The sequence below is a fragment of the Adhaeribacter aerolatus genome (assembly GCF_007991635.1).
GTDB lineage: Bacteria > Bacteroidota > Bacteroidia > Cytophagales > Hymenobacteraceae > Adhaeribacter > Adhaeribacter aerolatus.
In genome coordinates, this window is sequence record NZ_BJYS01000003.1 from 1 (window position 1) to 57,671 (window position 57,671).

General features: G+C 45.2%; 44 protein-coding genes (1 of these 44 running past the window's edge). 23 read left to right on the forward strand and 21 right to left on the reverse strand.

What is annotated here, in order from left to right:
• The first annotated feature begins 218 nt into the window (after nucleotides 1-218).
• A complete protein-coding gene (locus tag AAE02nite_RS02925; protein ID WP_170252508.1) occupies nucleotides 219-1,955 on the forward strand; it encodes a DUF4091 domain-containing protein in 1,737 nt (578 codons plus the stop codon).
• Between the two features lie 276 nt (nucleotides 1,956-2,231).
• Here AAE02nite_RS02925 and AAE02nite_RS02930 read toward each other — a convergent pair whose 3' ends face one another.
• Together AAE02nite_RS02930 and AAE02nite_RS02935 are read right to left on the reverse strand one after the other, a co-directional pair.
• Complete coding sequence (locus AAE02nite_RS02930) at nucleotides 2,232-2,795, reverse strand: REP-associated tyrosine transposase (RefSeq protein WP_146894958.1); 564 nt, start codon at nucleotides 2,793-2,795, stop codon at nucleotides 2,232-2,234.
• Nucleotides 2,796-2,951: 156 nt separating this feature from the next.
• Complete coding sequence (locus AAE02nite_RS02935) at nucleotides 2,952-3,581, reverse strand: hypothetical protein (protein ID WP_146894959.1); 630 nt, start codon at nucleotides 3,579-3,581, stop codon at nucleotides 2,952-2,954.
• A gap of 817 nt (nucleotides 3,582-4,398) precedes the next feature.
• On the opposite strand from AAE02nite_RS02935, the gene AAE02nite_RS02940 reads away from it, so the two are divergent.
• The 3 genes from AAE02nite_RS02940 (at nucleotide 4,399) to AAE02nite_RS02950 (ending at nucleotide 8,095) form a co-directional block, all read left to right on the forward strand.
• A complete protein-coding gene (locus tag AAE02nite_RS02940) occupies nucleotides 4,399-4,716 on the forward strand; it encodes a hypothetical protein (RefSeq protein WP_146894960.1) in 318 nt (105 codons plus the stop codon).
• 53 nt (nucleotides 4,717-4,769) lie between these two features.
• Nucleotides 4,770-6,038, forward strand: a complete 1,269-nt coding sequence (locus AAE02nite_RS02945; RefSeq protein ID WP_146894961.1) for an HlyD family efflux transporter periplasmic adaptor subunit — start codon at nucleotides 4,770-4,772, stop codon at nucleotides 6,036-6,038.
• Between the two features lie 362 nt (nucleotides 6,039-6,400).
• A complete protein-coding gene (locus AAE02nite_RS02950) occupies nucleotides 6,401-8,095 on the forward strand; it encodes a hypothetical protein (RefSeq protein ID WP_146894962.1) in 1,695 nt (564 codons plus the stop codon).
• Nucleotides 8,096-8,326: 231 nt separating this feature from the next.
• Here AAE02nite_RS02950 and AAE02nite_RS02955 read toward each other — a convergent pair whose 3' ends face one another.
• Entirely contained in the window at nucleotides 8,327-11,734 is a 3,408-nt protein-coding gene (locus AAE02nite_RS02955; RefSeq protein WP_146894963.1) for a DEAD/DEAH box helicase, read from the reverse strand.
• Between the two features lie 64 nt (nucleotides 11,735-11,798).
• A complete protein-coding gene (locus AAE02nite_RS26830; protein ID WP_262713444.1) occupies nucleotides 11,799-11,927 on the reverse strand; it encodes a hypothetical protein in 129 nt (42 codons plus the stop codon).
• A gap of 210 nt (nucleotides 11,928-12,137) precedes the next feature.
• On the opposite strand from AAE02nite_RS26830, the gene AAE02nite_RS02960 reads away from it, so the two are divergent.
• Nucleotides 12,138-12,719 (forward strand): hypothetical protein, encoded by a 582-nt coding sequence (locus tag AAE02nite_RS02960; protein ID WP_146894964.1) that lies wholly within the window; start codon nucleotides 12,138-12,140, stop codon nucleotides 12,717-12,719.
• Between the two features lie 1,003 nt (nucleotides 12,720-13,722).
• The gene (locus tag AAE02nite_RS02965) at nucleotides 13,723-15,612 is read left to right on the forward strand and encodes a beta-N-acetylhexosaminidase (protein WP_146894965.1); all 1,890 of its coding nucleotides are present in this window, start codon (nucleotides 13,723-13,725) and stop codon (nucleotides 15,610-15,612) included.
• Nucleotides 15,613-15,939: 327 nt separating this feature from the next.
• On the opposite strand, the gene AAE02nite_RS02970 is transcribed toward AAE02nite_RS02965, so the two are convergent.
• Both AAE02nite_RS02970 and AAE02nite_RS02975 read right to left on the reverse strand, forming a co-directional pair.
• Nucleotides 15,940-16,506 (reverse strand): hypothetical protein, encoded by a 567-nt coding sequence (locus AAE02nite_RS02970; protein WP_146894966.1) that lies wholly within the window; start codon nucleotides 16,504-16,506, stop codon nucleotides 15,940-15,942.
• 305 nt (nucleotides 16,507-16,811) lie between these two features.
• Nucleotides 16,812-17,135, reverse strand: coding sequence for a hypothetical protein (locus AAE02nite_RS02975; RefSeq protein ID WP_146894967.1), 324 nt, complete (start codon nucleotides 17,133-17,135; stop codon nucleotides 16,812-16,814).
• 535 nt (nucleotides 17,136-17,670) lie between these two features.
• Here AAE02nite_RS02975 and AAE02nite_RS02980 point away from each other — a divergent pair.
• Nucleotides 17,671-17,952: a hypothetical protein gene (locus tag AAE02nite_RS02980; protein ID WP_146894968.1), complete on the forward strand. Its 282-nt coding sequence runs from the start codon at nucleotides 17,671-17,673 to the stop codon at nucleotides 17,950-17,952.
• Between the two features lie 510 nt (nucleotides 17,953-18,462).
• On the opposite strand, the gene AAE02nite_RS02985 is transcribed toward AAE02nite_RS02980, so the two are convergent.
• The 3 genes from AAE02nite_RS02985 to AAE02nite_RS02995 form a co-directional block, all read right to left on the reverse strand.
• A complete protein-coding gene (locus AAE02nite_RS02985; RefSeq protein ID WP_146894969.1) occupies nucleotides 18,463-19,689 on the reverse strand; it encodes an MFS transporter in 1,227 nt (408 codons plus the stop codon).
• Nucleotides 19,690-19,761: 72 nt separating this feature from the next.
• Nucleotides 19,762-20,670, reverse strand: coding sequence for an ROK family protein (locus AAE02nite_RS02990; RefSeq protein ID WP_146894970.1), 909 nt, complete (start codon nucleotides 20,668-20,670; stop codon nucleotides 19,762-19,764).
• A gap of 224 nt (nucleotides 20,671-20,894) precedes the next feature.
• Nucleotides 20,895-22,088 carry a PQQ-dependent sugar dehydrogenase gene (locus AAE02nite_RS02995; protein ID WP_246150753.1) on the reverse strand — a complete coding sequence of 398 codons (1,194 nt, stop codon included), beginning with the start codon at nucleotides 22,086-22,088 and terminating at the stop codon, nucleotides 20,895-20,897.
• A gap of 243 nt (nucleotides 22,089-22,331) precedes the next feature.
• On the opposite strand from AAE02nite_RS02995, the gene cysC reads away from it, so the two are divergent.
• Both cysC and AAE02nite_RS03005 read left to right on the forward strand, forming a co-directional pair.
• Nucleotides 22,332-22,925: an adenylyl-sulfate kinase gene (gene cysC, locus AAE02nite_RS03000; protein ID WP_218033437.1), complete on the forward strand. Its 594-nt coding sequence runs from the start codon at nucleotides 22,332-22,334 to the stop codon at nucleotides 22,923-22,925.
• A 235-nt stretch (nucleotides 22,926-23,160) separates the two neighbouring features.
• A complete protein-coding gene (locus tag AAE02nite_RS03005) occupies nucleotides 23,161-24,267 on the forward strand; it encodes a hypothetical protein (RefSeq protein WP_246150754.1) in 1,107 nt (368 codons plus the stop codon).
• Between the two features lie 757 nt (nucleotides 24,268-25,024).
• Here AAE02nite_RS03005 and AAE02nite_RS03010 read toward each other — a convergent pair.
• The gene (locus AAE02nite_RS03010; protein WP_146894972.1) at nucleotides 25,025-25,420 is read right to left on the reverse strand and encodes a hypothetical protein; all 396 of its coding nucleotides are present in this window, start codon (nucleotides 25,418-25,420) and stop codon (nucleotides 25,025-25,027) included.
• Between the two features lie 211 nt (nucleotides 25,421-25,631).
• Nucleotides 25,632-26,504, reverse strand: a complete 873-nt coding sequence (locus AAE02nite_RS03015; protein WP_146894973.1) for an AraC family transcriptional regulator — start codon at nucleotides 26,502-26,504, stop codon at nucleotides 25,632-25,634.
• A gap of 140 nt (nucleotides 26,505-26,644) precedes the next feature.
• On the opposite strand from AAE02nite_RS03015, the gene AAE02nite_RS03020 reads away from it, so the two are divergent.
• The 7 genes from AAE02nite_RS03020 (at nucleotide 26,645) to AAE02nite_RS03050 (ending at nucleotide 40,322) form a co-directional block, all read left to right on the forward strand.
• Nucleotides 26,645-30,211 carry a PVC-type heme-binding CxxCH protein gene (locus tag AAE02nite_RS03020; RefSeq protein WP_146894974.1) on the forward strand — a complete coding sequence of 1,189 codons (3,567 nt, stop codon included), beginning with the start codon at nucleotides 26,645-26,647 and terminating at the stop codon, nucleotides 30,209-30,211.
• 233 nt (nucleotides 30,212-30,444) lie between these two features.
• Complete coding sequence (locus AAE02nite_RS03025; RefSeq protein WP_146894975.1) at nucleotides 30,445-31,353, forward strand: sugar phosphate isomerase/epimerase family protein; 909 nt, start codon at nucleotides 30,445-30,447, stop codon at nucleotides 31,351-31,353.
• Nucleotides 31,354-31,376: 23 nt separating this feature from the next.
• Nucleotides 31,377-32,513, forward strand: coding sequence for a Gfo/Idh/MocA family protein (locus tag AAE02nite_RS03030; RefSeq protein WP_146894976.1), 1,137 nt, complete (start codon nucleotides 31,377-31,379; stop codon nucleotides 32,511-32,513).
• A gap of 565 nt (nucleotides 32,514-33,078) precedes the next feature.
• Nucleotides 33,079-36,264, forward strand: a complete 3,186-nt coding sequence (locus tag AAE02nite_RS03035) for a SusC/RagA family TonB-linked outer membrane protein (RefSeq protein WP_146894977.1) — start codon at nucleotides 33,079-33,081, stop codon at nucleotides 36,262-36,264.
• Nucleotides 36,265-36,279: 15 nt separating this feature from the next.
• Nucleotides 36,280-38,145 carry a RagB/SusD family nutrient uptake outer membrane protein gene (locus AAE02nite_RS03040; protein WP_146894978.1) on the forward strand — a complete coding sequence of 622 codons (1,866 nt, stop codon included), beginning with the start codon at nucleotides 36,280-36,282 and terminating at the stop codon, nucleotides 38,143-38,145.
• 9 nt (nucleotides 38,146-38,154) lie between these two features.
• Nucleotides 38,155-38,856 (forward strand): DUF3823 domain-containing protein, encoded by a 702-nt coding sequence (locus AAE02nite_RS03045; protein ID WP_146894979.1) that lies wholly within the window; start codon nucleotides 38,155-38,157, stop codon nucleotides 38,854-38,856.
• A 257-nt stretch (nucleotides 38,857-39,113) separates the two neighbouring features.
• Nucleotides 39,114-40,322, forward strand: a complete 1,209-nt coding sequence (locus AAE02nite_RS03050; protein WP_146894980.1) for an aldose epimerase family protein — start codon at nucleotides 39,114-39,116, stop codon at nucleotides 40,320-40,322.
• Nucleotides 40,323-40,400: 78 nt separating this feature from the next.
• Here the strand turns inward: AAE02nite_RS03050 and AAE02nite_RS03055 are convergent, their stop codons facing one another.
• Nucleotides 40,401-41,504, reverse strand: a complete 1,104-nt coding sequence (locus AAE02nite_RS03055) for an arabinan endo-1,5-alpha-L-arabinosidase (RefSeq protein ID WP_146894981.1) — start codon at nucleotides 41,502-41,504, stop codon at nucleotides 40,401-40,403.
• 205 nt (nucleotides 41,505-41,709) lie between these two features.
• Nucleotides 41,710-43,188 carry an arabinan endo-1,5-alpha-L-arabinosidase gene (locus AAE02nite_RS03060; protein WP_146894982.1) on the reverse strand — a complete coding sequence of 493 codons (1,479 nt, stop codon included), beginning with the start codon at nucleotides 43,186-43,188 and terminating at the stop codon, nucleotides 41,710-41,712.
• 649 nt (nucleotides 43,189-43,837) lie between these two features.
• On the opposite strand from AAE02nite_RS03060, the gene AAE02nite_RS03065 reads away from it, so the two are divergent.
• From AAE02nite_RS03065 to AAE02nite_RS03075, 3 genes are all read left to right on the forward strand, one after another.
• Nucleotides 43,838-44,539 (forward strand): NUDIX hydrolase, encoded by a 702-nt coding sequence (locus tag AAE02nite_RS03065; RefSeq protein ID WP_146894983.1) that lies wholly within the window; start codon nucleotides 43,838-43,840, stop codon nucleotides 44,537-44,539.
• A gap of 80 nt (nucleotides 44,540-44,619) precedes the next feature.
• The gene (locus tag AAE02nite_RS03070) at nucleotides 44,620-44,841 is read left to right on the forward strand and encodes a hypothetical protein (RefSeq protein ID WP_146894984.1); all 222 of its coding nucleotides are present in this window, start codon (nucleotides 44,620-44,622) and stop codon (nucleotides 44,839-44,841) included.
• 269 nt (nucleotides 44,842-45,110) lie between these two features.
• Nucleotides 45,111-45,659, forward strand: coding sequence for a hypothetical protein (locus tag AAE02nite_RS03075; protein ID WP_146894985.1), 549 nt, complete (start codon nucleotides 45,111-45,113; stop codon nucleotides 45,657-45,659).
• Between the two features lie 64 nt (nucleotides 45,660-45,723).
• On the opposite strand, the gene AAE02nite_RS03080 is transcribed toward AAE02nite_RS03075, so the two are convergent.
• Both AAE02nite_RS03080 and AAE02nite_RS03085 read right to left on the reverse strand, forming a co-directional pair.
• Complete coding sequence (locus AAE02nite_RS03080; RefSeq protein ID WP_146894986.1) at nucleotides 45,724-46,818, reverse strand: amidohydrolase family protein; 1,095 nt, start codon at nucleotides 46,816-46,818, stop codon at nucleotides 45,724-45,726.
• Between the two features lie 177 nt (nucleotides 46,819-46,995).
• A complete protein-coding gene (locus AAE02nite_RS03085; RefSeq protein ID WP_170252509.1) occupies nucleotides 46,996-48,303 on the reverse strand; it encodes a neutral/alkaline non-lysosomal ceramidase N-terminal domain-containing protein in 1,308 nt (435 codons plus the stop codon).
• 90 nt (nucleotides 48,304-48,393) lie between these two features.
• On the opposite strand from AAE02nite_RS03085, the gene AAE02nite_RS03090 reads away from it, so the two are divergent.
• On the forward strand, nucleotides 48,394-48,789 hold the full coding sequence (locus tag AAE02nite_RS03090; protein WP_146894988.1) for a DUF6960 family protein: 396 nt from the start codon (nucleotides 48,394-48,396) through the stop codon (nucleotides 48,787-48,789).
• 659 nt (nucleotides 48,790-49,448) lie between these two features.
• Here AAE02nite_RS03090 and AAE02nite_RS03095 read toward each other — a convergent pair.
• From AAE02nite_RS03095 to AAE02nite_RS03120, 6 genes are all read right to left on the reverse strand, one after another.
• On the reverse strand, nucleotides 49,449-50,120 hold the full coding sequence (locus tag AAE02nite_RS03095; protein WP_146894989.1) for an SGNH/GDSL hydrolase family protein: 672 nt from the start codon (nucleotides 50,118-50,120) through the stop codon (nucleotides 49,449-49,451).
• A gap of 544 nt (nucleotides 50,121-50,664) precedes the next feature.
• Complete coding sequence (locus tag AAE02nite_RS03100; RefSeq protein WP_146894990.1) at nucleotides 50,665-51,075, reverse strand: hypothetical protein; 411 nt, start codon at nucleotides 51,073-51,075, stop codon at nucleotides 50,665-50,667.
• A gap of 232 nt (nucleotides 51,076-51,307) precedes the next feature.
• Nucleotides 51,308-51,922, reverse strand: a complete 615-nt coding sequence (locus AAE02nite_RS03105) for a hypothetical protein (protein ID WP_146894991.1) — start codon at nucleotides 51,920-51,922, stop codon at nucleotides 51,308-51,310.
• 289 nt (nucleotides 51,923-52,211) lie between these two features.
• Entirely contained in the window at nucleotides 52,212-53,378 is a 1,167-nt protein-coding gene (gene galK / locus AAE02nite_RS03110) for a galactokinase (RefSeq protein WP_146894992.1), read from the reverse strand.
• A gap of 123 nt (nucleotides 53,379-53,501) precedes the next feature.
• Entirely contained in the window at nucleotides 53,502-54,524 is a 1,023-nt protein-coding gene (locus AAE02nite_RS03115) for a LacI family DNA-binding transcriptional regulator (RefSeq protein WP_246150755.1), read from the reverse strand.
• Nucleotides 54,525-54,758: 234 nt separating this feature from the next.
• Nucleotides 54,759-55,142, reverse strand: coding sequence for a T9SS type A sorting domain-containing protein (locus AAE02nite_RS03120; protein WP_146894994.1), 384 nt, complete (start codon nucleotides 55,140-55,142; stop codon nucleotides 54,759-54,761).
• Nucleotides 55,143-55,331: 189 nt separating this feature from the next.
• Here AAE02nite_RS03120 and AAE02nite_RS03125 point away from each other — a divergent pair, with 189 nt between their 5' ends.
• From AAE02nite_RS03125 to AAE02nite_RS03135, 3 genes are all read left to right on the forward strand, one after another.
• Nucleotides 55,332-56,405, forward strand: a complete 1,074-nt coding sequence (locus tag AAE02nite_RS03125; RefSeq protein ID WP_307725521.1) for an NAD(P)/FAD-dependent oxidoreductase — start codon at nucleotides 55,332-55,334, stop codon at nucleotides 56,403-56,405.
• A 95-nt stretch (nucleotides 56,406-56,500) separates the two neighbouring features.
• Entirely contained in the window at nucleotides 56,501-57,610 is a 1,110-nt protein-coding gene (locus tag AAE02nite_RS03130; protein ID WP_146894996.1) for a type III polyketide synthase, read from the forward strand.
• Nucleotides 57,603-57,671: the start of a methyltransferase domain-containing protein gene (locus AAE02nite_RS03135; protein ID WP_246150756.1), read on the forward strand. 645 nt of this gene lie beyond the right edge of the window; only the first 69 of its 714 coding nucleotides appear in the window; it begins with the start codon at nucleotides 57,603-57,605; the stop codon falls past the right edge of the window. The genes AAE02nite_RS03130 and AAE02nite_RS03135 overlap by 8 nt, the downstream gene beginning before the upstream one ends.

Here is a 57,671-nt window from a genome sequence, read left to right on the forward strand (position 1 = left end):
ACTTCTCTTGCAGCCTCCCATCTTTCAAGCAATATAATTTGAGTAAAAAGCTATATTTTAATTTATTCTTTTTCTTCCTACTGGCGAGAAGGAGTCGATCTTACAGCAAAACACTTATTCTGCCAGCAAGAAAGGCAATGTCGTAGCGGTCGTTCAAGATAAATACAAAAAGTGAAATGACATCATCAAGTAAATTCCACCTGATTAGTAGATCTGTTATGAATAATTTGTTCCTTTTATTTTGTACGTTATACACCACTATTTCATTTGCTCAAACCGCCTACCAGGAGTTGCCGGACCCCAAACCAAAGAATGAAGAATTGTGGAAGCAGGTGAAAACCGGTACCTATGTCAGTTTTGCTTCTCCTGATAACCGTTATGCTAAAAGCAATGTTCCAGCCGTATCGCCCGTTTTAACTAATTGGCAAACCAAAGCCTGGAAAGGAGAAAAAGTACATACGCAGATTCTGATATGGACAACCAAACCACTTAAAAATACCAGCTTGTTCGTTAGTGATTTGAAGGGTTCTAAGCAAAATAAAATACCTGCCGGAAAAATAAAAGCAAGCTTTTTGCGCTACGTTATGGTAGATGGATTAAATGAAAAGGGTGTTGGCTGTGGCATCCCGTCTAATCTTGAGCCAAGTTTGGAGGCAGATGTGATAGATAACGCGAAAGCTTCTCCTATTGCAGCTAATACCACGCAGCCGGTGTGGTTGAGTATTTCAATTCCCGCTGATGCTCCTGCTGGTGTGTATAAAGGCGCTGTTAGGGTAATAGAGGGGAAAAACGAAATTCTGGGTAATTTAGATTATTCCGTAGAAGTTATTAATCGTACTTTACCAGCGCCAAAGCAATGGCAATACCACCTTGATCTTTGGCAGAACCCAGATGCTATTGCCCGGATGCACCAGGTTGAAAAATGGTCAGACGACCACCTGAAAGTGATGAAGCCTTACATGGAATCGCTGGCCAATGCCGGACAAAAAGTTATTACCACCACGCTTATTCATGACCCTTGGAATAGCCAGACTTATGATGTTTATAGCTCCATGATTAAGTGGACCAGGAAGAAGAATGGTTCCTGGAGCTATGATTATACCATATTTGATAAGTGGGTTTCCTATATGATGGCTCTGGGGATAGACCGGGTAATCGAATGCTATAGCATGATCCCTTGGAATCTTAAGTTTTACTACTATGATGAAGCATTAGGCAAAGAAACTGTCTTGGTTGCAGAGCCGGGTACGCCGGAATATAATGCCCATTGGCAGCCCATGCTGGCTGATTTTGCTAAGCATCTTAAGAAAAAAGGGTGGTTTAATAAAACTACGATTGCCATGGATGAACGTCCGATGGTGGCTATGCAAAAAGCGATTGCTGTCATAAAAGGTGCTGACAAAGATTTTAAAATATCACTTGCCGGAAATTATCATCCTGAAATTGAGAAAGACCTTTTTGATTATTGTGTTGCCTCCAATCAAAAAATAGATGAAAAAACGATGCAGGCCAGGAAAAAGGCCGGTTCAATAACAACTTTTTATACCTGTTGTGCGGAGGGATTTCCGAATACCTTTACTTTTTCACCGCTTGCGGAATCTGCGTGGCTGGCCTGGCATGCCGCCAACAAAGGCTATGACGGCTATTTGCGGTGGGCGTTCAACAGCTGGCCCCAAAACCCCTTGCAGGACAGCCGTTTTGGGAAGTGGTCTTCCGGAGATACTTATTTTATATATCCGCAGAACAGATCTTCCATTCGCTTCGAAAGGTTGATAGAAGGGATTGAGGATTTTGAAAAGATCAGAATCCTGAAAGAAGAATTCAAGCGGAAAGATCAACCTAAAAAGCTTCAACAGCTCGATACTATCTTAGCAGGATTTGAAATAGATGCCTTAAAAACCCAACCCGCCGGGCCGATGCTTACCCAGGCGCAGCAGGTTCTTAATAATCTATAATTTAAGGAAAGGAGATAGCATGCTCCGGAAAGCCTTATCCAGGACAAATGGCTGCTTCAGACAATTTAAGATGGTTGAGCGCTTAAGGTTGTTGCATTTTCAGAGGCATTTGTCAGGTAATATAAAGCCAAAAGCTGATTGGGGTAACTAATCCAAAAACGTAATGGGTACCAACCCCGGCAAGCCGCTGTAACCGCGCTTTCGTTGTGCGTAGAGTTAGCGTAGCGCTCTACACACTTTCCGGAAAGCCAATGGCTGATTGGCGTAATAAAAGATTCAGTCAATAAAAGTTATCGGTACCAACCCCGGCAAGCCGCTGTAATCCCGCGCGCTGCTGTACAGGTAATGTTGCGCTTCATCTACCCAACCTTCCTGCACCGGATTCTGGTGAATATATTGTAGCTTTTGCTCGGTAAAATGATTTGTCAGTAATTCCTCGGCGTGGTTGTTTTGCTGCCAGAACTGGTACTGCGTATTGCGGCTGTTTTTACCCGCGGCAAACCGAAACTTATCCAGTAACCATTCCTGCCGGCTTTCCGGACCAGCTTCTATTTCCCGGACAATTTGGGCAGCCGTAAACTTTTTCAAATCCCGGATAATGTCCGATAAATTAATCTTTCCGGGTTGTTGCGCCGAAATAATTAAATGAGCATGGCTGCTCATGAGGCACCAGGCATGTACCTGTAAACCTTTGTTTTTAATGCAGAAGTTCAAGCTTTCCACAAACATCTCTTTATACCGGGCGCGCACAAACACATCCAGCCAGAACACTACCGTAATCGTGACAAAATAAATACCTTCGGGATTGTTGAAACTGTAGGGTCTTGGCGTCAGCTGCATGGGAATTGGCAGGCAGATGGTTTGTTTGTATTACGGATTACGCCAATCAGAGATTGGCTTTCCAGAAAATGCGTAGAGCGCTACGCTAACTCTACGCATAACGAAAGCGCTGCGCATGACAAAGGTTTTTACTTGATTAAGTTATTTAGATAAGATTTAATTTGTATTATCCATTTCAGACAAAATGTATTGTTGGGTTTTTTCAGAAAACTCTAATATATGTTTTAAGCAATTTAAACTCAAAAATGCGACACCTTTTCCGGATAAATCTCTATTTTCATTATAATATATTGAATACCAACCAATAGAACCCTCCAAACTTGTAAACACTGGCTCACTCAAAAATGGAAATAAGTGTTTATTAATAAAACCATAGAATTGAACTTGGGAATAGACATTTTGTAATATTTTTCCTCGCCCTGATTCTTCTCCCAAATCACCTAACTTTCTTAATTCGCTACCAATTCTTCTGAATTCGCTTTCCCTTAATTCGGTTAATAACTTCCTTCTTTCAAAGCTTAAATTTCTTTCATTTCTTTTTTCCTCTAAATTTGATATTTCATAAGCAATATAGATTGTAATCAATAATGTCAATAAAGAAAAATAACTATTCAAAATACCACCAAAGAAATCACCGAAAGTTCCCCAATCAGAAGGGTTATCAGAAAGACTAGTATCGAAAAAATTTAATAAATAAATAAAAATTGGTATTAATGGTAAAACAACCAAGAATGTTGTCACCAATTTCAATTTATTTCTAGATATTCTAAAATCACGTTCCTGCATCTTGGAGCAATAAAATATTAGTAAATTATTAGTTTAAAATCAAACCTTAAGTTAATAAAGATTCTAGCAATGTAAAGGGTTAGCACAAAGCTCTACGCACATTACAGAAAACCAATTTTTAATGGCGTATTCCTATTAACCAAACCTTACCAACGCTGTGTGTAGAGTTAGCGTAGCGCTCTACGCACTTTCCGGAAAGCCAATCTCTGATTGGCGTAGCTAAAGAATAAAATTACCAAGCCCAGCCCCTATCAGCTGTTGTAAATGTGGCAAAATATTTCCTTCTTCAATTTAAACAGAATGACTTTGCATTTTTCGGCCAAAGCGTTAGGTACGCCAGCTGTTTATAGAACAGATTAGTTTTTCTTTTTCTTATTCCGCCAATCGGAGATTGGCTTTCCTAAAATTGAGTAAGCGCTACGAATCCAGAAGCTCGTTATGTTCTATGTTGCACTTGTTTAGAAATTTCATTTATCAAGTGGGCCTTGCAAAATAAATTTATTTCTATCAATTAATGAAAAATTCCAATTTTGATTTGCATTATACAATAATATATTGTAAATTCCTCTTAATGTTGATACTGGTAGGAGAATATTTTGTTGTGCTGCTTGCGCGCGGATTGGATAGGTTATAATAACGGAGCAGTAGAATCGAGGCGAAAAATGTGAAAGTATTTGCCATTAATTATCTTTTCTCTTTTGTTATAAGATAAACATAATCGTGCAACTTCAAAACGTTCCGATCATTAAAAAGAATGTTTAAACTTTGGGCAGTCTTGCTGCGCTGCTCCCGTAAAATCCTTTAATAGAGCCGTATTATGCGCACATCATCATCAGGCATCATGTACAACCGTTGGACCGAGCCTAGTTATGAAATCAAGGTTCGTGGGACGATGAATCTTTGGGGCTCCTTCGGCATTAAGAAAAACATCGTATTTGAGAAGCAACTCCTGCTTCATATTCACAACGACCTTTTCGGCGAACCCATTTCCTTGGGAACGCAGACGGCATCGGGCCCCGAAGAAGATATAGGAACGCTTAATCGCGGCGAATTCGTCACAATCCCTCTTAATGAAATCTCCCGCGTCTTTGCCTCCTGCAAAAAAGAATCCACTGTTTGTTGCCTGATCAAATGACAAGCAGACCCCGTACCAGAGCAAACTTAATGAATAATTAAAATAAGACTATTATGGCAGAACCTGCAAAACCCCTTTCCCTAACCGTGCGACCATTCCAGGTGTCACATCTTTGTTTCGAGGTCGGAGGTATTCTTGGTGGTTCCTTTGCCGAGCTAGGCACAAAGGTATCTGCCTTTAATTTAGACAATCTCTACGATGCGTTCCGGGCCGCCAAAACCCTCTCGGGGAATACAGGTCGTCTGGAGTTGAATTCTGACAGTATCGATTTTCTGACCAAAACCAAAAGTAAGTTGGAGGGTACCCGCCCCCCGGCTCTGGCAGCGCTGCGGGCGGAACCCATTAAGGCGGCTTTGAACAAGGCGGTTATTGCACGAGAGAACGCGTTCATCACCAAATATGGGAAGGTCACTGAGATTGCTTCCCTTTTGAAGGCAAATGCTGCCGTTAAAAGCGGCCGGCTAGCGAACCTTCAGCTTCGCTCCCAGCAGCGATGTGACACGCTCCTCAACGAATATACGCGGTCAATTCCCAGGCGGGGTTTAGGCGATGTGGTAGCAAGCACGACTACTCATATTTTTGCGTTTAGGCATGAAGCACCCATTGAGACAAAGACGACAGTAGTCAATGAAAAAGAAACTACTTCGAGCGCTGATCACAAAGGTGATGTTAAGAAACAATTAGTCAAGGATATTGAGTCAGCTGGCGCTATCGAACGTCAGACAATCGAAAACTTTGGGTATGATTTTAGGATGCCGTTTATCGAAGAGGATATGCGCAATGACCGGGACCAGAATATGATGATTGACCAGATCATCTCCCACTTCCTGCAAAGCCATTACCTGGACCGCCTGGAGGAGGTATACAAAAATGAAGTGGCGGCAATGGATGCCGATATCAACCAGTTACAGGTCGCTTATTTGAACACAATCCTTCTGTCGCCCATTAACGGCATTGTCACTGGCGTCTACAAAAATCCAGGCGATGTGGTCAGTCCGGGCGAGCCTGTCTTTCGCGTGGAAAACAATGACGACCTCCTCATCGTGGCAAAGGTTGTTTGCCGCGGACTGATCTCGATTGGTTCCGTGCTCCATGTTGAGTCAAATCTGTTCGGCGTACCAAGCTTACCTGTGAAAATCGATGCTGAAATCGTGGCCGTCCGCAGCGAAGGCGAGGACGACCAGTGGGAGGTAATCGCCAAGCACAAGAACACCGACAAAGCCGGCAAAGGCCCTCTTTTCCCACTCGGCTACAATTTCGACTACGACAATATGCAGGTTTTCATTTTGGCGGCAGGCGAAGTGTTTGTGCTTGATAGTTGAACAATAAGAGGCGCAAAACCACACGCAGTCGAAAGTCAAGCTATGCCTTAGTCATTTGCTTAGTGCCGTTCGCAGTGCAGCTACGATTTTATGGCCCGTTCCAAAAGTTCTGCACTACCAATCTTGGCACATCCTGATGAGTATTCACGATCGCGGGCACCATGGTTTGGTTACACCTATCCGACGCTGGAAATCCGGCGGGGCGCGGTTGATGCGGTACGAGTGGAGTAGCTCCCGATCTCGGTTGTCGCGCGGTCGTACCGGACTATGGTTCATTCGCTGGTTGTCCCAGTATGACGGAGCCGGCGACGCGCGGCTGTCGCATGGCTCCCGTGAGCCGCGGGCCAAGGAAACTCGTTGGTTTGGACGGGCAGGCGTTTTGGAACAATCTATATTTCCCTGGCCGCATCAACTGGAAATCGGACAACCGACGAAATAACTCAAGGAGGAATAATCACATGTTAAACAAAGACCCCAAGGACAGAGGTTGGACAATCGGCTCTTACCCTTCCTTATCCCCTAATTTTACGGAGTATACAGTCGCACCGGAGTACCGCGACAATGAGAAGTTCAAAGAGGAGCTCAGGAATTATGGACTGGCTATCGGTCCAGGCGGTCAACTAATAGCATATTCGCCAAGTTTGTCAAGCGTAGCTACTTTGTCAAGGGAAGCTGGAGCTGCTTTGTATTACGAACTTACCGGCAGAACAGACTTCAGACGAGGACCAGAGAGGCTGGTGAATAGGCCGGATGCGCTGGCCCAGAGAATAGCTGCCAATATAGATGACGCTGGGGAACCTTTCTATATAATTAACGGTGCCCCGTATGACAAATACGGAATACTCACCACGATCAATCTCTCAGACACGGTAGAAGTTACAGCCCAGGAGCCGCTACCCTTGGATTCACCTCCATCAGCACCTCACACAGTCGAGCCGTATCGGCCCCCAACCCTGCCTGCTAAAGACTCTCTTGGCGTTAGTGTGTCGTTGGCAGGGTCTGTTGTAAACCAGGCTGTGCGTAATATCTTTTTGCCAAGAGATCCTCTTGGCAACCCACTGCCAGGATCACTCAATCTCTATACAGGGAAAACCGCGTTTGATCTGGCTGAGAAAGCCCCAGGGCACATGATACAACAGACGAAATACGCTGTGTCAGCGAATAGGAACGAAGTCGAAGTACGTAAATTCCTGAAGATTCCAGCTGGAAACCTGCCATCGAACGACCTTCCCAAGGGCATCTACGACAATATCTGGGGCAGGGACGCATCGGCCCCTGCCGCCCGAGACGCCTTTTTGAGCAGTAGCGTGGCCACGCACAACGATTTGCCAACGCTTAGGACCGACTCAATCCAAGCGCTCTACGAGCTGCCCAGATGGAGGTCCGGCGCTGTAATGGGTGCCTTGGGAGTCGCTTCGGGAGCGGCACTCATCTACGGCGGCACTCACCAGCAAAATCAGACACTCAAGACTCTAAGTATTTCGGGCGGCTCGCTCGAAATCGCTGGCGGGGGTGCGCTCGCAGCGGGATCTTTTCTGAATTCGCCAACAATAATGCGGGTCGGCGGTATCCTTGGCAGTCCGGCCGCCCGGGCGGCGGCACCACGGCTCATGAACGCGGGGCGCTTTTTTGGCACCACTGGTTCCTTGGCCACAGCTCCGTTGACAGCAAATTCGTTTTACGAAGATGTTGCGACAGGGCAATGGTTTGATGCCGTGGTCGATGCGACCTCGTTTGCATCAGCCGGTGCGACATTTGGCGGAACTTTGTTCGGCTCGGTCGGGGGCACAGGCGCATTGACATTGTCGACCGTGAGTTTGACCGAGGCTGGTTTGGTTCTTGGCTCGTTCGGTATCGGTGTTTTGGTTGGAACAGGTATCGACAAGGGCGCCGAATGGGCAACAAAAAGCGCGCTCGGCGTAGATCTGTCCCCATCCGCACAAATAGCCTTCCGACTCTCCACCTTGGATAATTTGATAAGTTACTTATGGCGCGATCCATCCCAGCCTGTGTATACCCAGTCTATAGCCTGGAAGCTCCTGCAATGGCTTGAATAGTCGCCAGGCTGCCGTATTGATAAGTATTCAAGCGCCCCTGATGGTGACTGACGTTCCTTAGAACGCAGAGCCGAATCGACGAATGGTGAAGCACCACGGCGCAGAAGCCCTAACGCATTCGGTTGTACAGAGGCACATGAAAATCGCCCTCAGTTGTGCGTAGAGTTAGCGCAGCACTCTACGCACTTACCGGAAGCTAATCTATGATTGGCGTAATTAAATTATCCCAAATTACTTAAACAACCCCAATAAATCCCTCTTCGATAGTGATTTCAGCAAAACGTTATCCGTTTTAACTAAATCTTTCACCAACGCCTTCTTACTTTCCTGCAGCTTCTGAATTTTTTCTTCCACAGTATTGGGGCAGATGAGGCGGACGGCTACTACATGTTTTTCCTGCCCGATGCGGTACACCCGGTCGATGGCCTGGTTTTCGACGGCGGGGTTCCACCAGGGGTCTACAAGGTACACGTAATCGGCACGGGTTAAATTAAGGCCGGTGCCGCCGGCTTTTAAACTAATTAAAAACACCCGTACGTTAGCGTCATCCTGGAACTGGTTAACCGCCGCGGCCCGGTCCCGGGTTTGGCCGGTAAGCAGGGCAAACGGAATGTGCCGGGCGCTTAATTCTTTTTTTATGAGCTCCAGCATGGTTACAAACTGCGAGAACACCAGTATTTTGTGGTGCGGCGCTTTGCTTTGGATTTGCTCCAGCAAAGTTTCTATTTTGGCCGAGGAAGCCAGGCTATAGTCGCCGCCGGTGAGCAAGGCCGGGGAGTTGCAGATTTGACGCAGTTGGGTAAGGCCGGTGAGCACGTGCATGCTGTTTTTCAGCACTTCGCCATCGCCTTGCGCCGATATAAAATCGCGGATTTCCCGCTCGGCGGCATCGTATACGCGGCGCTGCTCCGCCCCCATTTCGCAATAGATCACCATTTCGGTTTTGTCGGGCAGTTCGGGGGCCACCTGCTCTTTGGTGCGCCGTAATACGAAGGGGCTTACCTTTTGCTGTAGTTCGGCGGCCCGGCGGCTATCCTTAAACTTATCGATGGGCGTGGAATAATGGTCGCGGAAATAGCGCTTGTTGCCCAGCAAACCGGGACAGGCAAACGACAACTGCCCGTACAAATCGAAGGTGTTGTTCTCGATGGGCGTACCCGTCAGCACCAGTTTGTTCCGCGCTTGCAGCAAGCGCACCGCCCGGTACCGCTCGGTTTCCGGGTTCTTAATATTCTGCGATTCGTCGAGGATAATGTAATTAAACGGATATTCCTTCAGCACCCGGATATCCGACAGCAGCGTGCCGTAAGAGGTCAGCACAATTTCGTATTGGTTTAGCTCGGCAATATTTTTTATGCGGGTGGCGCCGTAAACCGTTAATATTTTAAGCGAAGGAGCAAATTTGGCTACTTCGTCCTGCCAGTTAAATAGCAAAGAAGTAGGTACCACCACCAGGTTGGTGTTTTGTTTAACCCGTCCGCGCTGCGCCAATAAAAAAGCTAATACCTGGATGGTTTTACCCAAACCCATGTCGTCGGCGAGACAGCCGCCAAAGTTAAATTCGTCCAGGAAAGAAAGCCAGTTCAGGCCTTGTTTCTGGTAACCGCGTAAGGTGGCGTGCAGGCCGGCGGGCACTTCGGCTTCGGGCAAGGCTTTAAAGTTGGCCAGCTTCTGGCGGTACTGTATTAGTTCGGTTTGCACTTCCTGGCTCAGCACTTCGTCTTCGTACAGCTCCGTTATTACCGAATAATTTATTTTGGGTGTCCGGATGTGTTCGCCGGCTACTTCGCCCACCGCCAAATAACGGGCAAATTTTTCCAGCCATTCCTGGGGCAACAAACCCTGGGTGCCGTCGCCGAGCTGCACAAACTTGCTTTTGTTCCGGATGGCCTGGTGCAGGTATTTGAGCGAGGCCTGCTGCTGCCCAAACTTTACTTTAACGGTGGTGTCGAACCAGTTAATGCCGCTTGTAACCTGGATGCTGATTTTGGCTTTGTGCGGGTTGAGGCGGTTATTTTTCAAGTCTTTAAAACCCAGCACGGTAATATTTGCCTGGTGCCAGGCCTCGAAGGCATCCAGAAACCAACCCTCTTCCAGGAAGCGGTCACGGTGCAGGTAAAAGCAATCTTGGTGGAGTTGTTCGTAAAAAAACGGGTGCTGCTTCAAAATGTCGGCCACCAGGTTGTGTTCGGCTTCCTCGTCGCGGGCCAGCGTAAAGGCCTGGCCCCGGGCATCGGTGCCGTAAATTTGCTTGTGCGTGAGCACCGGTATTTCCAGGGGGCCGTACTTCATTACCGGCGTCAGCAAAATAAAATCCTCCGACTCCGATAAATAAATGATTCCTTCCCGGGTTTCGGCCAGGCCAAAATCGACTATTTGCTTCGGCGTAGCTGGTTTTAGGTAAGCGTAATTTACCTTTATTTTACTTTCGAGGCTGGCCAGCACCGTTTCCCGGAACTCGGCAAACTTAGATTCGTGGATTAATATTTTGTGGTTGTGCTTTTTGAAAAACCGGATAATCCGGAGCAAATCGGGGTTATCCAGCAAATACAAATTTTTCTTAACCTGGATAAAATATTCGTGCTGCACCGCCAGGTGTTGCAAATCGTAGGGCTGGTCCAGGAGGGTTAGGGTGCCGGTAATCTCGTAAAAATTATCTTTCACCACCACGTCCAGCACCAGGTTTACCGGCAAACTTTGCACCGCCACCGGCACCAGCGAACTAGCCGTAAAATTGCCCGAAGCCCGGTTATTATTAGGATTGTGCTGGTAAAATTTAAAGCCCAGCGGATTTCTAACCAGTGCCTTCAAAGCCGCCAAATCCGCCTCGCCCGGTTCGGCCTCGTAGCTGCGCTGAAACTTAGTTATAGCCGTAAAGAATTTAAGTTCTTCGGGGTTTTCGGTGAGCCAAATAAGGTCGGCGGGGTTAATTTGCTGTAAGGGATTTTTTAGTTTGCCGCCAGCCGTAACCCCCGCCTGGTAAAGTTCCAGGTACAAATGCTTGTAATATTTATGCTCCGCGATAACCACAATGTAGGTTTTGTCCGGGGTAGTTGCCACGGTGCGCGGCGGTACCGGTGGTTTGGGCTGGGGCAATAATTGTTCCTGCAAAATAGCCTGGGTGGCGGGGTTCACCGGCAGCAACTCTTTTAGCCGCGGCTTTATGGTAATATTTTTGTTCGCATATTCCAGGTCGAAATATTTGTCCAGGTTTTTTTCGGCGGCCAGGCCGTAATCCTGGGCCACGGGTAATATTTTGTTCCGGCGCAATTCGGCATCGAAAAACACCCGGAAGTCGGGCCGGGTTAGCAGGGCCTGCAATACCTGGGCCTGGTGTTCGCATAAGTAATTTTTAGGCCGGGTGCAGGCACAGGAAAGCCATAAACCCGTAGGAAACTGCACCACCTTTACTTCCGGCCGCTGGCCGCCGCCCGCACTCGTGAACAAACCCTGATTCAGTTGCAAATAGGCCGGGAAAATATCGTACGACGAGCCAATATAGGAGACTGCCTCGGCGGCCGTGTGTTGTAAAATAAAGTTATAATTCACCTCCGCGAGCGCGCTTACCGCCAGCAGGTAATCCGTGGCGTGGGCATTGGTGCTCGCGGTGTTTAGGGTTCCGGGATCTTTTTCGGGCATCTTTCCTGGTTTCGCTGCCGAAGTTAAACAGAAACTTTTTGCTTTGGCGGAGAAAGTAATTGTTTTAACCAACTACCGCAAGCGAAGTGGCTGTTACCACGAGCCGGAAAGCGCGGCTATCATCTAACTGCCCCTTGGGTAAAACTACGAAAGTGCCGTTTATTTGCCTTTGCCTAGCTAAATATTCAGACATATCTATCTGACTATCAATTCATATATTTAAAAAAGCTGCTTCTTTTTTACACCGGCAGCCGTTTCGCCCAAAGGTAAATTTCCCGCATTCAAAGCCCGAAAAGGCATACTTAACTTATTAAAATTGCGCAGGCACCACTATCGCAATTACCTTCACCCCAATATTTACCAGACAATTACATAATTATCAACCCATTACCTCCTAAAAACTATGAAAGCTTTAAATCAACCTTCTCTCCTGCATAAAGGATTATTTGCCTCTTTGTTACTGCTCATGAGCGTGCTGCTACCAGGTTGTTTTTTATTTGATGACGACGATCCGGCGCCGGAACCGAAGCACGAAGTACCAACTGAATTAGCCCGGAAATGGACGGCGGGGCAATTTTCGATGAGCGAGTTCTGGGATTACAACGGCAGCTATACCGGCAATGCCTTTGAGGCGGGCCTGGCCTTCGATTTTAAACCCGACGGCAAATGCGAATTTTACCTCGTAGCCGGCGGTACTTCTTACGGCTGCCGCACCGAAACTTTTGTTTACAAGAAAGGCACCGTGCAATTTAACGAAGATAACCAGTCTTTTACCTTTACCCCCACGGAAGGGCGGGCCCGGGGATTCTACAAAGGCTGTGCCTCGGCTTACCAGAACTACGATAATAAAACGGAAAAGAAAGACCTCAAACCCGAAACCTACTATTACACCCTGCAACCCGGTAGTAATGGCCAAACCAACCTCATCATCCGGTTCGAACCGCAGGCAACTTCTTATACTACCTTTTGGCCGGCTAACTGGTAAGGCTAACGGCGACCAAACCAAAGCGCTCATCTGGCAGCGCTTTGGTTTGGCCTAATTGCCGATAAAGGTCTGGTGCTAAAAGCTAGGCAGCGGGGAACCTGTCAGGATAAATCCCGGAAACAATTTATTTCAAAGGCTAGCCCTAAACATTATAAAAAGCATTTTCTGGCAGGGAGCCAATATTTAATCCCATTCCGAATTAAGCGTATTTCATAAATATCTGGTTAAGTATTAGTTTAAACTTAAGGTGATTTTAATTCATTCCAGGTTAATATTTATTAACCCTTTTTCTGTTCGTTAGCATTCGCCAATGCGGTGGGTACTTGCTTTTCTCCTGGATGTGATTAACCCTTCCGCCCTCCGGGCACCTTCCCTAAATTAGGGAAGGAACTAGGCCGAACCAGAACGTCGCCGATTAGCGATGAAGATAAAGTTTATAATCCTGTTTTGATAAATGATTATTTGAGACTAGTAAAGCAGTAGCGACAGGCAATTGACAGCAGTTTGGGCGATGAGGGCCTTTCAACTTTCCGGTGCGTAGCATTGCGAGGTACGAGCAAAGGAAAGATGAGCATCCCGCATGGCCAAACGGGGCCCGCCGGCCGGGAGGCTTCTTAGGCTTTGGCAATCAGTTAGCATCTGACCATCGAAAGATGGAATCTTTCAAAAGAGAGACAAATAAAACATGGTAGCATTTATGCCATATTATTTAAGAAAATTGGTGTAAGATGATTCTCTCTGCCAGAAATTGCTTTTTAAGGACGTTGGTACATCCGGCAATATTCATTCAGTCCCCATTATGTTTCTGCCGGGCTTAAGCAAAGTAAACCTGGCTATCAATTTTTAAGCATACCCTAAACTTTAGCGGTTATAACGCTGGTATCCAAATAATATTTTGAAAGAACAGCCAGATGCTTATCTTGCAACTATAATATTTACCCTGCCTAAATTTATTTACCAACTAACTAATTAGTAAAATAATTAAAACCAAAATAATTCAGATATGATGCGTGTACGTACCCTATTGCTATTCTGGCTTTGTATTTTTTTTACCACCCTGGTCGGGGCCCAAACGCCTGCCCCTACCAACCAGCTCGCTATTATTCCCCAGCCGGTAAGTTTAAAACAGTTGCCCGGCAATTTCCAGCTTACCCCTAAAACCAAAATTTACATCGACTCGCAGGATCCGGAGTTGAAACTGCTGGCCGGTATGCTGGCCGATCAGTTAAAGAGCACCACCGGCTTTGCCCTAAGCGTAACGGAAAAGGCCAACCAGCTTAAAAGCAAAAATGCCATTGTTTTAACCAAACAACCAGTCGGCACACCGCTGGAGAAAGAAGCTTACTCTTTAGTGGTGCGGCCGGAAAACATCGTGGTGCGGGCATCGCACGGGCACGGTCTGTTTTACGGTTTACAAACCATTTACCAGTTGCTGCCGGCCGGCCCCGAGGCGGTAGTCGGTAAAGCTGCCGTTGCTATTCCGGCGGTAGATATTCAGGATCAGCCCCGGTATAGCTGGCGCGGCCTGATGCTGGATGTAGGCCGCTATTTCTACCCGGTCGAGTTTATTAAAAAGTATCTCGATTACATGGCGATACACAAGCTGAACACCTTTCACTGGCACTTAACCGAAGACCATGGCTGGCGCATCGAGATAAAAAAACACCCGCGTTTAACCCAGATTGCCTCCAATCGCGAAGGTACCCAGGTAGGTAACCGCGACCAGATTGATTACCGGCCCCACAGCGGCTATTACACCCAGGAGCAGATTAAAGAGGTGGTAGCTTACGCCAGTGCCCGTTACATAACCGTGGTACCCGAAGTAGAAATGCCCGGCCATACGCTGGCTGTACTGGCAGCCTATCCGGAGCTGTCGTGCACGGGCGGGCCGTTTAAAATGCCGCTGCAATGGGGCATTCAGAAAGATATTTACTGCGCCGGCAACGACCAGACGTTTGCTTTCCTGGAAGATGTTTTAACTGAGGTAACCGCGCTGTTTCCGAGTCCCATCATTCATATTGGCGGCGACGAAGCGCCCAAAGACCGCTGGAAAGCCTGCGCCAAATGCCAGGCCCGCATCAAGGCCGAAAATTTAAAAGACGAGCACGAACTGCAGAGTTATTTTATCAAGCGGATTGAAAAATTTCTGTTGACTAAAAACAAAAATATTATTGGCTGGGACGAAATACTGGAAGGTGGTCTGGCGCCCAATGCGGCGGTTATGTCGTGGCGCGGTGTTAAAGGGGGTATTGCGGCTGCTAAAGAACGTCATAATGTGGTGATGTCGCCTAATTCTTTCCTTTATTTAGATTATTACCAAGGCGACCGGGCGCTGGAACCGAAAGCCATTGGCGGTATGCTGCTGCTGGAAAAAGTATATTCTTACGAACCCACGCCGGCCGAGTTAACGCCCGAAGAAGCCAAATATATTATTGGTACGCAAGGCAATGTCTGGGCCGAATACATTCATACCCCCGAAAAAGCAGAATACATGACATTCCCAAGGGCCGCGGCGCTGGCCGAAGTAGCCTGGACGCCGGCTAACCTGAAAAACTGGGATAGCTTTAAAAGAAGAATGGAAACCCAGTACCAACGGTATGATGCGGCCGGTATTAATTATGCCAAAAGCGCCCACAACGTTTTTCTGGAAGTAGCGCCCGACACTGAAGCCAAAAATGTGACGGTTTCTTTAAAAAACGGCAGCCACGATTCTAAAATATTCTACACCCTGGATGGCACCGAACCTACTTTGGAAGCTTTGCAGTATACCATACCCTTTAAAATTAATAACCCCACCATGGTAAAAGCAGCCACTTTCCGGAATAAGGAGCAAATAGGCAAAGTAACCTCCCGTGCTATCAGCGAACAGGATTTAACCGGCAAGAAAGAATAATATTATTAAAACCTGCGCTATAGGGGTAAAGGGTGAAAAAGCACTTTACCCCTTTTTGTTATCCTCACTCTAGGAGGTTGCAATACAGGCTTCGGAAGAATATCTTATAAGTGTTCGCCGGTGCAAATATTCCCGAAACAGCGAAAACCAGCTTATCGTTTGCCGAAACAAAGGACTAGAAAAACTACTAATTGGTCAGAAGTACAGTGTTAAGTGCATTAAAATCATAGCTTTGCCTCATAATTTACCGGGGAAAACACCCGGCGCGGGCTACCAACGGACGAATGATTAACCGGCCTTGCAGCATTTGAATAAAGCTGTTTACCGTTAATTTACTTTGGGAAGATAAGCCGCTAATTTACCTTTGTTTTGTTCATATAAGCGCTGGCTGCCACTAATCTGAAAGTTTTTACTCCGGTGGCCAATGAGTATTCCAATACCACTACCCGTAAGGACACCTAACCCCGCCCCAATTAAGGTGGCACCCGTTTGGTCGATAATTGTAAATGAGCATTCGCTCAAGCCAAGGAAGCCGGGCGTAGCGTCACAGGGTTGGTAGGCAATACTGCCGATGATGCCGCCCAGCAGCAAACCACTTAGTCCGCCTAAAACACCACCGCTGGTAACTGCATGGCCTTTCCGGAGTTTTATACCCGCAATATCTTTTACCGCTAGTTGCTGGTTGTTCATGCCTGCTGGGTTTAAGTTCATAACCCTACTGCTCCGGCTCAATTCAAGACTCGAATCATTCAGGGAGAATAAATATCCGAATACTGCGCGCCCCCCTACCAGTTGTACTTTTGCTTTGGCTAATTTTATACCAGGTGGTGAAGTAAACCCGATGCCAGGTAAGCATAGCAAAAGAAATAACCAGAGAATTTTGGCTGTTTTCATAGCGGCTTTAACATAAATATTCGTATTTCTAACAGAAAAGCATTCGGGCAGGCTGGTAATAAAATCCCACTACGCTTACCTGTAGGAACAGGAATTCTAGATGCTAAAATTCAGATAACCTTGCCCCTTGGTAGTAGTTAGCCCATAATAAAGCTAACTTTATTTATTATATTATACAAACAAAAAATTAGACTATTTGTACAACCAACTGCTTTAAAGCTTTAAATAATATTGAGCAAGTATAAAGTGGTGACTTTTAGGACAACTTCTTCAGAAAGGAGAAACCGGCGGGTAGAAACCTGTCTTTAAAAATAAATGTCAGCGTTCTGGTTAATGGAAGCACCTCTTTTGAATAATTCCAGGTCGGTGCAGTAAGCCTCGTGCAACAAGTTAATAAGGGAGGAGTCGTCTTTTCTTTTATCTAGCAGTTTACAAATCTTCTGCAAATGACACAGGTGGGCATCCGATAAAAATATATTAAAGTAAATTGAATTTATTTCCTTTTTAAGAACAGCCACCTCCGGATAGGCAGTCTCGTAAACCGCTATTGTTTTGTATAGGCGAGCCAAAATCGACTTATAATCAATCGTAATTTGTTGCGGATTATTGTACTTATCGCTGTATAACATTAAACCAAAAATAAACCTCTCTACAACCAGATTCTAACGGATCTATAAATTTCGTCCACTCCATATAAGTACCCTACTTTTTATTTTTCATAAATATGGGAAAAATAAAGCCTTAAAAAAATAAAATTTCGATGAACAAACCCCTTTAAGCGACCAAACGCTATTTCCAAACCCTTTATATACACCTTTGTGGGCAGTATTCCTTTTTACGCCGGTTACCCCTTGTAATCCTTATATCCTATTAACCCATCCTCTCATCTATTTATTGTTCTACCTGATTTTTAACATGGCAGCCAATCACCTGAGCTTTAAACGATTACCTCTGTTCCAGCAAATCTTACCTAAATCTAAAAAAAATTTTATTTTAAAAAATTAGGTTTCTTTGATAAGTTCTTTATTTTTACTCAATAACTAACTATAAAAGCATAATTATTAAATATTATCTTAATATTAAAACCAATATTTTAAGACAACTAATATAAGTAAAATACCATTATTATAATATTTTTCATAAAATAGGTTAATAATATAACTCATGAATTTTGATTATACCGGATTAGTAGTAACAGAGTGCGGACGCAAACTAAAAATTGATTTGTTTGATCAACTGGCAGTTGGTGTGCTGGAATGCGATGATTTTTTAAATAACCCGTCTTTTATACCTTCTACTTTTTCAGTTTACAAAACAAGCTCAGGATTGTACTTATTACAGACAACTTCTTTTAACGAAGAGAACGATACGCTCGACACCACTTATAAAATAATTCCGGAATCTGAAGTTTCGGTTTACCTGGAAAACTGCTGTTACAACATCTAAATAACGGTTAGCCGTCTAGCTTTCAACTCATACCGCTCTATCTATCAAACAGCAGGAAAGGTCTACAATACCAACTCTTCTAAAAAGTATTCGGTAAATTGTTTGATGTTTTATTTGCCTGGAGTGTGTCAATCACAATATCTGATGTTCTTCTTTTGAAAGGTTACATCTTTCAATGCACAGGCGCTAACTCATAGCAGGAACCTAAGAAGCCTCCCGGCTGAAAGGCCCTCGCTGTCCAATCTGCTGTCAGTTGCCTGTAGTTACTGCCTTTCTAAGCTCAATTATAAATGAATAAACTTTCTCAACAAAGCGATTCCATAATGTTCCGGTTCGGCCGAACTCCTTCCCTGATTCAGGGAAGGTGCCCGGAGGGCGGAAGGGTTAATGCCATCCAAGATAAAAATCCGCAACTCAGGCGAAAGCCAGCAAACAGAAAAGCTAAGTTAACGGCAGGAACAGATTTTTTGTGAAATAATGGTTATGACTATTAGTATAAGTCTCTGCTGTTTACTCTTCCAAAAAATTAAGGTCTTTGCCAAAAGTTTCGGAAAGCTTCCAGAGTGCCAGCAACGCAATAACTATTGTAAGCAAACCAACCATGCCGGCTCCCTGGATTATACCGTATTCGCTTCGTAAAGTCAGAAAAAGCGGGGTTATAATATTAACGCTGCCCCGCACAAAATTGGGGACGGTGGTTGCCACGGTGGCCCTTAAGTTGGTACCAAACTGCTCGGCAGCAATGGTTACAAACAAGGCCCAGTAGCCAATGGCAAAACCCAGGCACAAACAAACGGTATAAAATAAACCTACTGTTTGTATCGGCACAAACAAATAAATGAGGATAAACAAACTGGTTAACAAAATAAAGGCCAGCACAATTTTTTTCCGGCTACCCACATACTGGCTAAAGAACCCGCTGGAAAAGTCGCCGAGCGATAAGCCGATGTAAGCAAACATAATGGCCCGGCCAGCCACAATGGGTTCCTGTACACCCAAGGCTACTCCAAACTCCGGCGAAAAGGTGATGAGGATGCCAATAACATACCAGATAGGCAAACCAATTAAGATACAGCGCAGGTATTTCATAAACTGCTTCCCCGAAGAAAAAAGCTGGAAGAAGTTGCCCCGGCTTACGGGCATTTCTTTTACGGTTTTAAAAATACCCGATTCGAACACACTTACCCGCAACAGCAGCAGCAACAAACCTAAACCACCACCAATAAAATAGGCAATCTGCCAGTCAAATAAATCAGCGACAAAATAGGCCAGCACCGCTCCCAACACCCCTACGGATGCTACCAAAGAAGTACCGTAACCCCGGATTTCTTTCGGTAATATTTCAGCTACCAGGGTTATACCTGCGCCCAATTCGCCGGCTAGCCCAATGCCCGCAATAAACCGCAAAATAGCGTACTGATCGACGGTGGTTACAAAGCCGTTGGCAATATTAGCCAACGAGTAAAGCAAAATAGACCCAAACAACACCGACAACCGGCCCCGTTTATCGCCCAACACCCCCCACAATACGCCTCCAACCAGCATGCCGGCCATTTGCATATTTATCAGGTAAATGCCCTCCTCCAGCAATATCCCTTCGGGTACCCCCAGGTATTTCAGGCTCGGCACCCGGACAATGCTAAACAGTAACAAGTCATAAATATCAACGAAATAGCCAAGAGTGGCTACAATTACCGGTACTTTAAGCAGTTGCCGGAATTTTGATGGCTGGGTCATTGGGGTTTTAACCGGTTTATCAGGTATAAATAAAAGTAGCTATTAAGGTAATTATTTAAAGTAGTATTAAATTTAAGCAGTTAGCATGGCTGCGCCAAAAACACCGCCACTGTCGCCGAGTTTGGGCTTTAAAAGAGAAATATCCGGCTTTAAATTGAAAACATATTTTTTCACCGATGCCGCCCCTTCGGAATAAAGCAACGGAATATTACCAACCCCGCCGCCAATAACAATGGCATCCGGATCCAGAATATTTACCAGCACGGCCACTCCCCGGCCAAAAAAATCTATCAAACGCGCCACTGTGCTTTGTGCATGTGCATCGGTACCGGCCTCGGCCCGGGCCACAATTTCTTTTAAAGTAAGCTTTTCGCCGCTGAGGCTGGTATAATAGCGTTGCAGCGCCGGCCCCGACAAAATAGTTTCCACGCAACCTACCCGGCCGCAGTAACAAGGCCCGCCCGATTCGTCTAAGAAGTTATGTCCCCATTCGCCCGCAATGCCTTGCCGGCCCTGTAGTACTTTGCCGTTTACCACAATACCGCTGCCGACACCCGTTCCTAAAATTAAGCCCACTACTACTTCGGCGCCCGGCGTTACCTCCGGCACAATGCCTAATAAGGTTTCGGCTAAGGCAAAACAGTTGGCATCGTTGCTGATAATAACGGATAAGCCCAAAGCAGCTTCCAAATCGGCTTTCAACGGTTTTTTGTTCAGGCAGATGGTATTGCTGTTTTTGAGCAGTTGGGTAGCCGGGTCGAGGGAACCCGGCGTGCCAATCCCTATTTGGGTAGGCCGCTCGCTGGTTTCGGTGGCCAGTTTATTTACCAGGTTGGCTATCTGGTTTATTATATGTTCATACCCCTGGTCGGCTTCGGTCGGTAATCGTAAGCGGTTGAGTACTTTAAACGATGGCCCCGCTTCCAGCACCACGCCTTCTATTTTGGTGCCACCTAAATCAATTCCCCACAATAGTTGCATATCATAATAGTCTGGTAAATATTAAAGTCTCAAGCGTTTAAACCTCCTGCCTAATCAGAAGAATTTAAACTTACCGTTCCGGTAATTGGCGCCAAAATTTTGGTGCTAAAGATAAAAATTTAAATATATAAATGAATATTCTTTACTGGCTCTTCTATCACCCGGAAGGCACAAAAAAACTCCTGCCACTATACCGCGGCAGGAGCACCTTCAAAAACAAATATTTATTCTTGTACCGGACTGAACTTGTAAATTTTGCCGGAACCATAAGCCAACACATAAATGCCGTTTTTGCTGTCTTCGCCAAACGACGAAAGGCCGTTGTCCAGCTTCGTTACCAGTTCGTTTTTTACAGCTTTGTTATTTGCAAAAGTTAAGGCCCAGATGTTGCCCGTCACAAAATCGCCGTAAATATATTTTCCTTCCAGGCCCGGCAGGTTCTTGTCGCGTACCACGTAGCCGCCGGTAATAGAACGACCGGTATCGCTACCCTGCTGATAGGCATAAATCGGCTCCTGCAGGTTTGTTTTATCGCAATTCTGCGCTTCAAAACAGGCATCACCTTCCATTATTTTCCAGCCGTAGTTACCGCCTTTCTGAATAATACTTACCTCTTCTATTTTATTCTGGCCTACATCGCCGGCCCACAAAGTACCGGTTACCCGGTCGAAATTCATGCGCCAGGGATTACGCAAACCATAAGCAAATATTTCCGGACGATTACCCTCAGTATTGCCTTTAAAAGGATTATCGTTCGGGATGGCGTACTTCTGGTTACCTTCGGTTTTGTTTACGTCGATGCGGAGCACTTTGCCCAATAGTTCTTTCCGGTTTTGCGCATAATTCTGGGGGTCGCCGCCACTGCCGCCATCGCCCACCGCAATATATAAATAGCCGTCGTTGCCAAACGTAACTTTGCCGCCGTTGTGGTTAGCATAAGGCTGATTAAAGCGCAGCAATATTTCTTCGCTGCCGGGGTCGGCCTGGTTGGGGTTACCGGCACTTACTTTAAACCGCGAAATAAAAGTTTGCAAGGGGCTGCCACCGGTGTAGTTCACGTAAAAATAGCCGTTGGATTTATAATCCGGATGAAAGGCCAATCCCAGCAAACCCCGTTCGCCCCCTTCTACCACCCGGTTCGAAATATCCAGGAATACCGGCGCACTGTTAACATCGGACTTATTCTGGAAAACATGAATCTTTCCTTTTTGGGCCACCACAAAAATACGGTCGGTACCATCGTTCGGGCTGGTTAGTTCTACCGGCTGTTCTACCGTTAAGTTCGGAAAAGCGGCAACCAGTTCGTATTTGCCCGGTGGCGTATTGCCGTTGTTGCTGTCTTGCTGGGAATCCGATAAATCGCAACCGGCCAGCAGCAAGACCAGGTTCAGTAGAGATATAATGAAAGGCATTTTCATAAAATAAGGTTGTTAATTTAAATTACAGTTGATGACCCGCTGCCTACAAATACGGCCAGGCAGCGTCATTGCTTACAAAACCAGTTAAAGCATAAATTATAAGTATGCCGCTGATAATCGGGAGCCGTTTTCAAATGGGTATAAACGGTTAAATATTAGGCATTAATCGTATTTATTATTTTCTACTGTTACGTTTCCCGGAAAACTACGTACAGAAAATCCGAAACAAAATCCAAAATTAAATTGGACCAAATAAAGCATACATTCCACAATTACCGGGTAAGCGACCAGAAACGCGAATTTCTAAATCAACGGGCCGTGGCCATTTGGATTACCGGCTTACCGGCTTCGGGCAAAAGCACCTTGGCCAGTAATCTGGAGGAGGCCCTGCTGGCAAAAGGCTATTTTACCCAATGGCTCGATGGGGATTACCTGCGCAACGGCCTCACCAAAGATTTAGGTTTCACCGATACTGATCAGGAAGAAAACATCCGGCGTTGCGCCGAAGTGGCCAAACTTTTTTTGGAAAGCAATATTATAACTATTTGCACCTTTATCAGCGCGTCGGAACGGCTCCGGAATATTGCCCGCGATATAATCGGGACCAGCCAGTTTCTGGAAGTTTATGCCAATTGCCCTTTAGAGGTTTGCGTGCAACGCGATGGGAAAAATATGTACGGGCGGGCTTTGCGCGGCGGCATTACCAATTTATCGGGAGTAGATTTTCCGTATGAGCCGCCCCGGTTTCCGTGGTTACAATTATATACCAGCTACCACTCGGAAGAAGACTGCAGCAATCAGCTACTGGAGGCTTTACTGCCGCGGATCAAAATCTAAAATTATCAGCACTTATGCCCAACAGTTAGATAGCTGCCTTTGCCGCATCTTCTGTTAAACCAATAGCAGGTAAAAACCCGCCGGAAAGGCAAACAGCGTTGGTTTAGTTATTTTATGCCTAAATCATGGTTATAATTCTGCAAGCGGCCGGTTTAAATAAGTGCTTTATATTTTGGGCCTTCAGATTGTTCTCCTTAATTTACCCCCTTAGTTTTCATTTTTTACCTTATTTTTCGTGATTCATCTTTTTAAAAGCGCATCGTCTGCCGGTTTATTTTCCGGTAAATTATCCTGGAGTTTGTACCTGCTGCTTCCGGCATTACTCTTTAACAGCAGTTGCCAAACAAAACAAAAGCCGGTTCTAACCCCGGCTGAAGCTTCGGAAGTAAAAAAGCCGATAGTTTTACCTGATACAGCCATAAAAGCGGCGCCACCCGCCACCGATACTTTAGCGAAGGCCGAACCGGCAAAACCTGCCCCGGAAACGGCGGCTAAAACCGAAACCGTAGCCAAAGACCCACCGGGCTGGCCGGTAAAAATGCCAAAGGCTTTGCCCGGCGCTATTCTACCCGAAAAACGCATAATTGCTTTTTATGGTAATCCGCTGTCGAAACGGATGGGTATTTTGGGTGAATTGGAACCCGAGCAAATGTTTGCCCAATTAGATAAAGAAGTAGCGGCCTGGGAAAAAGCAGATCCAAGTACGCCGGTACAACCCGCTTTTCACGTGATTGTGGTTACGGCCCAGGGGCAACCTGGCAAAGGAGACAAATACCGGCTCCGGATGTCGGACCATGTGGCTGAAAAGGTAATTGGCTGGGCTGAACAAAAAGATGCTATCGTTTTTCTGGATTTACAAATCGGCCGCAGCACGTTGCAGGAAGAAATACCCCGGCTAGAACCGTTTCTGAAACTGCCTAATGTACATTTAGGCATTGATGCGGAATTTGCCATGAAAAGTAACGGCGTACCCGGGCGCCGTGTTGGTTCTTACGATGCGGCTGATATTAATTACGCTACCTCTTTTTTGGCCAGTATGGTTGATAAATACCAGATACCGCCCAAGTTGCTGATTGTGCACCGGTTTACCCAGCGCATGATTACCAATTATAAAAATATTAAACTAGACCCCCGGTACCAGATTGTGATGCACATGGATGGCTGGGGTAACCAGACACTTAAAAAAGATACTTACCGCGCATATATTCAAAAAGAACCGGTACAATACACCGGATTTAAAATCTTCTATAAAAATGACAAGCGGAAACCCGGCTGGCGCATTATGGCACCCGAAGATGTTTTAAAGCTTAACCCCAAACCACTTTACATTCAGTACCAGTAAAAAAGAAAGCGCCTGCAAATATCCGCAGGCGCTTTTGTTTTATGCAGAATCAAGGCCCCGCTAGAATTAAAGAGCAGCCATATATGAAAATATAAATCACTTGCTTCCCAATCATTCCTGAGAAATCTTCTACCAAGAAAGCGTTATAAGCAAATACCAGGCTCTGAAGCCGTTCCGTATTACCGTTTTAAGCAGAATCTAGTGCCATTGGTGGTGGTGTCACCGCCAATTATAAAGTTCCTCCCAAGCTACTTGCTGGTGAAAGCACGCAGCAAGGGCAACGGTTCTTTCCAATAAAAAAATGCTAAACAGCTTCACTGGTTATTACCTGTTTTTTAAGCTTTTCGGAATATTTTTTGAATTTTTCGGATTTTAAATAATGACAGGATTAGGAAAGCCAGTTGCGGTGCTGTCAGAGGATCTACTAAGTACTATTGGAATAACACTGGCGTAGAATATTTAAGAAATGAAAGTATTCCAAAGCCCAAAAGGGGCGCAAGCTATTAGCGATGGGTGAAGCCTATCGCTAATGGCCTATTTTACATAAGCCCTGGAAGGGCGGAATATGACTCAGGTTGGTTTAGAAGGACACTCCTTGAGAGCTTTGTTGGTTTTTTGCGAATTCTTAAGATTACACCCTGGGTTAGGTATTAGCCTTTTGGAGTAATTGCCTTTTAATGGGTTAGTTTAAAGGTTGATATTATTGCTGTTTCAGGAAACAATTGTCTGAATAAATCTGAATACAGAACAAATTCCTTTAATGTACGGGGGCTAAACTGCGCACGGATATTTCTGTCACAGGTTCCCGGTGACTTACGGCTAAAGGCTCCCGGCTGGTCAGGTACAAGTCGCCGGCATGAAAAGGCAGCTCCGGATTAACCAGATGCATATAATCTTTCAGGAAATTCGTAAATAGTTCTTCGAGGTACACCGACTCGGGTGCTTTATTAACCAGGCTTACCGTTATAGAAAGCAAATGATTTATTTGCCCGTCTAAAGTAAAAGTAACTTGCTCCGGAACATCAAATCGGCCCTGAAACTGGGCTATAACTGCCAGGTTACTGTATTCCTGTACGGTAGCGTTTAATTTAGAAATAATATGGTGGTAAAACCTTGTTTTTGCTTCCAGCCTTAGTTCCTCAAGCGTATTCATGGGCAGTATTACGTGCAACTTTTACTTTGGATACAAATTATTTAATTTTTTTATACTTAAACTATTAATTAGTTTAATTTTTTTCATAAGTCATTTTTAGTACTCCCAATTAATTAAATAACTAAACTGTTTAGTACTTTAGTAATGCGAATTTTAGAATAATATTAATTTTATTTATGATTTTATCTATACGAAACAATTACGTAAAAGATTAAGAAATTTTTGCGTATTCTTTCCGGTATTCAAAAGGTGTCTTATGCATTAAATTTCTAAACTGTTTATTAAAGTTCGATAAGGTATTAAAACCACATTTATAGCAAATCTGGGAAATAGATTCTTCTTCTTCCATCAGTAGTTTACAGGCCAGGCCAATCCGCAGTTCACTGATGAAAACCGAAAAAGGTTTGTTTGTGCGGGCCTTAAAATACCGGCTAAAGGTAGTCGGCGACATATTGGCCAGGGCAGCCACTTCTTCCAGCATAATATTCCTTTTAAAGTTCTGTAAAATGTAATTATATACCCCACTCATCTTATCCTTATCGGTTTCTTTGGAAGTATTATAATAGCCAATGCTGGAAATAAATTCTATTTCTTCGGCCTCGGCCAGCACCTGTAAAATGGAAAGCAGTTGAATAATGCTTTCAATTCCTTTCAGGGCCAGCAATTCCTGCATCATTTGAGTTAACCGCGCGGCAGTACCACCGTGAATCTGGATTCCCCGGGCGGCCTTTTCAAATAATTGCCTAATCAACAGCATCTCCTCTTTCTTCAGCGAACCCTCACCCAAAAAATTCTCCGGTATGTAAATAACAATGCCCTGCACCCGCAACGGGTTGGCTTTATCAAAATAAATCTCGTCGTTTCGCCAGAGGTGAGGCAGGTTGGGGCCGGTAAAAACCAGGTCGCCTTCCTGAAAATGACTTATATTATCGCCGATAAACCGGGTACCCGAGCTTTCCAGCACCACAAACAACTGGTACTCCGAATGGAAGTGCCATTTTGTATCAAAACAAGGATCGTTCAGGTATTTGATAACAAAGGTTTTGGCCTCCGGAATTTGCGATTTATGTAATGCATGTTTCATAGCAACACTTATTTGCCTTAAAATAGCAGCAATTAACCTAAATTTGGCATAAAACAGTCAGATTTAGGCAAGATAAAGAATGTTTTTGATTTTTATATTTTGTATAATTGTATAATCTACACCACAATAATTCACCCGCAATGAAAAATTTAAGCGTAATAGTACTCCTCCTGGTACTGGTGCTTGTGAACGGCTGTACCAAAACAGGTAGTTCTACCAGCAATCTTACCGGGAAAGAACCTCGTCGGATAGAAATATTATTTCTGGGGCATAAAAGCGAGCATCATAACTCGGCTAAGTACGCCCCAATGCTGATGACGGCATTATTTAACAAAGGAATTAATATTTCCTACACCGACAACCCGGACGATTTAAATAAAGAAAACCTGGCCAAATACGATGGGCTGCTGGTTTATGCCAACCACGACAAAATTACGCCGGCGCAGGAATCTGCCTTGCTCGAGTTTGTAGAAAGTGGCAAAGGCTTTATTCCGATTCACAGCGCTTCTTTCTGCTTCCGGAACTCTGAACCGGTGGTAAAAATGATTGGCGGCCAGTTTAAATCGCATAAAGTAGGCACCTTTACTACCCAAATAGTAGATCCCAAACACCCCACTATGGCAGGTGTTACCGAATTTGAAACCTGGGACGAAACGTATGTACACGATAAATTGCAGGCGGATAACCAGGTGCTGATGGTACGCGACGAGAACGGGCGTAAAGAGCCCTGGACCTGGGTACGGACGCAAGGCAAAGGCCGCATTTTCTATACGGCTTACGGCCACGATGAGCGCACCTGGGGCAATCCGGGATTTCTTAAACTGGTAGAAAACGGCATATTGTGGGCCGTAGGCGATCCGTTAAAAAAACAATTAGCCAAACTTAAATTACCTGTTTTAACTTATGTAGATGCCCAGGTGCCGAATTACGAAAAACGGGATCCGGCGCCAAAGCTGCAAAATCCATTATCTCCAGCCGAATCGATGAAACTGATTCAGGTACCAGCCGGCTTTGATTTACAATTATTTGCCGCTGAACCAGACGTAGTAAACCCTATTTCGATGGCCTGGGACGAACGGGGACGTTTGTGGGTGGTAGAAACGGTTGATTACCCGAACGAAGTACGCGAAGAAGACGGAGTGGGCGATGACCGCATTAAAATTTGCGAAGATACCAACGGCGACGGCAAAGCCGATAAATTCACCATTTTCGCCGATAAACTGAATATTCCGACCAGTATTGTTTTTGCCAACGGTGGCATTATAATTTCGCAAGCACCCGTATTTATATTTCTGAAAGATACCAACGGCGACGACAAGGCTGATGTACGGGAAGTGATTATGGAAGGCTGGGGTAAATCCGATACCCACGCGGGTCCATCTAATTTAAAATACGGCCTGGATAACCGCATTTGGGGTACCGTTGGTTACTCGGCTTACCGCGGCAAAGACGGCGACCGTGAAATTCAGTTCAGCTCCGGTTTATATAATTTCCGGCCCGACGGCAAAGATTTACAATACATGGGCCGCACCACCAATAATACCTGGGGCTTGGGCTTTAACGAAAACTTCGAAGTATTTAACTCTACGGCCAACGGTAACCACAGCGACTTTTTTTACATGCCTGAGCATTACCTGAAGCGCGTTTTGGTAGGTGGCACGGCGCAGGCCATCCGCAAAAACGACGGCCACGCCAACATGCCAACCGTAACCGATAAAATCCGCCAGGTAGATTTTCACGGTGGTTATACAGCTGCCGCCGGGCATAATTTGTACACCGCCCGTAGTTTCCCGAAAGAATACTGGAACCGCATTGCTTTTGTGTGCGAACCAACCGGCCGGGTAGTACACCAGGCCATTCAGGAACCAGATGGCGCCGGCTACAAAGAAGTAAACGGCTTTAACTTAATGGCCAGTTCCGACGACTGGATGGGCCCGGTACACGCCGAAGTTGGTCCGGATGGCGCGGTATGGGTAGCCGACTGGTACGATTTTATTATTCAGCACAACCCTACCCCATCGCCGGAACGCGGTGGCTACCAGGCTAAAAATGGTAAAGGTAACGCTTACGAAAACCCCTTACGCGATCACGAGCGGGGCCGCATTTACCGCATTGTTTACAAAGGCGCCAAGCCTTATACCCCGGTTAAACTGGACCGAAACAACGCTGCTACTATGGTAAAAGCCCTGGAAAACGACAATATGTTCTGGCGCACCACGGCCCAGCGTTTATTAGTTGAAACCAAAAATACTTCGGTATTACCGGAGTTATACAAGCTGGTAAACAACAAAAATGTAGACGAAATTGGTTTAAATGCCCCAGCCGTTCATGCTTTATGGACCATGCATGGTTTAGGCGCTTTAAACGGTTCTAACAACGAAGCCATGCAGGTAGCCATTAATGCTTTGTCGCACCCGGCCGCCGGCGTAAGAAGAGCCGCTGCCCAGGTATTACCCAAAAACCAGCAAGTTCTGGATGGCTTAATTAAATCAGCTTCTTTGAGCGATCCGAACCTGAATACCCGGATGACCACGTTTTTAGCTGTATCGGAGATGCCTGCATCGGTGGAAACCGGCCGGGCCCTGTATACCGCCAGCCTGAATCCGGAAAACGAAAAAGACCCCGCTGTAGCCCAGGCTCTATTTGTAGCGGCTGCTACCCACCACGAAGGCTTCCGGGCCGGTGCCAAAGCCCAACCCGAAACCAGTGGAGCAGGTTTAGCCAATCGCATTCTGCAAAGTTTAGATAAAGACATTCGGGTACTCGAAAGATGGGTGGGTATTTCGCCCGCCAATGCTCCTGATTTGGTAGGCAAAGAAATCACTTTCCGGACCAATGTTACCCGTCGCGGACGGCCAGGCGGTGGCGGCAATAATAACCCGAATTTCACCCCACCGCCATTCGAAGGTACTTTAATGGCCCACGGCGACAAGCAAAACGGCTACGCGGTGTTTATCCAGGACGAGAAATTAAACATGCGGGTAAACCAGAATAACAAAGCTACTACTATTTCAGCACCACTACCAGAAGCACAACGCTTTAGCGTAGTAGCCCAACTGAAGCAAAACGGCGCCATGGTACTGGAAGTAGATGGCAAACCAGTAGCCCAGGGCAAAGCCGCCGGCTTATTTAAACAGCCTTTAACCAACGGCGTACGGGTAGGCCTCGATGGTAAAAACGATGTTAAAGTTGGTGATTACAAAGAGAATTTCAACCTGTCCAGCAGCGATATTGCCCAGGCTTTTCTGGAAATAGGCTCTACCAGCAATAACCAGTTAGCGAAAGCCGCAGGGGCCGCTGATGTAACCATTAATATAAAGGTGGTGAAAAACGAGATGAAGTTTGATAAAACTTCTTTTACGGTAAAAGCCGGCCAAACGGTAGAACTGGTACTGGATAACCCTGATTTCATGCAGCATAACCTGGTATTGGTACAAGCCGGTACGGTACAAAAAGTAGGTGCTGCCGCCGATAAAATGGCTGGCGATCCGAAAGGGGCTGAGAAAAATTATGTTCCGGCCATGAAAGAAGTAATTGCGGCTACCGAATTAATTGATACCGATGGCCGTTCGGTTATCCGGTTTAAAGTACCGGAAAAAATAGGCGATTACCCGTACATCTGTACCTTCCCCGGTCACTGGCGCATCATGAACGGGGTCATGAAAGTAGTTGCCAATACCGGCTCCAGCAGCGCTAACGCCCGTTAATATAAAACTGTAAAATTTCAACTATATCAGCCCTTAAAGCAAGTTACGCCAGCATCTGGCAGTACTTGCTTCAAGAGGCATGAAACCATAGTTTATAGTTTACCCTATTAAGCAAATTACCAAAGCTGCCGGATACTTTAAAACCGACTTGCAATACCTTACTTATCCGGCAACGGAATAATATTTACAGATTATTCCAATCAATTCGCATCTTTAAATCAGCATTAAACCAAATGAGCTTAAACGTTAAATTTGGAGTGAGCACCTGGCTTTGGACCTCTCCTTTTAGTACCGAATCCGTTTCGCTGTTTCCGAAAATAAAAGCAATGGGCTACGATAAAGTGGAAATTGCCGTAGAGGATCCCACCCTTATTGATACCAGCCTTGTAAAAGCCGCCCTCCAGGAAAACGGCTTGGCAGCCATTATTTGCGGCGCCTTTGGCCCCACCCGCGACCTGACCAGCGAGGACGAAGCGCTGCACCAGAACTGCTTTAATTATATCCAAAGCTGCCTGAATATTTGTGTAGACCTGGACGCTACTTTCCTGGCCGGCCCCATGTATTCGGCTGTAGGCAAAGCCCGCCTGGTATCGCCGGAACAGAAACAGGTTGAATGGAACCGGGCCGTTACCAACCTCCGCAAAGTCTGCGACATGGCCAGCGAAAAAGGTTTATTTATTGCCTTGGAGCCGCTTAACCGCTTTGAATCTGACTTAATTAATACCGCCGAAGATGTGGTAAGATTAGTTAACGACATTGACCACCCGGCTGCTAAAATTATTCTCGATGGTTTCCACATGAATATAGAAGAGCCGGACATTGAAGCGGCGATACGGGCAGCAGGAGATAAATTAATACATGTACAGGTTTCTGAAAACTACCGGGGCACGCCGGGTACCGGCCAGACCCGCTGGGATGCTTTCCGCCGCGGCTTAGAAGCTATTAACTACACCGGCACCGTTTCCATCGAAAGCTTTACGCCGGCCATTAAGGAGCTGGCGGGGGCAGTTTGCATCTGGAAGCCCCTGGCTGAAAGCCAGGATAAATTTGCCGCCGAAGGCCTGCAGTTTTTAAAAAAATGGGCGGGTAACCCGGAGCAGCAACCGGTAGCTGCCACCCAAACTGTAGCATCTAACTATTAATTATTTCATACACCGCAATTTTTATGAGAAAAGACAAAATTAACGTTGCCATTATTGGCCTGGGGTTTGGAGCCGAATTTATTCCGATTTACCAGAAACACCCCAACGCCAACATGTACGCTATTTGTCAGCGTAACGAAGATAAACTAAACGAGATTGGCGATGCCTTTGGTATTGAACACCGTTACACCGACTACGACGAATTGCTGAAAGACCCGAATGTTGATGCCGTTCATATTAATACGCCTATTCAGGCACACGCCGAACAATCTTTAAAAGCCATAAAAGCCGGCAAACACGTGGCTTGTACGGTGCCCATGGCTACTACCGTAGAAGAATGCCGCCAGATTGTAGAAGCCGTAAAAGAAACCGGCCTGACTTACATGATGATGGAAACCGTTATCTACAGCCGGGAATTTTTGTTTGTGAAAGAAATGTACGAGAAAGGCGAACTGGGCAAAATTCAGTTTTTGCGGGCTTCGCACCAGCAGGAAATGGCGGGCTGGCCAGGTTACTGGGAAGGTTTGCCACCCATGCACTATGCCACCCACTGCGTAGGTCCGGTATTAGCCCTGCCGCGGGCCGAAGCCGAATACGTTTCGTGCCTGGGCTCCGGCCGCATCGACGAAAATTTAATTCCGAAGTACGGTTCTCCGTTTGCCATTGAAACCTGCCATATTAAATTCCGGAACTCCGATTTAGCGGCCGAAGTTACCCGTTCTTTATTCAATACCGCCCGCCAGTACCGCGAGAGCTTTGATGTATACGGCTCTAAAAAATCATTTGAATGGACGCTAATCGAACACGAAGGCAACGTAATTCACACGGGCGAGCAGCCGGAGCGTGTTAAAACACCGGATTACGCCCACCTGCTTCCGGAAGAGATTCAGTCTTTTACCTCTGCCGGGGTATACGACAGCGAAGGTAACCAGCATTTATCTTTTATCCAGGGTTCCGGCCACGGCGGTTCTCACCCGCACCTGGTACACGAATTTGTAAGTGCGTTGGTAGAAGGCCGCGAGCCTTTCCCAAATGCCGTGCAGTCGGCTAATATTACCTGCGTTGGCATTTTGGCCCACGAATCGGCTATGCAAGGAGGTAAAATTATGTACTTACCCGAGTTTACCCTTTCGGAAGTTTCCGAGGTGGCTACCTCGTAAAAGGCTTTACATACTTCCGAAAGTCCGCTGTTTACTTAAATAGCAGGGCTTTATGGAAATGGGATTCCGCACAAAGAGAAACTCACCTGGTAATTACCCCAGGTGAGTACTTCTTTCAAATATTGAATCTTCTCATGATTGTATATGCTCCAGCATATTTCAGACAAGCGCACCGACGTAAAGGCATAGAAAGACAACGCACTACGTAAATTCCTTTCCCATAGTGTAAAGACTTATTTTTCAGTCCTGCAGAACATTTTTAAATTTTTATAAATGTTAAAAAAACATTTATAATATTAAATGTAAACATCCTAATATGTTGTTCGGCAACAAACATTTCAACGAACGGTTAAAACTATTGGTTTTTAATTAATTCGGCCTCGCCAGCATTCGGGGTGTCCACTTGGGAATCCAGTTTTTTCTTAGTAAATCGTTGATGAAAAAAAATAATGTTAAAATGACAATTATTACACCTCCCCCTTCCTGACTTTAAGGATTATAATCAGGACGAATTTTTACCATTTAGCTTTTATCCACAATTAAATCAGTCCAAACAATTTCTTTTATGAAAAACCAATTACCTAAAAATTTACCTCCTTCCGGCGATCCCTTCTTCAGGCGGCTGTTCCGGAAAGCTGCTTTCACTTTAGTAATGGTTTCGACCATTGTGTTTATTTGTGCCAACCAGGCTGTATCCCAGGCCAGAACGCTTACCGGAACCGTTAAAGGCGAAACCGGCGAAGGCTTACCGGGTGTAACGGTGCTGGTGAAAGGTACGACTAATGGTACTGCTACCAACCCGGAAGGCCAATTCTCTTTGGATGTTACTGATGGCGCAGGCACACTAGTAGTTTCTTTTATTGGTTATGTAACCCAGGAAATTCCGATTAATAACCGCACTTCTGTTAGCATAACCCTGTTACCGGATGCGAAAGCGCTGGAAGAAGTGGTGGTAGTAGGTTATGGTACGCAAACCCGCGGTACGGTAACTGGTGCCGTAAGCCAGATTCAAGCCACTGATATTGCCCGTACTACGGCCACCACCGCTACTGGTGCTTTGGTTGGTAAGGTACAGGGTATTACCGCTCGCCAGGCCGATGCCCGTCCGGGCGCTGGTACCAGCATCCAAATTCGGAATATGGGTACGCCCCTGTATGTAATAGACGGGGTTACATCCGATGCCGGTCAGTTTAACAACCTGGGTATTGACGATATCGAAAGTGTTTCAATTTTGAAAGATGCTTCGGCCGCTATTTATGGTTTACGGGCTGCCAACGGCGTAATATTGGTTACTACCAAAAAAGGTAAAGCCGGTATGAAGCCTCAAATTAATGTGGGTGCCTATTACGGTATCCAAGATTTTACCCGTTATCCAAGACCAGCCAATGCCTATCAGCACATGCGCGCCTTAGCTGAATCGGAGCAGAATCAGGGCAGAAACCCGGCAGGCGTTGTGACAAAAGAAGACCTGGAAAAATGGCGGGTAGGCACAGAAAAGGGGTTTATCAGCACCGACTACTATTCAGAGGTAATGGATAAATCTGCACCGCAATATAATTTAAATGCCAGCGCTTCCGGCGGCTCCGAAACCATGAATTATTATTTCTCGGTAAGCCACGTTAACCAGGATGCCATTATCAAAGATTACAACTTTAACCGGACTAATATTCAGGCAAATATTGATGCCGGGGTAGCCAAAGGTTTGCGGGTAGGTACTCAAATTTACGGTCGTTTGGAAGATCGCTCTCAGGCTGGGGTTCCGGGCTTGGATGATTATTTCAATCCATTCCTAAGTATCTTTAGTATGTGGCCAACGGAGCGCCCTTACGCTAACGATAACCCTAATTATATTGCACAAAACCACAACGTAAACGTAAACCCAGCCACTTATAAAAAGAGTGTTACAGGGTATATCGACGAAATCTGGCGGGGTGCGAAAGGTAACTTCTACGCCCAATATGACTTTAATTTTGGTTTAAGCGCTCGGGGTACTTACTCTTATAATTTCACCAATTTTGACTTTGATGGTTTTGAATATACCTACAACGCTTATTCTTATAACCCTACTACGGATACTTATAAGCTTGAATCAGGTAACCAGAACCCTTGGCGGGAGCGCCGCAAGCGCAATATTATAGACCGGTTTGCCCAATTTCAGTTAACCTACAACAAGCAATTCGGTGACCACGGCTTATCAGCGGTAGCAGCGTACGAGCGTAACGATAGAAAAGATAATAATTTCATCGTACATACCGTACCGCCTAATAATTACATCCCCATCCAGTACTTTGCAAACCAGGATTTTTTACTTGACGAATTCAATCAGGAAGCCCGCGCCGGTTATATTGCCCGTGTTAACTATAATTTTAAACAAAAATACCTGCTTGAAGTATTAGGCCGTTACGATGGTTCCTTCCTGTTCCGGAAGGACAGCCGCTGGGGCTTATTTCCAGGTATATCGGTTGGTTACCGTATTTCCGAAGAGGACTTTATGAAAGAGCGCTTTGGTGGTTTCTTAAATGATTTGAAACTACGTGCTTCTTATGGTTTAACCGGTTCCGACCGCTTAAACAACGATGCTTATGTGGTAGATCCGTATAGCTACACTCCAGGTTATAACTGGGCCCAGGGCAGCGCCCTATTCGACGGAAACTATTACACAGGTGTTCGCCCGAGAGGTCTTCCAATTACCACTTTATCCTGGATTAAAAACCATACCCGTAACGTTGGTTTCGACTTTACCATCTTTAACCGTTTAACTGGTCAGTTTGATATTTTCGAACGGAGACGCAGCGGTTTACCAGCTACTTTAACCGATGTTTTGTTACCAACCGAAGTAGGTTACACCTTGCCTCAAGCCAATTTACTAAAAGAATCTAACCGGGGTGTAGAAGGTGCTTTAACTTACACTGGTAAAATTCAGGATGTTACTTTCTCCATAGGTGGCAATGCTACACTGGCTCGCAGATGGGATATCTATCAACGTTATAATCCGCAATGGGGTAACTCCTGGCAGGAATACCGCGATGCCTGGGAGGATCGATGGGGCAGCGTAAACTGGGGATACGAAGTGGTTGGTCAGTTCCAATCGCAGGAACAAATTGATAACTACGATGTAGATAACGACGGACAAGGCAACCGTACGCACCTACCCGGCGACTTAATTTACAAAGATACTAATGGCGATAAAGTTATCAATAATCTGGACGAAAGACCGATTGGTTTCCAGGAAGGTGCCAACCCCTACATGAGCTTTGGTTTAAATACCAGTGTGGGTTGGAAAGGTTTTAACCTGGCTATAGACTTTGCGGGCGCTACTTTGCAGACTTTCCGCCGGGAAGTAGAGATGAAAATTCCGTTCCAGAACAATGGCACCTCTCCTAATTATATGTTCGAAGACCGCTGGCACCACGAAGATCCTTACAATAACGATAGCCCGTGGATTGCGGGCAAGTATCCTGCCATTAGAAAAGATCAAAACAGCCACGTTAATTTCTCGCGTAGAAGCAATTACTGGAATACTAACGTTAGTTATGTACGGTTGCGGAACCTCGAATTAGGCTATACCATTCCGCAAGCCATTGTTACCCGTTTTGGCCTGAACCGGCTGCGGGTATACGTTACCGGTACCAACCTCTTCTCCATTGATAATACGAAAGAATTTGGTTTAGACCCGGAAGTTTCCTCGAATGGTGGTTTGGTGTATCCGCAGCAAAAAGTATTTACCGCTGGTTTTAATTTAAGCTTATAATTTTTAGCGTGATTTATGAAAAGTATATATAAGTATTTAATATTAGGAGCCTCTTTATTGCCGCTTGCGGCCTGTGAAGATGATTTTTTAGAGCGGCAGTCGCCCACGCTCATCCTTGAGGATCAGGTATGGAATGATCCAAAGATGATTACCAGTGTGCTGGCTAATTATTACGATCGCTTACCAACTTCTCTTTCTACGCTTTCGAACTGGGCCGATTTTGCTGCTTATGACGAAGCCATGTGGTCGGGTAATAACGATGACCGGAATAACCTGGTAACTTATGGCACCAACCGCTGGGAGTTGTGGGATTACGGCCTGATCCGGGACATTAACTTGGCCATGGAAAACATGGATAAATTTGGAACCGCTTTAACCGCCGACCAGAAAACCCAATTTCAATCAGAATTGCGCTTTTTGAGAGCTTACACGTATTTCGAGCACGTTAAAAGAATGGGTGGGGTACCCATTATTACCAATCAGCTTATTTACGATTTAAGCGGCAACGTAACTCCCCTGCAGAAGCCCCGCAATAAGGAAGAAGAAGTTTATGATTTTATAGCTAAGGAACTGGATGAAATTAAAAACACAATAGGCAACGGTATCAGCCAGACCCGGGCTAATAAATTTACCGTACTGGCCTTAAAAAGCCGCGCTATGTTATACGCCGGCTCTTTAGCTAAATATAATAACCTGATGGGTGCACCTATTACCACACCGGGTGGGGAAGTAGGAATTCCGGCTGCCAGAGCTACTGATTATTTTACCAAATCTTTGGCGGCCTCCAAAGAGATTATTAGCAGTAACACTTACACTTTGTACAACCGGAACCCTGACATAGGAGAGAATTTTTTTGATGCTATCACAAAGAAATCTAATAACCCGGAAGTAATATTTGCGCAGGACTTTTCTGTTACAAAAGATAAACGGATTTCGTTTACCTATGATAATATAGCCCGCAATGTTCGAGAGGATAACCTTTCTTCTTCTAACGTTACGCCAATATTAAACCTGGTGGAAGATTTTGAATATCTGGACGGCACCCCAGGCATTTTGAAAAACCGGACTGCCGATAACAGTGATTATATCTACTACAACCGGCCACAGGATATTTTTGCGAATAAGGATGCCCGTTTATACGGAACCGTTATTTATCCAGGCACTTCATTCCGAGGCCTTCCTGTTGAAATGCAGGCTGGTGTTAAAGTTTGGACAGGTTCTAACTACAACACGATAGAAGGCGATCAATTAGGGGCTAATTATAGCCCCCCCAAATATCCTAACGGGGATGGCAAATTACTTACCGGCTCTTCTGGTCCTCACCGCTCCATCACGGAGGTTTCTAATTCTGGTTTCTATATGCGTAAATATATCGATCCAACGCCCATGTCGAGTACCCGGGGTGTCCGGAGCGAAATGTGGTGGATCAGATTCCGTTATGCCGAAATTTTATTAAATGCCGCCGAAGCTGCCCTGGAATTAAATATGGCACCCGAAGCTTTAACACATGTAAATAAGGTACGGGAAAGAGCCGGTTTCGGACCTAACAGCCTTACAACTTTAACCATGGCCAGGATTCGTAACGAGCGGCGGGTTGAGTTAGCCTTTGAAGACCACCGCGTTTGGGATTTAAAACGTTGGCGAATTGCCCACGAATTATGGAATGGTAGTGCCAGCAACCCTAATGCCATCCCGTTGGCCTTGTATCCTTACCGGGTAGTTCGTCCGGGGCATCCGACCCATGATAAAATTGTTTATGACAAGTTAACTGCTCCCCGGTTCCGGGCACCACGTAACTTCCAGTTAAATAATTATTATTCGGCCATACCGCAAGGTACCCTTAACAATAATCCCCTAATTACCAGAAATCCATTCCAATAATTTAAAATCATGAAACTTAGCATATATTCTTATTTAACCGTACTCCTGGCTATAATGATGGCCGGCTGTGAATACGATAATTACGAGCCACCAAAATCAACCTTAACCGGAAGAGTGGTTTACAACGATCAGGTGATTGGCGTTAGATCAAATGCTGTCCGGCTGGAGTTACGACAGCCCGGCCCGGACTATCCGTTATGGCGGACTACCCCAATTAACGTTAATATTGCGCAGGACGGCACCTTTTCCGCTGTGTTATTTGATGGTAACTACAAACTTACCCGGGTACGCGGTAATGGGCCGTGGGTTGATCAAACAGACACAATAAATGTGGAAGTAAGAGGCACGGCTGTAGTAGATGTTCCCGTTAATCCGTTCTTTGTAATCAAAAATGAGCAGATTAAGAAGGGTACCAGTACTATCGATGCCACCTTTAACCTGCAACAGGTAAATACAACGCGTCAGTTAGAACGGGTAAACCTGTATATCAGCAGCACTAATATTGTAGATGCAACAAACCAAAGAGCCAGTGCTGAAAAAGCAGCTTCTGGAATAACTAACCTAAGTCAGCCGATAACCTTAAATGTCAATTTATCGAGCTTACCAGCTGCAGTAGCCGGAAAAGAATATGTTTTTGCCCGCATTGGTGTAAAAACTGTGGGTATTCAGGAATTAGCGTATAGTGCCCCGTTAAAAATTCAGTTAAAATAGGCCCCAAGTACCTCTAAATAAGAAGCATTATACCATAGGTTTACCTTTTGGTATAATGCTTTTTATTTTTTTATCGTTCTTGCATTTTTAATTTACTAAAATGCCCGACTAATCCGTTTAAAGTAAATCCGTTTGCGGATAAATACCTTAAACTTGGGTTTGGTTGGTTCGTTTTTAAATATTTGTTTAGCTTTAAACCATTATCAAGAGAAGACTTAAACTTAATTCTAAATTCCTAACCCAGAGAATCTGCTTATATGAAAAAAAGTAATTTGCGTTACACGCTGCTGCTGCTGGCCGGCTTAGGCCTGGCTGCTCCTACCCTGTACAGTTGCAACAGCAAAAGCACCAAAACCGAAGAAAATACCACCTCAACCAGTAACGAAGAAACCAACGCTAACATGAGCATTCAGAAAGAAAGCTTTGGCAAAACCAAAGACGGCACCGAAGTACAACTGTATACCCTGCGCAACGAAAAAGGCGTGGAAGTTAAAATCACCAACTACGGTGGCATTGTTACCTCTTTAATCACGCCGGATAAAAACAATAAACCCGGCGACGTGGTGCTGGGCTTCGACAACGTAGAAGGTTACCAAAGCGATGCTTATTTAAAAAGTGGCCCTTACTTTGGTGCTCTGATTGGCCGCTATGGCAACCGTATTGCCAAAGGCCAGTTTACCCTGGATGGAAAAACCTATACCCTGGCTAAAAACAACGGCGCCAACCACCTGCACGGCGGCATAAAAGGGTTTGATAAAGTAGTGTGGCAGGCCGAAGAAGTACCGGGCCAGCAGGCGCTGAAACTGACTTACGTGAGCAAAGACGGCGAAGAAGGCTACCCCGGTACCTTAACTACCCACGTTACTTACACCTTAACGCCCGATAACGAGCTGCGCATCGACTACGAAGCTACTACCGACAAAGCCACCCCAATAAACCTGACCAACCACAGCTATTTTAACTTAGCTGCCGGCCAGGCACCCGATGCTTTGGGTCATATTCTAACCATTAATGCAGATCGTTACACGGTGGTAGATGCCAGCCTGATACCAACCGGCGAATTGCGCCCGGTAAAAGGTACGGTAATGGACTTTACCCAACCAACTGCTATTGGCGCCCGCATTGCTCAGGTAGAGGGTGGTTACGACCACAACTATGCGTTAAGCAATACCGATGGCTCTTTGAAGCAGGCCGCTACCGTGTATGAACCTACCAGCGGCCGGGTAATGGAAGTATCTACCACTGAACCCGGCATTCAGTTTTATTCCGGCAATTTTCTGGATGGTTCTTTAACCGGTAAAAACAACACGGCCTACAAAAAGCATTACGGTTTCTGCCTCGAAACCCAGCACTTCCCGGATTCACCGAACCAACCAAGCTTCCCGTCTACTATTTTGAAACCAGGCGATACTTATAAAACCAGTACCATCTACAAGTTTTCGGTAAAAGACCAGGCAGCCCAATAGCCACAGGTGGTTTTTAAACTAATATAGCCCGGTTAGTTAAAACTAACCGGGCTATTATTTTATTAGACTAAGTATTTGTTAAGGGTTCGGGCTGCGCTGGAGATTCACAACCGGCCAGCCGTCCTTAGCCCAGGTTAAGGTTTCGATGCGTAATTTAGATTTACCGTTATCGGCTGCTTCGTACCCGTGAAACACCAGGTAATCTTTTTTATCGAAGGTATACACCGAATTGTGCCCCACGCCATACCAATCTTTGTTACCTTCCAGCACCAAAGTACCACCGCCCTTCGACAGGGACACACCGTTTTTATCCAGGTAAGGACCTTGCACCTCTTTTGCCCGGCCCACAATCATTTTGTAGGTACTGTTTACCCCTTTGCAGCAATAATCGATGGAGGCAAACAGGTAATAATATTTATCTTTTTTAAAAATAAAAGGAGCCTCAATGGCATTGCCGCCTGCATCAACCGGATTATCGCCTATTGCCGGTGGATTCACGTTCCCTGTTTCTTTCTTCCGGCTGGCTATGGTAGGAATTTTATTTGAGTCTTCGGCAATGCTTAACCGGTCTTTACTTAATTTCACCAGCTTTAAACCATCCCAGAAAGAGCCAAACGACATCCAGGCGGTGCCGGATTTATCCGCAATAATATTCGGGTCGATGGCATTCCAGTTGGTTTTGCCGGGATACGACTGAATGACTTTACCGTGGTCGACCCATTTAAAATCTTTATCGGTGGGGTGCAAAGTGGTATTGGTAGCTACGCCAATGGCCGAAGTATTTTTCCCGAAAGCCGAAACCGAATAGTAAAGGTAATATTTGCCATTATGATAGCTGATATCGGGCGCCCAGATGTGGTTACGGAAAGTGGGAACCGCCTCCAGCGCCCATTCGGGTGCGGTGGCAAAAACCGGACTTTCGCGCTTCCAGTTCTCCATATCTTTAGAAGACCAAACCGAAATTCCCCGCCCGGTGCAAAATAAATAATAGGTATCGTCCTGCTTAATCATTACCGGGTCGTGTACCTGAATATTTTTATAAAGCTTGTTAGGTTCGTATTGAACAGGCTGCTGATTAGCCGGAGCCGGGGGTTGCCCGCCCGCCGGCGGTGTGGTTTGAGCCTGGCTTTCCTGCAGCACAAAAGCCAGGGCAGGAATAAAAAGTAAATGTTTATATTTCATAAATATGAATATCTGTTTATTGATCGTAGAGATTTAAGAAGGTCTCTTTTAAGTGAATAGCACATGACCTCCTTACTTTTTAGGCCTTGGCTTCCACCATTGTCAGGCAGAAGGAACCTTTTGGCCGACTGCTCCTTAGTTTCTGCCTGCCCGAAAGGAGTTAATATCAGCAATCTGAATATTTATTGAATATTTTTAGTATAATTTACAAGGGCTTCTTTCCCCAAATGGCTGCACCGGCATTATTTAAACCGGTAAATAAGAGCGCCGGCTTTTTGTTTTCCCAATCGCGGCCCCGGACTACCCGCACTTTATCGGTAAAGCCATTGCTCCATTTCATTTCCAGCCAGGGCATTTGGTAAGTCCAGTTGCTGTTGGCATCGGCGTTTAAAGTACCATCGGCGTTAATTTTTAACGGAAAAGCCACCTGGAAATCCGGCGTAGTTTGTTCGTTGGCGTAACCCGGCACAACCCGGTAACCCAGCACAATTTGCTCCCAGTTACCCACCAGTTCGGTTGGGGCTACTGGCGTTTGGCTGATGCCTGCGAACCGCTCCGGCGAAACAATGGGCCAGCCATCCGGAGTCCAGAATATTTCGCGCACGTGCAGCACCATAAAATATTTGTTTACGCCGGGTCGCCCCTGGTGCGCCATATAAAATTGCCCATTCTCTTGGAAAACTGCCGGGTGCGACACGCCCTGCCAACCGCCGTGGCCGGTAAACTGGTAAGGTGCCAGAATCATCGGGCCATTATCCTGGTTGTTGTTTATGTCATTTCCGGCGAAATCGTAAAAAGGGCCTTCCGGCGAATCGGACCGGCCCACCCGTACGTTGTACTTGGTTTCGAGCCAGTCGTAAGAAATAAAAAGGTAATATTTCTTTAGTTCCGGGTTATAAATAATCTCGGGACCTTCGATATTGCCGTTAATTTGTCCGCCGGTAAAACCCCGCTGGGCTATACGCTTGCCCTTATCGTTGGGGGTAGCCGCCAGGCCGGTAGCCGCATTCAGTTTCAGGAGGTAAATGCCATCCCACGCCGAACCGTAATATAGCCAATGCTGGCCCGCGGCATCCACGATTACCGAAGGGTCAATGGCATTGGTCATTGGAATATCATCGCGGGAAGTAACAACCAATCCCTTTTCGGTCCAGGGACCTTCGGGCGAAGCCGCCGTTGCCAAACCAATGGTACTGAGTTTAGGCGTTGGCGACGATAACGAATAATATAACCGGTATTCGTTGTTCACTTTTAAGACGTAAGGCGCCCATAAAGAAGAAAAAGGCGTACCGCCATTCTGTTTAATATAGTTGGTGCCCTGCTGGGGTAAATCAGGAAACACCAAACCCACAAACTGCCATTGAATTAAATCTTTTGATTTCCGAACCTGAATACCCGGCCGAACCGTGATGCTGAAAGCCACATCGGTGCTGTAACAGTAGAAATATTCACCACTTTTAATAATTGACGGGTCATGCACATTATAAGGGCCCCACTGTGCCACATTGCTGAAAGGCGCCAGTTCGGCGTAGGTATCGTTTATAGAATTTATATCGAAAGCAGCCGGATCCGGGGTTTGGGGAGTAGGCTTAATATTGATCTCCGAATCTTTTTTGCAGGAAACCGTGCCAAAGGTTAGCCAGGCACAGAAAAGAAATAAATAAATTTTAACCTGGCTTTTCATGTACTAAGCTTTCATTTAATCCGGTGCGTAGCTTAATCTTTTAGCCTTTAAGTAAAGCATTAGCGCAAGCAACCTCCCTTGTTTGGCCGGTAAACAAATATAAATAATTTATAAATGTAAAAATAACATTTATAAATTTTCTTAAGCAGAAGACGCATTTAATATGCGGTCCATTACTTTGCTGTTTTAGCCTGCGTCAATAACAAACATCAAACCTAAAATATTAATCTTCAATATTTAAAACCACTAAATAATAAAGCAGCGCTTTATCCGGATACAGAATGCTTTTACCGTTGGAAGTTAAAACATACCTAAAAGTGTTCTTTACGGAGCCGGTATATCTCTTTAATCTTTCGGTCTATTTCCCAGGATTAGGCCGGTAAACCGCTATTCAGCGATATTTAGCTATTAACAGACCAAATAATGGATTAAAATGATTAGAATTTAAGTTATACTGCCTTTTACCGAATAAAGTAGAACCGCTAAGCCAAAGGAAATTGGAAAATATGCCAGAAAATTACAATTTGCAGCTATCAATTCCGGATTCGAAGGAATAAATTGTTTATTCTTATTCTGGAAAGCACTCTTATTCCTATTCTTTAATTTTATTCGCTGGGATACTGTTTTTAAAGCAGGTTTTTAAAACATCATGAAATATTCGGGTCAAACAAGATTTCTGATTGCAGTTGATTGTATTGTTTTTGGTTTTGATGGCGAAAAATTTAAAGTATTACTCATTCAGAGAGGCTTTGCTCCCGAAAGAAAGAAATGGAGTTTAATGGGCGGTTTTATTCAGCCGGAAGAAAGCCTGGAAATAGCGGCCAACCGCGTGCTGAAACAATTAACCGGCTTAGAGGGTGTATATTTAGAGCAATTACAGGTTTTTGGCGATCCTCACCGCGATCCGGTTGAAAGAACCCTGGCTGTGGCTTACTTTGCCTTAATCGATATTCAGCAGTACGAAAAGCAGATTAACCACGAGTACAATGCCGAGTGGTTTCTGCTGGATGAAATGCCCCAGCTTATTTTCGACCACGAACAAATGGTAGAAGCGGCCAAGAAGCGGCTGCGCTACAAAGCCGCTTTACACCCGGTTTTGTTTGAATTACTGCCCGAAAAATTTACCATACCGCAGCTAAAAAACCTTTACGAGGGCTTATACGGCACTACTTTCGATAAGCGCAACTTCAGCCGCAAGGTATTATCGACGGGTTTGCTGGTTAAACAAAAGGACAAAGACAAAGGCAACTCCCGCAAAGGCGCTTTTTATTATAAGCTGGACAAGCAGAAATATTCCGAAAACTTCCAGGCCTTCCTGAAATTTATTCCTAATCCGGATAAGTTTCTGTAAAGCATAAAAGGTAAATTAAGAACAGCCCCTTGTTAATTTTCGTAAGCTGAAAAGTTTAAAAGTGCTAAAAACCAACAGCTATGAAAAAAATATCTTTAATATTACTCCTGGCCGGTGCCATTTATTTACCTGCTTGTTCCGGCGAGAAAACCAGTACCACTACCGAATCGGAAAGTGCGGAGGCTGATACTGCCAACGACTCCAGCACGACCAACCCCATCAACTCGGAATACGGCACACCTAATTCTTCCGAAAACCCGACTGACTCTGCTCAGAGCGCGAACAAAAGTAATAACCAGTAATAAAGTACCCTGCTATTAAACCCGACCTGCAATATTGGCGAGTGCTTTATTTAATGGTAATTTCCTTACGCCTGCGGAAAGGGTTACTCTTTACTAACCTGGTAAATTGGATTTATTTCAGAGTTCTCCGGTAATAAGATTTCCTTGTTTTGTCCCTGGAAAATTGCATGCTGATATAAATATTCCTTCGGGCAAAAGAACTATCTGTTAATGGAAGCCGTAAACCCATGCAGTTCCTCTTTAGTTACAAACTTTAAACACTTAAGAAGATGAAGGGAAATCATAAAGGCAACAGTGGCAACAGCGATCATCGCTCACCAGATAATATACACAACCGCCACCATATGGATGAGGCCATGCAGCATCCGAGCGGCGACGATAACGGCACTACCGCCGAATTTAAAAGCGGCGAGCGTGGGCCGGTAACCGACAGCGGCGATAATAAACAAGGCCGGCAAGGCGGCGGACCTGGCGAACACCAGAGCAAAGCCGGCGAACAAGGTTATAAATCAGAGAACAATTATCATACTACTAAAAAAGGCAGCCATACTTCTGCCGGCGAGGTGCGCGGAGCCGGTTCTTTAAAAGATGGTTCCAGTGCCGATCAGGATATGAAATACGGCTACACCAACGCCGACTATTCAGATGAAATAAAACAAACCCGCTGGAGCCGGCAAGATTCCGGACCGGGCGCCGTAACCGGCAGCGCTAACCGCGAGGGCGGCGATAAAGACGGACGCGGCGGCGGCAAAAGCAGCGGCCACGAAGGCATAAATAATCCGGATAACAAAGTAAAGGTTAATAAAAGGAACGACTAGCTTAATATTAACCCAAATAAAAACGCCTGCTCCGGAAAAGAGCGGGCGTTTTTATTTGGGTTATTCAGGATTTGGGAAAAGCCTTGGCATCAATGCCCGGAATAACTTTCAAGGCATTTTTATAGTACAGCTTTCTCAACACTTCGTCCGGTAAATCCAAGCCATACATTTTCCAGAAAGCGTGGCGCTTGCGGTAATAATCAAAATATTCGTCTTTGGTTTCCAGCACCCGGAAATAGGTGTGGTATTCGGTTGGCTCCCAACTGTCTTTACCAAACATAATGCGGTCCTGGTATTTAATAAAAAACTCGCGGGCATACCGCGGTTGTCGCCCCAACTCCGCCAATACAGCCCCTATTTCGGTGTACATATTAGGCATCTCATCCATTAACTTGCCTAAACGGGTCAAATCGCCGCCGAGCCAGCCCAGGTGCGCGTTAATAAATTTAGTTTTAGGGTGCTTCTTAAACATGCGGTGCTGCTCGGCCATTACCTGTTCCCAGCCTGGGTATTTATCGGTGGGCCGGGCCCGGCTGGGGTATTGTTTCAGTTCCAGCCAGCGCTCGTTGTTTTTATCCTGCGGATCGAAAAATTGCTTGGGTTCGCCGGTATGTATGAGCACCGGAATTCCCAATTGGCCGCATTTTGCCCAAATCAGATCCAGCCGTGGGTCGTCGGTAGCGATGCGCTTGCCATTTTTATCGGTTAAGGTCAGACCCAGGTTCTTGAATATTTTTAAGCCTTGGGCACCGTTTTTCACATCCTGCTCCAGTTGGGTCGCGGCTTTCCGGCCAAAATCCGGGTCATCAATATTTTTGAAATCGACGTTGGCAAACAGCAGAAACCGGGTCGGGTAATTACCTTTCAGGTTGGCAACGCCGCTTTTTAAATTATCGCCGTAGCCGCCGCTTAAATTTACCATGGTTTGTAAATTTAAGCCGTCCATATCTTTCACCAGTTTCGCCAAAGCTTCTTTACTCATATTGGAGTTCTGGTGGTTGTGCACATCTATAAACGGATATTTAGCGCGCTTAGTGGGATGTTCCGGCACCGTTAAACCCGATTTAGGTTCGTATTCTTCAAAGGACATTTCCTGGGCATAGCCCGCAAAGGTTAGCCCAAGGCTGAGGCTAAGTAATAATATTTTATTCTGGAGCATAAATTGAAAACGCTGAAACCAAATATAATAAATTGCACCAAACCATAAAATTGCCCGAATTATTTATTATTACCCGGAGAAATTTCGGGGAAGCATCCTACTTGCCGGAGAAATTTATTTAACTGGGTCGTCTTATTAATCTAAGTATCCCAGTTTTAATCTGGTAGCCAGTAGCATTTACAATTTGGACCACAGCAGACGAACCATTTCGGATAAATAAGCGCCGTTTCCCGGCCCGAAAAAATTCATGTCGCGGGTTTCGTACTTTTTGAGGTTATAATATTTATCTGGAGTAATGTACCCGATGTACCCCCCGTTAAAACTGGTAACTACCAATTTAGCCTGATTAGAAGTTAAGGACGGCTGCAAATCCAAAACCAACTCGCCCGAAAAATCGCAGGGTGTGCCGATAAATACGATATCGCCGATGCGCAGCCCCGACAAGGTAGCCGGATATTTGCCGAAGACCAGGTAAAACATAGCCGGGTGGAAGCGCCAGTTTTCGGCGAACCGCCAGTGGGGTTTCCGCAGGTAAAGCGGCACCTCCACCGCATTTAATGTAGACTGATAACGGAGGGGAATCTCGCGGTATTCTCGTTGAATAATAGTGGCTAAGCCCTGGGCCATGTTGTTAACCTTTTCGTAACCACTACCCGAAGCTGCCGGACTATGACTCGCCACGCCACCTGCTCCAAAGGCTGCAAAATTTATTCCGGGTTCCTGTTCCAACAGTTTTACCAGCGCAGTTGGGTAGTCGCCGGAAATATGAAGCTCGGCAGCCGGCAAACAGGTAGCATGAGCCGCATACGTAACCAGCACTGCCGTTTCGCTGGTATTTTTCCGGATTTTAACTATCCGCAAAGCGGTATCGCGGGAACCTCCGGCGCCTACCAACCGGTTGGCTACCAGGGAGTCGGCTATTAAAGCGGCATAACCAATTTGAGCGGGCACGGCTCTTTGTTCGGCAGTTTTAATGGCTTGCAGAATAGCCTGGGTTAAACCCGCTACAATTTTTGGTTCGTATTTACCGGCCATTAAGAAACCCGCCGGCCTTTTGGCCCAACCGCCCAGGCTGCTGTGGGCATGACTGGCGGTTAGGTATACTTGCTCTTTTTGGTAACCAATGTTGGGCAATGCTTTTACCAATGCTTCCCGCACCGACATAGGCGCTATGAGCAAATCCATGGTTACAAAGGCAACCCGTTGCCTTTTATTTTTAAATACAAAGGCCCGCACCCAGATAGAATCATGAATACCGGTCAGGCGTTTGCCTTTGCGTTTGCCATAGCCGGCCAGCGGAGCCTGGTGCCTGGGCGTTATGTTCACCTTGGCCCAGCCCACTTGCACCGTATCAGGTTGGTTTTGGGGATTTGGTAAACCCGCAATAGCGGCTTTGGTTTTATGGTAATATTTCTTTTGCGTATACGGTGTTTTGCTTACCGGCAAACAGGCGGGCAGCAGGGCTACGCCCAGTACTAACAGCAAAATATAAAATAGATCTTTAGATTTATTGGCTGGCACCGTTACCCGCTGTAATTTTGTGCGTAATTTATTTCTGATTTAAAAGTACAAAGGATGCTCCGTAAAGCAATAGAGTTTGGTTTATACCCTTGGTTTCCGGCACACGGTTATTCGTATATTCACCCGTCTAACCGCCGCGATTTTGAAGCCATTACGCCGCACGACAAGGTTTTTGAGAAAATAGACGAAAACGAACGCTGGATTTTACTGCAGTACGGCCACAAACAGTTTAAAGTAGAACCCGACCTTTATTCGAGGATTCCAGCTTTGCCTTTTAGCTTCGGCGATTTGGTAGAAGAAGTAAACCGCACGCCCGGCCAGTTGCGGCTGCGCGGCGAAGTATTTAATATTTTCTGGCATCCTTCCGAAGACCAGGCTTATTTCCAAATCAGGCAAGGCAAGCAGGAAATTGCCCGGCGCTTTCGCGCCGATGAGTTGCGGAAGGCGTAGTTAGAAGTTAATTATTCCGCTTCTTCTTAATGGTATTTCATAAATGGCCTGATTTCTTATTTGTCTAGGACGTATAAATCCAACTATCAATGTCTATCTTTTGAAAGATTTCATCTTTCAAGGTGCAGGTGCTAACTGTATTTGTAAGTTTAAGAAGCCTCCCGGCCGGCGGGCCCCGTTTGGCCACTCGGGCTGTCTAAGTTTGTTTTCCTCCTTCGTCGGAATGCTGCGCACCACAACCTTAGAAGAGCATCTTCCAGAAGATCCTCGTTGTCCAAACTGCTGTCAGTTGCCTGTAGCTGCCGCCTTCTAAGGCTCAATAGATACAAATCATTACTAAATAATAAGCCTCTTCATAGCTAATCGGCAACGTGCTGGTTCGGCCGAACTCCTTCCCTATTTTAGGGAAGGTGCCCGGAGGGCGGAAGGGTAACACGCTTCCAGGAGAAAAGTGCGCCCGCAACTCAGGCGAAAGCCACCTAACAGAAAAAGCACGAAAGAATATTAGACTCGGGCTGACTAAATTTAATTTAACTCCAAACTTACGCTTAACCAGATTTTTTATGAAATGCGCTTTATTAAAGTCTATAATCTAAAAAAAAAAGCTCCGCGTGTAATTAAAACACCCGGAGCTTTTTTGTGCGTTTTTTATTGCCGATTTACTTCAAATAAGGTTTCAGAACCTGGGCCCAGATATCGTAGCCGGCTTTGGTCATGTGCAGGCTATCGGCCCGGAATAGTTCGGGCTTGGGCTTGCCGCTGGGCAACAGCATGGGATTGTAAATATCAACGTAAGCCGTCCGTTTTTCCTTTGCTAAAAAGTCTTTGATGAGCGCATTAGCGCGATTAATACTGGGCAAATGCTGCTTGCGCGATGGGCTGGGCTTAATAGAAATATAAGTTACCGTGGCATTGGGCGAGGCTTGCCGTATTTTAGAAAACAATATTTTAAAATCAGCTAAAACTTTCTCGGCCGTTTTTCCCGAAGCAATGTCGTTATCGCCGCTGTAAATTACTACTTGCTTGGGTTTGTACGGGGCAATTACCCGGTCGGCGTAATACACTACTTCGTCGGTTTGCGAGCCACCAAAACCCCGGTTCAAAATAGTTTTGCCCGGAAAATATTCTGTTAAGTCGTTCCATAACCGGATAGAAGAACTGCCGGTAAAAACAATATTGCCTTTTTTAGGCGGATTGGCTTTATCAGCTTGCTCAAAAGCGACAATTTCCTTCTCAAACTTCTGAAGCGTTTGCGCCAATGCTTGTTGTTGAAGCGACAGGCTTACTAAAGTAAAAACCAAAAACAGGAAGAATTTCCGAAAGAACAGCATAGATTAATATTCTGGTAATTAATAATTGAACTTACCGGCTATTGCCAGTATTGCACAGGGCAAAATAAAGAAATTAAATTTAATGCACTATATAATAATTGGTGTTAGGTAGGTGTGCGTTTAGGAGGCGATAAATTTTTGTTTCGGAGATAAATGGAACTCCTTAAAATTTAGCATAACGTCCATTGAATAAAGCAGATGCACATCACTGCCCTTTGCCGAAATTACGTGAAATTGCTTTCTACATTAGCAATGGCTAAATGCTGTTGGGGCATTTGCTTTATTCTGTTGTTGGGGGCAGTTTACATCTAATTTTACCTTTTAGCTCTATTTAGACTATACGAATTATGACTTAATCAGTAAAATATGTAATAGCTGAGATTCAACCTACAACTAATATAGATAAATTGAATAGAACTTCTTGGGGACTCAATCTAGTTTTACCCAGCTTCAGAAAGCCAATTGCAGTTACTCACCAGTAACTATTTTACTTTCTAATTACCTTTTAAGAGAAGTATGTTGAGTATGAAAATAGCTTCTATGGTTAATGTTTAAAATAAAGGAATAAACCCGCCTTATCGCCGCTCATTTCGAAAGCAACCAGGTACTCTAAATTAAAATAATAGTAGCCGGCCATTTGATGTGTAGGGGTATTATTTATTGGATAGCTCTTAGATGATGCACCATTCAGAAAGAAATAAGGGCCCTCTACATAGAAAAAAGTTTCATTCTCTACCCATAACTGACTATCGGCGGCTAACCTCCAATCCCCTGTTAATGGGTTGTATTCATAGATTCTAGCAAATCTAAGAGTGCTCTGATTATCACTCAATATTTTTTTTACGGATTGTGCATTCTTCTCCGCTTTGGATGGTATGACCTCAGCGGCATCATCTTTACAACTACTAAAGATTATTGCAAAAGCAAGCACAATAAAAAAATTCAGGATTTTCATTAAAGTGAATATAAGGTTATAAATATTTATTAGAATATTATTCTGAATGATATAATGATTTTATAGGTGATAACTTACCAATAATACTCATTGTAAGTTTTCTCGTATCTATGATACTATGGGAAATATCAGTAAAAGTACAATATTTTCATTTTATATAATGTTGTGAATTGTCCCCAACGTACTTGGCTAAACTATGGCGTAGCTAGAGTTTAGGCGTGGTTGTGCCAAGTTATTTTATTATTATATTAGTGTTGTCTAGAATTTCTTCCTTCATCATTTCTTCAGCCTTTTCAATTTCATCTTTTAAGAAACCGTTGAAGTCGTACCACTTATTAATTGTCTCCCCATTTTGCCTGATGCTGATTATTTCATCTTTCCTATAAAAATATCCAACATTTTCATCAAAAGTGTAGGCTCTGCCCCCAAAATGGAAATGCTCTCTCTCAATTTCATAATTTATAATCCAGCTATTGTTTGCTGAAGTTAAGTCATGACATTGAAGTAGTGCCCTCGAAAGTAATCCACTGTTATATAGTGAAGGAGGTAAGCCATACAATGACAAATCATAGATAAACCCTCCATTAGTTGTTTTCAGAAAGTCTTCATAGAAATCAGGTATTACTCTATTTGTTCTCTCTTGAAAATCCTTATTCCAACTAATTCTTATAGGTTCAAACAGTTTAATTCCCCAGTTCTGGGGAGCAAGCCAAGGTCTATGGAATATTTTAATAGTGTTATTATTGTCAATATTTGAATTATTCTCGATATACTTCAAGCATTGGTGGGCAATCGCAGGATACTTCGTATTAATACCTTCTAACTGTTTTTTTATCTGGTCAACCATATTCACTTCTTGATTTCAAGCCAACTATTCTTTGCAAAATCAACTATAATTTGGCACAACTATAGTGTAAACGGAGTTTATTCCGTTTAGCCAGCCAAAATCAACGGATAACCGGAACTTGAATAACAAATATACTATATACTTAAATAAGTATAAATAAAAAGGAAAGCATCTTTTGGTCTTAGATGCTTTCCTTTTGTAAGGAGATTAAGGTTTCAAAAAAATAGTTTGTTGCCTTGCTCGCCTCAACAGTAGCCTGGCAAAACGCGATTAGAAAATAATTGCAGTTTTATAGTTTGTAGCTGCCGGCACCATCTACTAATTGGTAATTATTTATTTCGGTTACAATGTCGTATTCGCGGGCATATTCGTCGGTTAAGAAATTGCTGAATTTATGAACGGCATCTTTCCGCACCAAACTAATAGTACAGCCGCCGAAACCGCCGCCCATCATGCGGCTGCCGGCGCAGTAAGGCAATTGCAAAGCCGCATCCACCAGAAAATCGAGCTCGGGACAGCTAACTTCGTAATCGTCGCGCAACGATTGGTGCGAAGCGGTTAACAGCGCGCCCAGTTCTTCAAAATTTTTCTGGCTCAACGCTTCAGCCGCTTTTAACACCCGCTGATTTTCCAAAACCAAATGACGGATGCGTTTCTGCTGCACCGGGTCCGAAATAAGCGATAAGTGTTTTTCGGTTAAATCGCGGAAGCCCTGTACGCTGCTATCTTTGCTTTTAATTTCCTTTAGCGCATCGGCCGTTTCGCGCACCCGTTCCGAATATTTGCTACCGGCCAGCTCGCGTTTTACTTTCGTATCAGCCAAAATCCAGGCCCATTCTTTCATGTCGGCATCTACATAATCGGAGCTCAGCTGGTTAAAATCCAGAATCATGAGTTTGCCTTCCCGCGAAAACTGGGAGGCATACTGGTCTAAGAGGCCGCTGTTTACTTTTAAATATTCGTGCTCTACGCGCTGGCACATTTTCACCAAAGTCAGATCGTCCATATCGGCGGCATAAGCAGCGCGTAGAGCATTCATCAGGGCTACTTCGATAGCGGCCGACGACGAAACCCCGGAACCAATAGGCACATTGCCCCAGATGACGGCTTCAAAACCCTGGTTTAATTTATATTGATTGCCAAAAATGGTGATGCAGCCGTACACGTATTTCTCCCAGCTATCGGCCGGCGTAAAAGGCTGGCCCAGGGTGTATTCCATTTTATCGTGGTAGTTCTGGCTGGTAACCGAAATAACCTGGTCGGGGCGCGGGCGCAGGCAAACAATTACCCAGCGGTTAATAGCAGCCGGCATCGAAAGCCCCAGGTTATAATCGGTATGTTCCCCGATAATATTAATGCGGCCAGGGGCATAAGCTACCAAGGTGGGCGCACCGCTATATTTTTCTTCGAAATAACTGCTGGTATTTTGGATATATTTTTCCAGTTCGGCATTCATAGTTTCTGCGGTTTGAATATAGTTTCTTTAACAATTTGGTACTTACTAGACGCAGACCAGTTTATTAGGTTTTAACTTCCGTATTTCTATGCCTTCCGGCTTTTACCTAAAACCACTGCTCAGTTATAAGCGCTTCGAAGATTTATTTAAAATGAGTTCGGTGTTTAATACTTCGGTTTTAGGCACGTATTTTTCCGGGTCGGTATTTACTTGTTCCAGAAAAAGCTGCGCGGCAATTCTACCCATCTCAGAAGGATGTTGCATTACGGTGGTTAAAGCCGGGTCCAGAATAGACGATGTGGCTTCGTTACCAAAACCAACTACCGCCACATCTTCCGGAATGCGCTTATTCCGGTCTTTCAGGGCCATAATGGCACCGATGGCTACCCGATCGCTGATGGCAAAAATGGCATCGGGCGGGTTAGGCAAATCAAGCAGTTGGTTCGTGGCTTCGTAAGCTTTTTTGCGGTTAAATTCGGAATGAATAATTAAAGTGGGGTCTACGGGCACGTTGTGCTTTTGCAAGGCATCGAGGTAGCCTCTTTTGCGATTTTGGGTAAGCTTCAGCAATTCCGGCCCAGCCAGATGCGCAATCCGTTTATTACCCATCTGAATTAAATGCTCCACTGCTTTAAAAGCCCCGTTGTAATCGTCGGCTAAAACTTTGGCGGCTTCAATTTCTTCCGGAACCCGATCAAAAAACACCAATGGCACGCCCCGGCGCTGCACATTTCTAAAATGATCGAAATTTTTGGTCTGGCCCGAAACCGAAACAATCAGCCCGGCCACCCGGCTCGAAAGCAAAGCCTGCGTATTGTTTTTTTCAATCTCTTCCGACTCGCCCGACTGGCAAATCATAACGTTATACCCGGCCGCCGAAGCCACCTCCTGAATACCTTTAATGGCTGATGCAAAAAACGGAATGGTAATATCCGGAATCATAACGCCCACAATATTGGTTTTGCTTTTCACCAAACTTAAAGCAATGGTGTTGGGCTGGTAATCGAGTTCGGCGGCTAAATCCAGTACTACTTTTTTGGTTTCGGGATTAATATCGGAGGAACCCCGAAGTGCCCGCGAAACCGTAGAAACCGATATATTTAATTTGCGGGCAATATCTTTGATGGTAACGGGCCGATTTTTCATGATAGCTTATTGCTGCAAGCGAGGCCCCAAATATATCAACATCCCCGTGGTTTCGGCAAGTATTGTTCTTTTTTCTTCCAGCAGTTGATTTTAGCAGGGCGTAAACGGGCGCAATATTTAATATAATGGCCAAATTAAAAAAACAAACTCCGCCTGTGGTTTAAACTACCGTACGCTGGTTTAGTAGTTTTACCCACGGGCGGAGTTTATGCCGCTATTCCGGCCAAGCCGAAGTTAGTTAATGATTATTTTCCTGATTTCGCTGTAATCTTCCGATTGTATTTTGATATAGTAAAGTCCGCTCGCCTCTTTTGTCAGGTCTAGCACTTTCCGGTTCGTTTCATTATCATTCAGCACATCCCGGTAAATAACGCTGCCAATTACGTTTACAACCTGCACTTCTGTTTTTTTACCTTTAAAACCAGTCAGCGTCAGGTTTACAATGCCCGTGCTGGGATTCGGATAAACCTCAATCTTCTTATCTTCGTTATCAGCAAACCGGTTAGAAGGGCTGGTTTGCTGCGAGCTTTTTTCGACTGTCGCATCTGCTCCGGATTGGGCGAACGCCAACGACCCCATCATTATATAGGTAAATACCAGTAGTAATTTTTTTTTCATACGTCAGAGAAAAATTCATTTATGCGATAACCTTATTCAGTTTTGCTAACGTGCTAAAAATTACTATGGTTTTGCTTTTATTCGTAAAATTAATAGCTTCTGTCTTAATTTATTGGATTTTACTTATAGCCCGGTTGTATTATCGAAAATTCTAAAAATATAAGCATAATTGGCGGTGGCCTGGCCGGGCTGGTAAGTGCTTTAGCGCTGGCGCGGGCCGGCGTACCAGTTACTTTATTCGAGCGAAAAAAATATCCTTTCCATAAAGTTTGCGGCGAGTACGTTTCGAACGAGGTCCGGCCGTATCTGGCCAGTTTAGGAGTTGAGATAGATGCGCTGGGCCCGGCGCACATCAACAATTTTCTGCTGAGTGCGCCTTCGGGTAATACTTTAAGGGAGCCGCTGGATTTAGGTGGGTTTGGCATTAGCCGCTATACCTTAGATTATTATTTGGCCCAACAGGCCCGCCAGGCTGGGGCAATTATCCGGGAAGGTACTGCGGTGCAGGAATTGCAATACCAGGAAAATAAATTCTGCCTAAAACTCGCTACCGGCGAAGCACATTTCACCGACCTGGTAATTGGCTCGTACGGCAAGCGAACTAACCTCGACCGCCATTTGCAACGGCCGTTTTTCCGGCAGCCATCACCCTACATTGGCGTTAAATATCACCTGCGCTACCATCAGCCCAAAGATTTAATTTGCCTGCATAATTTTAAAGATGGCTACGCCGGCATTTCGGCTATTGAAGATGATAAATATTGCTTTTGCTACTTAACTACCCGGGCCAACTTAAAAGCATCCGGCACTATTTCGCAGATGGAGGCCAGTATTCTTTCGCAAAATCCGCATCTGAAAAAAATATTCCGGGAAGCCGAATTTTTATACCCGCAGCCCGAAGTAATAAACGAAATTTCTTTTGCTTCAAAAACCTGCATCGAAAACCACACGCTGTTTTGCGGGGATGCCGCCGGGTTAATTACGCCTTTGTGCGGCAACGGCATGGCCATGGCCATACACGCCGCTAAGATTGCCAGCAATTGTATTCTGGAATATTTAACCGGCCGTTTGAACCAGGAGCAGCTCGAAAAAAAATATACCCAGCTATGGCAGCAGGAATTTAGCCGCCGGCTCCAAACCGGCCGGTTGGTGCAGCGGCTGTTTGGGCGGCCTATCCTAACCGAAATGGTTTTGCATACGTTTAAACAGTTTCCGGCCGGTGTGCGCTTTTTAATGAAAAAAACCCATGGCAAGCCTTTTTAATATTCCTGCATTTTGTACCGAAAAACATTAAGCATCTGCGCTGGTTTACAATATCTGTTTAAACAAATTGGGATTAATTTGCTTATTATAGCAAGATGAAGAGTTATATCTGTGCCATCGGCACTGCCAACCCGACCGTGTGTATTCCCCAAATGCAAATTGCCGGCTTTATGGCTGATGCGCTGGGCTTTGATGCTGCCGAAACCCGCAAGTTACAGGCCTTATACCGGGTATCGGGCATAGAACAACGCTTTACGGTTCTGGAGGATTATAACAAATCGGTGGGGGACTTTACTTTCTTTCCGAACACAGCCAATCTGGAACCATTCCCGACGGTAAAGAGCCGGATGGCGCTGTATAAGCAGCATGCCCTGGACCTTTCGGTAGCGGCTATCCTGGATTGCCTGAACCAGATTCCGGAAGTTACATTGGCCTCTATAACCCACCTGGTTACGGTTAGCTGCACCGGTATGTACGCTCCCGGCCTGGATATTGAAATTCTGGAAGAGCTGCTCTTACCCAGCACCATCCAGCGCACCGCCATTAATTTTATGGGTTGCTACGCAGCTTTCAACGGCTTAAAAGTAGCCGATAATATTTGCCAATCTAACCCCAAAGCCAAGGTTTTGATTGTTTGTACCGAAATCTGCACCATTCATTTTCAGAAACACAAAGAACCCGACCATTTGGTTTCAAATGCTTTGTTCGGCGACGGTGCGGCCGCCGTACTCATGCAGGCGCGACCTACCGAGAGTACTTGTCTGCAGATAGAATCTTTTCATTGCGATTTGGTACCCGCCGGTAAAAAAGATATGGCCTGGCATATATCTGATTTTGGCTTTGAGATGACTTTATCGTCGTACGTGCCCGAAATGATAAAAAAAGGCATTCGGCAATTAACTAACAATTTACTGGCCAGTTTAAACACCAACTTCTCCGATATAAATTTATTTGCGATACACCCGGGTGGGCGCAAAATACTCGAATGCATCGAACACGAACTGGGCTTAACTAAACACCACAACCGCTACGCCTACGAAATCCTGCGGCATTTCGGCAATATGTCGTCGGCTACGGTATTATTCGTGCTGAAAGCCATGCTGGAATCTTTAGGTACCGAGCACCACAACGAGCCGGTGCTGAGCTTTGCCTTTGGCCCCGGACTAACGCTCGAATCGATGTTAACCCGGGTACATTATGTTTAAGCACCGCTCCCAGGAACCGGAGCTTATGGACGATTTGAACTTAACGGGCGAGGCGCTGCGC

What these genes read in the sequence shown, in the direction of transcription:
- AAE02nite_RS02990 (WP_146894970.1), bottom strand. Translation starts at nt 20,670, where the DNA reads ATGCAACTATTGTGGGGAATTGATTTAGGTGGCACCAAAATAGAAGGC.
- AAE02nite_RS02985 (WP_146894969.1), bottom strand. Translation starts at nt 19,689, where the DNA reads ATGACCCAGCCATCAAAATTCCGGCAACTGCTTAAAGTACCGGTAATT.
- AAE02nite_RS03080 (WP_146894986.1), bottom strand. Translation starts at nt 46,818, where the DNA reads ATGCTCCAGAATAAAATATTATTACTTAGCCTCAGCCTTGGGCTAACC.
- AAE02nite_RS02930 (WP_146894958.1), bottom strand. Translation starts at nt 2,795, where the DNA reads ATGCAGCTGACGCCAAGACCCTACAGTTTCAACAATCCCGAAGGTATT.
- AAE02nite_RS02940 (WP_146894960.1), top strand. Translation starts at nt 4,399, where the DNA reads ATGCGCACATCATCATCAGGCATCATGTACAACCGTTGGACCGAGCCT.
- AAE02nite_RS03060 (WP_146894982.1), bottom strand. Translation starts at nt 43,188, where the DNA reads ATGAAAAGCCAGGTTAAAATTTATTTATTTCTTTTCTGTGCCTGGCTA.
- AAE02nite_RS03090 (WP_146894988.1), top strand. Translation starts at nt 48,394, where the DNA reads ATGCTCCGTAAAGCAATAGAGTTTGGTTTATACCCTTGGTTTCCGGCA.
- AAE02nite_RS03045 (WP_146894979.1), top strand. Translation starts at nt 38,155, where the DNA reads ATGAAACTTAGCATATATTCTTATTTAACCGTACTCCTGGCTATAATG.
- AAE02nite_RS03020 (WP_146894974.1), top strand. Translation starts at nt 26,645, where the DNA reads ATGAAAAATTTAAGCGTAATAGTACTCCTCCTGGTACTGGTGCTTGTG.
- AAE02nite_RS02995 (WP_246150753.1), bottom strand. Translation starts at nt 22,088, where the DNA reads ATGAAAATGCCTTTCATTATATCTCTACTGAACCTGGTCTTGCTGCTG.
- AAE02nite_RS03115 (WP_246150755.1), bottom strand. Translation starts at nt 54,524, where the DNA reads ATGAAAAATCGGCCCGTTACCATCAAAGATATTGCCCGCAAATTAAAT.
- galK (WP_146894992.1), bottom strand. Translation starts at nt 53,378, where the DNA reads ATGAATGCCGAACTGGAAAAATATATCCAAAATACCAGCAGTTATTTC.
- AAE02nite_RS02945 (WP_146894961.1), top strand. Translation starts at nt 4,770, where the DNA reads ATGGCAGAACCTGCAAAACCCCTTTCCCTAACCGTGCGACCATTCCAG.
- AAE02nite_RS03035 (WP_146894977.1), top strand. Translation starts at nt 33,079, where the DNA reads ATGAAAAACCAATTACCTAAAAATTTACCTCCTTCCGGCGATCCCTTC.
- AAE02nite_RS03015 (WP_146894973.1), bottom strand. Translation starts at nt 26,504, where the DNA reads ATGAAACATGCATTACATAAATCGCAAATTCCGGAGGCCAAAACCTTT.
- AAE02nite_RS03025 (WP_146894975.1), top strand. Translation starts at nt 30,445, where the DNA reads ATGAGCTTAAACGTTAAATTTGGAGTGAGCACCTGGCTTTGGACCTCT.
- AAE02nite_RS03040 (WP_146894978.1), top strand. Translation starts at nt 36,280, where the DNA reads ATGAAAAGTATATATAAGTATTTAATATTAGGAGCCTCTTTATTGCCG.
- AAE02nite_RS02925 (WP_170252508.1), top strand. Translation starts at nt 219, where the DNA reads ATGAATAATTTGTTCCTTTTATTTTGTACGTTATACACCACTATTTCA.
- AAE02nite_RS03130 (WP_146894996.1), top strand. Translation starts at nt 56,501, where the DNA reads ATGAAGAGTTATATCTGTGCCATCGGCACTGCCAACCCGACCGTGTGT.
- AAE02nite_RS03105 (WP_146894991.1), bottom strand. Translation starts at nt 51,922, where the DNA reads ATGGTTGACCAGATAAAAAAACAGTTAGAAGGTATTAATACGAAGTAT.
- AAE02nite_RS02955 (WP_146894963.1), bottom strand. Translation starts at nt 11,734, where the DNA reads ATGCCCGAAAAAGATCCCGGAACCCTAAACACCGCGAGCACCAATGCC.
- AAE02nite_RS02975 (WP_146894967.1), bottom strand. Translation starts at nt 17,135, where the DNA reads ATGTTATACAGCGATAAGTACAATAATCCGCAACAAATTACGATTGAT.
- AAE02nite_RS26830 (WP_262713444.1), bottom strand. Translation starts at nt 11,927, where the DNA reads ATGTCTGAATATTTAGCTAGGCAAAGGCAAATAAACGGCACTTTCGTA.
- AAE02nite_RS02960 (WP_146894964.1), top strand. Translation starts at nt 12,138, where the DNA reads ATGAAAGCTTTAAATCAACCTTCTCTCCTGCATAAAGGATTATTTGCC.
- AAE02nite_RS03010 (WP_146894972.1), bottom strand. Translation starts at nt 25,420, where the DNA reads ATGAATACGCTTGAGGAACTAAGGCTGGAAGCAAAAACAAGGTTTTAC.
- AAE02nite_RS03065 (WP_146894983.1), top strand. Translation starts at nt 43,838, where the DNA reads ATGAAATATTCGGGTCAAACAAGATTTCTGATTGCAGTTGATTGTATT.
- AAE02nite_RS03030 (WP_146894976.1), top strand. Translation starts at nt 31,377, where the DNA reads ATGAGAAAAGACAAAATTAACGTTGCCATTATTGGCCTGGGGTTTGGA.
- AAE02nite_RS02970 (WP_146894966.1), bottom strand. Translation starts at nt 16,506, where the DNA reads ATGAAAACAGCCAAAATTCTCTGGTTATTTCTTTTGCTATGCTTACCT.
- AAE02nite_RS03050 (WP_146894980.1), top strand. Translation starts at nt 39,114, where the DNA reads ATGAAAAAAAGTAATTTGCGTTACACGCTGCTGCTGCTGGCCGGCTTA.
- AAE02nite_RS03070 (WP_146894984.1), top strand. Translation starts at nt 44,620, where the DNA reads ATGAAAAAAATATCTTTAATATTACTCCTGGCCGGTGCCATTTATTTA.
- AAE02nite_RS03120 (WP_146894994.1), bottom strand. Translation starts at nt 55,142, where the DNA reads ATGAAAAAAAAATTACTACTGGTATTTACCTATATAATGATGGGGTCG.
- AAE02nite_RS03095 (WP_146894989.1), bottom strand. Translation starts at nt 50,120, where the DNA reads ATGCTGTTCTTTCGGAAATTCTTCCTGTTTTTGGTTTTTACTTTAGTA.
- AAE02nite_RS03100 (WP_146894990.1), bottom strand. Translation starts at nt 51,075, where the DNA reads ATGAAAATCCTGAATTTTTTTATTGTGCTTGCTTTTGCAATAATCTTT.
- AAE02nite_RS03055 (WP_146894981.1), bottom strand. Translation starts at nt 41,504, where the DNA reads ATGAAATATAAACATTTACTTTTTATTCCTGCCCTGGCTTTTGTGCTG.
- AAE02nite_RS02980 (WP_146894968.1), top strand. Translation starts at nt 17,671, where the DNA reads ATGAATTTTGATTATACCGGATTAGTAGTAACAGAGTGCGGACGCAAA.
- AAE02nite_RS02965 (WP_146894965.1), top strand. Translation starts at nt 13,723, where the DNA reads ATGATGCGTGTACGTACCCTATTGCTATTCTGGCTTTGTATTTTTTTT.
- AAE02nite_RS02935 (WP_146894959.1), bottom strand. Translation starts at nt 3,581, where the DNA reads ATGCAGGAACGTGATTTTAGAATATCTAGAAATAAATTGAAATTGGTG.
- AAE02nite_RS03075 (WP_146894985.1), top strand. Translation starts at nt 45,111, where the DNA reads ATGAAGGGAAATCATAAAGGCAACAGTGGCAACAGCGATCATCGCTCA.